52 protein-coding genes, 1 tRNA gene and 1 pseudogene (2 of these 54 cut by a window edge) are annotated in these 57671 nt (G+C 51.9%); 31 read left to right on the top strand and 23 right to left on the bottom strand.

Translation table 11 applies throughout. The annotated features are described in order from the left end of the window. From E1N14_RS16230 to E1N14_RS16130, 21 genes and pseudogenes are all read left to right on the top strand, one after another. Positions 1 to 278, top strand: the 3' portion of a protein-coding gene (locus E1N14_RS16230) for a BolA family protein (RefSeq protein ID WP_062793928.1). The gene continues 22 nt to the left of window position 1, outside the view; the window shows 278 of its 300 coding nt (coding positions 23–300); the start codon falls outside the window, past its left edge; its stop codon occupies positions 276 to 278. A gap of 124 nt (positions 279 to 402) precedes the next feature. After that, positions 403 to 912 (top strand): S-ribosylhomocysteine lyase, encoded by a 510-nt coding sequence (luxS, locus tag E1N14_RS16225; protein ID WP_025011876.1) that lies wholly within the window; start codon positions 403 to 405, stop codon positions 910 to 912. Positions 913 to 1044: 132 nt separating this feature from the next. Beyond that, complete coding sequence (locus tag E1N14_RS16220) at positions 1045 to 3090, top strand: TonB-dependent receptor domain-containing protein (RefSeq protein WP_037437519.1); 2046 nt, start codon at positions 1045 to 1047, stop codon at positions 3088 to 3090. A 371-nt stretch (positions 3091 to 3461) separates the two neighbouring features. Further along, a complete protein-coding gene (locus tag E1N14_RS16215) occupies positions 3462 to 4793 on the top strand; it encodes a Na(+)-translocating NADH-quinone reductase subunit A (protein ID WP_025011874.1) in 1332 nt (443 codons plus the stop codon). Next, positions 4790 to 5989 carry an NADH:ubiquinone reductase (Na(+)-transporting) subunit B gene (locus E1N14_RS16210; protein ID WP_028779747.1) on the top strand — a complete coding sequence of 400 codons (1200 nt, stop codon included), beginning with the start codon at positions 4790 to 4792 and terminating at the stop codon, positions 5987 to 5989. The genes E1N14_RS16215 and E1N14_RS16210 overlap by 4 nt, the downstream gene beginning before the upstream one ends. Next, entirely contained in the window at positions 5982 to 6770 is a 789-nt protein-coding gene (locus E1N14_RS16205) for a Na(+)-translocating NADH-quinone reductase subunit C (protein ID WP_025011873.1), read from the top strand. Before E1N14_RS16210 ends, E1N14_RS16205 begins: the two co-directional genes overlap by 8 nt. Then, positions 6770 to 7402, top strand: coding sequence for an NADH:ubiquinone reductase (Na(+)-transporting) subunit D (locus E1N14_RS16200; RefSeq protein ID WP_025011872.1), 633 nt, complete (start codon positions 6770 to 6772; stop codon positions 7400 to 7402). The genes E1N14_RS16205 and E1N14_RS16200 overlap by 1 nt, the downstream gene beginning before the upstream one ends. Positions 7403 to 7407: 5 nt before the next feature. Continuing rightward, the gene (gene nqrE / locus E1N14_RS16195; RefSeq protein WP_025011871.1) at positions 7408 to 8016 is read left to right on the top strand and encodes an NADH:ubiquinone reductase (Na(+)-transporting) subunit E; all 609 of its coding nucleotides are present in this window, start codon (positions 7408 to 7410) and stop codon (positions 8014 to 8016) included. Between the two features lie 45 nt (positions 8017 to 8061). Beyond that, entirely contained in the window at positions 8062 to 9318 is a 1257-nt protein-coding gene (nqrF, locus tag E1N14_RS16190; RefSeq protein WP_025011870.1) for an NADH:ubiquinone reductase (Na(+)-transporting) subunit F, read from the top strand. Between the two features lie 62 nt (positions 9319 to 9380). After that, positions 9381 to 10412: an FAD:protein FMN transferase gene (locus tag E1N14_RS16185; RefSeq protein WP_025011869.1), complete on the top strand. Its 1032-nt coding sequence runs from the start codon at positions 9381 to 9383 to the stop codon at positions 10410 to 10412. 16 nt (positions 10413 to 10428) lie between these two features. Continuing rightward, complete coding sequence (gene nqrM / locus E1N14_RS16180; RefSeq protein WP_025011868.1) at positions 10429 to 10653, top strand: (Na+)-NQR maturation NqrM; 225 nt, start codon at positions 10429 to 10431, stop codon at positions 10651 to 10653. A gap of 104 nt (positions 10654 to 10757) precedes the next feature. Beyond that, the gene (locus E1N14_RS16175; RefSeq protein ID WP_025011867.1) at positions 10758 to 11738 is read left to right on the top strand and encodes a GGDEF domain-containing protein; all 981 of its coding nucleotides are present in this window, start codon (positions 10758 to 10760) and stop codon (positions 11736 to 11738) included. A gap of 161 nt (positions 11739 to 11899) precedes the next feature. Next, positions 11900 to 12373 (top strand): bacterioferritin, encoded by a 474-nt coding sequence (gene bfr / locus E1N14_RS16170; RefSeq protein WP_025011866.1) that lies wholly within the window; start codon positions 11900 to 11902, stop codon positions 12371 to 12373. 10 nt (positions 12374 to 12383) lie between these two features. Continuing rightward, positions 12384 to 12851 (top strand): bacterioferritin, encoded by a 468-nt coding sequence (gene bfr, locus E1N14_RS16165; RefSeq protein ID WP_025011865.1) that lies wholly within the window; start codon positions 12384 to 12386, stop codon positions 12849 to 12851. Positions 12852 to 13099: 248 nt separating this feature from the next. Next, positions 13100 to 15106: a methyl-accepting chemotaxis protein gene (locus E1N14_RS16160; protein ID WP_025011864.1), complete on the top strand. Its 2007-nt coding sequence runs from the start codon at positions 13100 to 13102 to the stop codon at positions 15104 to 15106. Between the two features lie 154 nt (positions 15107 to 15260). After that, a complete protein-coding gene (gene dinB / locus E1N14_RS16155) occupies positions 15261 to 16337 on the top strand; it encodes a DNA polymerase IV (RefSeq protein ID WP_062793929.1) in 1077 nt (358 codons plus the stop codon). 582 nt (positions 16338 to 16919) lie between these two features. Continuing rightward, positions 16920 to 24368 carry an FG-GAP-like repeat-containing protein gene (locus E1N14_RS16150; protein ID WP_062793927.1) on the top strand — a complete coding sequence of 2483 codons (7449 nt, stop codon included), beginning with the start codon at positions 16920 to 16922 and terminating at the stop codon, positions 24366 to 24368. A gap of 8 nt (positions 24369 to 24376) precedes the next feature. Further along, a complete protein-coding gene (locus tag E1N14_RS16145) occupies positions 24377 to 25072 on the top strand; it encodes a hypothetical protein (RefSeq protein WP_025011862.1) in 696 nt (231 codons plus the stop codon). Positions 25073 to 25120: 48 nt separating this feature from the next. Continuing rightward, positions 25121 to 25579 (top strand): DUF2846 domain-containing protein, encoded by a 459-nt coding sequence (locus tag E1N14_RS16140; RefSeq protein ID WP_025011861.1) that lies wholly within the window; start codon positions 25121 to 25123, stop codon positions 25577 to 25579. A 197-nt stretch (positions 25580 to 25776) separates the two neighbouring features. Then, positions 25777 to 26017 (top strand): annotated as a pseudogene (locus E1N14_RS22235) (transposase); the annotation flags it as partial. Between the two features lie 154 nt (positions 26018 to 26171). Then, complete coding sequence (locus E1N14_RS16130; protein ID WP_025010511.1) at positions 26172 to 26636, top strand: hypothetical protein; 465 nt, start codon at positions 26172 to 26174, stop codon at positions 26634 to 26636. A gap of 303 nt (positions 26637 to 26939) precedes the next feature. On the opposite strand, the gene E1N14_RS16125 is transcribed toward E1N14_RS16130, so the two are convergent. From E1N14_RS16125 to rpsU, 6 genes are all read right to left on the bottom strand, one after another. Then, positions 26940 to 27608: a hypothetical protein gene (locus E1N14_RS16125; RefSeq protein ID WP_025010512.1), complete on the bottom strand. Its 669-nt coding sequence runs from the start codon at positions 27606 to 27608 to the stop codon at positions 26940 to 26942. Between the two features lie 140 nt (positions 27609 to 27748). After that, positions 27749 to 27825 (bottom strand) — tRNA-Ile (locus tag E1N14_RS16120). Between the two features lie 180 nt (positions 27826 to 28005). Continuing rightward, positions 28006 to 29853 (bottom strand): RNA polymerase sigma factor RpoD, encoded by a 1848-nt coding sequence (rpoD, locus tag E1N14_RS16115; RefSeq protein WP_101059504.1) that lies wholly within the window; start codon positions 29851 to 29853, stop codon positions 28006 to 28008. Positions 29854 to 29986: 133 nt separating this feature from the next. Continuing rightward, on the bottom strand, positions 29987 to 31714 hold the full coding sequence (gene dnaG, locus E1N14_RS16110) for a DNA primase (RefSeq protein ID WP_045283521.1): 1728 nt from the start codon (positions 31712 to 31714) through the stop codon (positions 29987 to 29989). A gap of 80 nt (positions 31715 to 31794) precedes the next feature. Then, positions 31795 to 32238, bottom strand: a complete 444-nt coding sequence (locus E1N14_RS16105) for a GatB/YqeY domain-containing protein (RefSeq protein WP_025010513.1) — start codon at positions 32236 to 32238, stop codon at positions 31795 to 31797. Positions 32239 to 32244: 6 nt separating this feature from the next. After that, positions 32245 to 32460 (bottom strand): 30S ribosomal protein S21, encoded by a 216-nt coding sequence (gene rpsU, locus E1N14_RS16100; RefSeq protein ID WP_006080725.1) that lies wholly within the window; start codon positions 32458 to 32460, stop codon positions 32245 to 32247. A gap of 196 nt (positions 32461 to 32656) precedes the next feature. Here rpsU and tsaD point away from each other — a divergent pair, with 196 nt between their 5' ends. After that, a complete protein-coding gene (gene tsaD, locus E1N14_RS16095; protein WP_062793983.1) occupies positions 32657 to 33673 on the top strand; it encodes a tRNA (adenosine(37)-N6)-threonylcarbamoyltransferase complex transferase subunit TsaD in 1017 nt (338 codons plus the stop codon). Between the two features lie 100 nt (positions 33674 to 33773). On the opposite strand, the gene plsY is transcribed toward tsaD, so the two are convergent. Beyond that, on the bottom strand, positions 33774 to 34370 hold the full coding sequence (gene plsY, locus E1N14_RS16090; protein ID WP_371873721.1) for a glycerol-3-phosphate 1-O-acyltransferase PlsY: 597 nt from the start codon (positions 34368 to 34370) through the stop codon (positions 33774 to 33776). A gap of 274 nt (positions 34371 to 34644) precedes the next feature. Between plsY and folB the strand changes: the two genes are divergently transcribed. Genes folB through E1N14_RS16070 form a run of 4 tightly spaced genes read left to right on the top strand, consistent with a single transcriptional unit; the run spans position 34645 to position 37134 of the window. Then, positions 34645 to 34995, top strand: coding sequence for a dihydroneopterin aldolase (gene folB, locus E1N14_RS16085; RefSeq protein WP_025010515.1), 351 nt, complete (start codon positions 34645 to 34647; stop codon positions 34993 to 34995). A 7-nt stretch (positions 34996 to 35002) separates the two neighbouring features. Beyond that, positions 35003 to 35500, top strand: coding sequence for a 2-amino-4-hydroxy-6-hydroxymethyldihydropteridine diphosphokinase (gene folK, locus E1N14_RS16080; RefSeq protein ID WP_025010516.1), 498 nt, complete (start codon positions 35003 to 35005; stop codon positions 35498 to 35500). A gap of 16 nt (positions 35501 to 35516) precedes the next feature. Then, on the top strand, positions 35517 to 36323 hold the full coding sequence (locus E1N14_RS16075; protein ID WP_025010517.1) for an undecaprenyl-diphosphate phosphatase: 807 nt from the start codon (positions 35517 to 35519) through the stop codon (positions 36321 to 36323). A 1-nt stretch (position 36324) separates the two neighbouring features. Next, a complete protein-coding gene (locus E1N14_RS16070; RefSeq protein WP_025010518.1) occupies positions 36325 to 37134 on the top strand; it encodes a putative RNA methyltransferase in 810 nt (269 codons plus the stop codon). 132 nt (positions 37135 to 37266) lie between these two features. Here E1N14_RS16070 and E1N14_RS16065 read toward each other — a convergent pair whose 3' ends face one another. Both E1N14_RS16065 and E1N14_RS16060 read right to left on the bottom strand, forming a co-directional pair. Continuing rightward, a complete protein-coding gene (locus tag E1N14_RS16065; protein ID WP_025010519.1) occupies positions 37267 to 37533 on the bottom strand; it encodes an Lpp/OprI family alanine-zipper lipoprotein in 267 nt (88 codons plus the stop codon). A gap of 227 nt (positions 37534 to 37760) precedes the next feature. Next, a complete protein-coding gene (locus E1N14_RS16060; RefSeq protein WP_062793984.1) occupies positions 37761 to 39002 on the bottom strand; it encodes a multifunctional CCA addition/repair protein in 1242 nt (413 codons plus the stop codon). Positions 39003 to 39169: 167 nt separating this feature from the next. On the opposite strand from E1N14_RS16060, the gene E1N14_RS16055 reads away from it, so the two are divergent. Together E1N14_RS16055 and E1N14_RS16050 are read left to right on the top strand one after the other, a co-directional pair. Next, a complete protein-coding gene (locus E1N14_RS16055; protein WP_025010520.1) occupies positions 39170 to 40825 on the top strand; it encodes an ExeA family protein in 1656 nt (551 codons plus the stop codon). Beyond that, entirely contained in the window at positions 40825 to 41985 is a 1161-nt protein-coding gene (locus E1N14_RS16050) for a general secretion pathway protein GspB (RefSeq protein WP_025010521.1), read from the top strand. Before E1N14_RS16055 ends, E1N14_RS16050 begins: the two co-directional genes overlap by 1 nt. A 349-nt stretch (positions 41986 to 42334) precedes the next feature. On the opposite strand, the gene nhaD is transcribed toward E1N14_RS16050, so the two are convergent. The 4 genes from nhaD to E1N14_RS16030 all read right to left on the bottom strand — a co-directional run bounded on the left by nhaD (position 42335) and on the right by E1N14_RS16030 (position 48171). Further along, on the bottom strand, positions 42335 to 43585 hold the full coding sequence (gene nhaD, locus E1N14_RS16045; RefSeq protein ID WP_044734962.1) for a sodium:proton antiporter NhaD: 1251 nt from the start codon (positions 43583 to 43585) through the stop codon (positions 42335 to 42337). Between the two features lie 476 nt (positions 43586 to 44061). Beyond that, the gene (gene hemL, locus E1N14_RS16040; RefSeq protein ID WP_028779763.1) at positions 44062 to 45345 is read right to left on the bottom strand and encodes a glutamate-1-semialdehyde 2,1-aminomutase; all 1284 of its coding nucleotides are present in this window, start codon (positions 45343 to 45345) and stop codon (positions 44062 to 44064) included. A gap of 29 nt (positions 45346 to 45374) precedes the next feature. Further along, on the bottom strand, positions 45375 to 46394 hold the full coding sequence (locus E1N14_RS16035; protein ID WP_025010522.1) for an aspartate carbamoyltransferase: 1020 nt from the start codon (positions 46392 to 46394) through the stop codon (positions 45375 to 45377). A 124-nt stretch (positions 46395 to 46518) separates the two neighbouring features. Further along, positions 46519 to 48171 carry a chloride channel protein gene (locus E1N14_RS16030; RefSeq protein WP_081782932.1) on the bottom strand — a complete coding sequence of 551 codons (1653 nt, stop codon included), beginning with the start codon at positions 48169 to 48171 and terminating at the stop codon, positions 46519 to 46521. 130 nt (positions 48172 to 48301) lie between these two features. On the opposite strand from E1N14_RS16030, the gene E1N14_RS16025 reads away from it, so the two are divergent. Together E1N14_RS16025 and erpA are read left to right on the top strand one after the other, a co-directional pair. Beyond that, positions 48302 to 49105 (top strand): DUF6776 family protein, encoded by an 804-nt coding sequence (locus E1N14_RS16025; RefSeq protein WP_025010524.1) that lies wholly within the window; start codon positions 48302 to 48304, stop codon positions 49103 to 49105. Further along, positions 49098 to 49448 (top strand): iron-sulfur cluster insertion protein ErpA, encoded by a 351-nt coding sequence (gene erpA, locus E1N14_RS16020; protein WP_025010525.1) that lies wholly within the window; start codon positions 49098 to 49100, stop codon positions 49446 to 49448. The genes E1N14_RS16025 and erpA overlap by 8 nt, the downstream gene beginning before the upstream one ends. 63 nt (positions 49449 to 49511) lie before the next feature. Here the strand turns inward: erpA and E1N14_RS16015 are convergent, their stop codons facing one another. The 5 genes from E1N14_RS16015 to E1N14_RS15995 form a co-directional block, all read right to left on the bottom strand. Then, positions 49512 to 49931, bottom strand: a complete 420-nt coding sequence (locus tag E1N14_RS16015) for a hypothetical protein (RefSeq protein WP_025010526.1) — start codon at positions 49929 to 49931, stop codon at positions 49512 to 49514. A gap of 59 nt (positions 49932 to 49990) precedes the next feature. Beyond that, positions 49991 to 50368 carry a DUF2750 domain-containing protein gene (locus E1N14_RS16010; RefSeq protein WP_025010527.1) on the bottom strand — a complete coding sequence of 126 codons (378 nt, stop codon included), beginning with the start codon at positions 50366 to 50368 and terminating at the stop codon, positions 49991 to 49993. A gap of 126 nt (positions 50369 to 50494) precedes the next feature. Next, the gene (gene aqpZ / locus E1N14_RS16005; RefSeq protein WP_025010528.1) at positions 50495 to 51193 is read right to left on the bottom strand and encodes an aquaporin Z; all 699 of its coding nucleotides are present in this window, start codon (positions 51191 to 51193) and stop codon (positions 50495 to 50497) included. 269 nt (positions 51194 to 51462) lie between these two features. Further along, entirely contained in the window at positions 51463 to 52572 is a 1110-nt protein-coding gene (locus E1N14_RS16000) for an anhydro-N-acetylmuramic acid kinase (protein ID WP_025010529.1), read from the bottom strand. Between the two features lie 14 nt (positions 52573 to 52586). Next, positions 52587 to 53987 (bottom strand): peptidoglycan DD-metalloendopeptidase family protein, encoded by a 1401-nt coding sequence (locus E1N14_RS15995; protein ID WP_025010530.1) that lies wholly within the window; start codon positions 53985 to 53987, stop codon positions 52587 to 52589. 124 nt (positions 53988 to 54111) lie between these two features. Between E1N14_RS15995 and tyrS the strand changes: the two genes are divergently transcribed. After that, the gene (tyrS, locus tag E1N14_RS15990) at positions 54112 to 55308 is read left to right on the top strand and encodes a tyrosine--tRNA ligase (protein ID WP_025010531.1); all 1197 of its coding nucleotides are present in this window, start codon (positions 54112 to 54114) and stop codon (positions 55306 to 55308) included. Positions 55309 to 55408: 100 nt separating this feature from the next. Here tyrS and E1N14_RS15985 read toward each other — a convergent pair whose 3' ends face one another. The 5 genes from E1N14_RS15985 to E1N14_RS15965 form a co-directional block, all read right to left on the bottom strand. Next, positions 55409 to 55840 (bottom strand): hypothetical protein, encoded by a 432-nt coding sequence (locus tag E1N14_RS15985; protein WP_025010532.1) that lies wholly within the window; start codon positions 55838 to 55840, stop codon positions 55409 to 55411. A 90-nt stretch (positions 55841 to 55930) separates the two neighbouring features. Next, on the bottom strand, positions 55931 to 56404 hold the full coding sequence (locus E1N14_RS15980) for a nuclear transport factor 2 family protein (protein WP_025010533.1): 474 nt from the start codon (positions 56402 to 56404) through the stop codon (positions 55931 to 55933). Between the two features lie 2 nt (positions 56405 to 56406). Beyond that, positions 56407 to 57030, bottom strand: a complete 624-nt coding sequence (locus E1N14_RS15975; RefSeq protein WP_025010534.1) for a trimeric intracellular cation channel family protein — start codon at positions 57028 to 57030, stop codon at positions 56407 to 56409. After that, positions 57030 to 57404 (bottom strand): DUF2721 domain-containing protein, encoded by a 375-nt coding sequence (locus E1N14_RS15970; RefSeq protein WP_025010535.1) that lies wholly within the window; start codon positions 57402 to 57404, stop codon positions 57030 to 57032. Before E1N14_RS15970 ends, E1N14_RS15975 begins: the two co-directional genes overlap by 1 nt. A gap of 70 nt (positions 57405 to 57474) precedes the next feature. Next, positions 57475 to 57671: the 3' end of a cobalamin biosynthesis protein CobD/CbiB gene (locus E1N14_RS15965; protein ID WP_025010536.1), read on the bottom strand. The gene runs 793 nt beyond the window's last position; only the last 197 of its 990 coding nucleotides appear in the window; its start codon lies beyond the right edge, outside the window; it ends in the stop codon at positions 57475 to 57477.

Here is a 57671-nt window from a genome sequence, read left to right as displayed (position 1 = left end):
AGCAGAAGTTGCGCCTTGCCCTGACGCCGAGTCATATAGAAGTCATCAACGAGAGCCACAATCACCATGTGCCGCCTAATTCAGAGACGCACTTCAAGGTGATCATTGTCAGTGAAGCCTTTAATGGCAAGCGTCTGCTGGCTCGCCATAGAGAAGTGAACCAGGCATTGGCGGAAGAACTGGCCAATGGCGTGCACGCTCTGTCCATGCATACTTATACTCAGGCCGAATGGGATGCTCAAAGCGCCGTGCCTGAGTCGCCCAAGTGCCGTGGTTAAAAGTCCTGGCTTGATAAACCGCCTCCAGGGGCTGCATTTGTGTTTTGGCGCTGTAATAATAGCGCTTTGAGACGCGAAACCATTTAACAGTGCAAGCCAGCTTGCCATCCAAGGGAGAATACCCATGCCATTGTTAGACAGCTTTACCGTGGACCATACCAAGATGGAGGCACCGGCAGTGCGGGTGGCCAAGACCATGAGCACACCAAAGGGCGATACCATTACGGTATTTGACCTGCGTTTTTGCGCGCCCAACAAGGATATTCTCAGCGAGCGTGGCATTCATACTCTGGAACACCTGTTTGCCGGCTTTATGCGCGATCACCTCAATGGTGACGGAGTGGAGATCATAGATATTTCACCCATGGGTTGCCGCACCGGCTTTTATATGAGCCTTATCGGGACACCGGCAGAAGGCCGGGTTGCCGATGCCTGGTTGGCAGCCATGGAAGATGTGCTCAAGGTACAAGATCAAAAGGCTATTCCTGAGCTGAACGAATACCAGTGCGGTACCTATCAGATGCATTCTCTGGAGCAGGCGCAGGATATTGCCCGCAATATTATTGCCGCCGGTGTCAGCGTTAACCGCAACGACGATCTCAAGTTGAGTGAGGAACTGCTGAAGCAGCTCTAATCCCACCCGGCTTACCTCGCTCAATCAAGCGGCTTGATATTTACTCAAGTCGCTTTTTTTTTGTCCGCAAATCAGTTAGTTTACAAAAATATAACATCAAATATGCGGTAACTGCTGATAGGGGATTGGGATATGAGTCAGAGGCGAGGCTTGCTTAAGGTGAGTGCAGTGGCCGGTTTGGTGAGCTGGAGTTTGGCCGGGCCGTGGGCGCATGCTTCTGAGCCTTTGGCTGCTGACCATCCGGCTTTTGAGCCCGCAGCAATCAATGCCATGTACTATGACTCGGCCGAGCGGCAATTGACCGCCGGTGGCGAGCTTATCCCAACCCTGCCTGGCAGTTTCAGTATCCGCGGCGCCGGTGGCAGCGGCCATTCCGGAATGGCAATTATCGAAGACAGGGTCAATCTGGCGCCGGCACCTTATTCTGCGCCTTATCTGTGGCAACTGCCGGATCCCGATACCCTGGTTGCCAGTTCGGCCAATGCCGCCGGTAGCTTGCTCTATGGTGGTAGCGGCAGTTTTGGTGTTTTGGAAACGCAAAGCTTGGCGCTGCATGATACTCCGGGCAAGAGTGTGCGGCTTCAGGGCAATGAAGATAAAGGTTGGGGCGCAGATGGCCGCGGTTTGATTGATGCCGATGACTATAAGGTGTTGCTGCAGGCGAGCCACAGGCGCCAGCACCCCTGGCAGGAGCCGAGAAGCGCCGAGCAGGGGCAAGACGACAGCCAGACCAAGGTCCTTTTCAAGATAGCGGCCAACAGCTTGCCGGGTGCCCGCAGTCGGCAACATACTGAATTCAAGTATCAGTATTCACAGCAGCGGCAGTTTTTGCCGGGAATGGGGCTGACGGTTGCCGATTGGCAACTGAACCCTGAGTTGGTGTATGGCGCTGCCACGCAGGATAGACTCAAGAGCCGCAGTCACAGATATCAGTTGTCACACCGCGTTGAGCCTACTGTCGGCTCCCGGGTGTTTACCGAGCTTTACTACCATAGCCATCACAGCTCGCAGTTGCAGATGAGTTTTGCCGATGGCGCCTTTATTCAAGGTGACGTGCTTGAGCAATTGGCGGCCTTGGATGCCGCTGCTATCGGCGCGGTTTCATTGGTCGACTTTCGCCGTGATGATGACTTCGAGGCTATGGGGATCCAGAGTCAGGCCATTACTCACTATGGTCGCCACAAGGTGAGTTACAGTGCCCGCTGGCACAGAGACAAAGCTGAGCTGACACCCGGCCTGGGGAGTTGGCTGTGGCTGGATGGACGACTGAGTGATACCGCGCAGAGTCTGAGTGTCAGGATTGATGACAAGGCCAGTGTCTGGAGCTCGGCGGTGACGGCTGAGCTCAACTGGTCGGCCGTGACTCTGGAGCTCGGCGTCGGCTATGAAGATGTTAGCTTGGAGCGCAGTAGCGAAACAGTGCCGCTTTCAGCCGCGGATTTCTCCGAAAGTGAATGGTTACCCACGGCTAAGCTCAGTTGGCACGGGGAGGCACTGAGCCTGTTCATCAGTGCCGGCAGGGCCTGGGCGGCGGCGAGCCCCGGCAACCGGGGGCAACGCTCCCAACAAGCCTGGCAATATGAACTCGGTGGCCGCTTTGAGTCAGGTAGGCTGAAAATTGCACTGAGCCTGTACCAGCGAGACTTCGATAATCTGCATTTTGATTGCACGGCAAATAGCTTCTGCGACCCAGCGCTGCGCCTCAATCAATACAATCTTGGGGAAGTGGATGTCAAAGGTGCCGAACTGGCGCTCGACTACAGCCTGGACTCAGGTAGTGTCAATTGGCCCATGGGACTTAAGTACCATTACACCCAAGCCAAGGCGCAGCACTCGGGTTGCCTTATGCTGAGCGGACCTTGCCTGATGGCCGATAAACAGTTGCCCTGGTTGCCCGAGCATGCCTTGAGTCTTCATGTTGGGTTGGAGTGGGACGGCTTTAAGGCCAGGGCTCTGGGCATATATCGTTCAGAAGTGGCAAGCCTTATCCCTCAGGTGACGGCAAAGGACAGCATGCAACTGGATCTACTGCTGAGTTATGACTTCAACTCAAAACATCAGCTCTATTTTCGCGCCGAAGATCTGCTCGATGATGCGGGCCCGTTACGCGAAGATGACACCGGCTTGTTGGCAAGTGTTGGCAGACGTTTACAGCTGGGCTACCGGATGAAATTTTGAAGCAGAGCCTCCCCGGTAAGGCCGGGGAGGTGAAATAAGTATTTTCGACTATTTGGTTGATTAATTCTTTAAAAATGAAAAGTATAACTTTATGAGTCAGGACAAAATCCTGCCTTTCGCCCGCTTGCCGCTATCTCCGCTTGTTCAACTCCGCTCGATTCTCTCTTGGTCGCTTTGAAAGCAGGTTAAAACACTACAATTTTCGTGGCGATAGCGTTGCAATTGGGGTAAAATGCGCGCGACCAGCGTGATTGCGATCGCATTTCTGTGATAAATCTGCGCTAGCTCAACGCTCGATTTTTTGTGTGAGAGTCGGGGGTTAGCAGGAACGCGGCGCATTGTCTTTCCTTCAAAACGTAGTGCATGTGGATATGATTACAATTAAGAAAGGATTGGATTTGCCTCTAGCAGGCGGACCAAAGCAAGTTATCCATGATGGCCCAGCCATTAAACACGTAGCTACTTTGGGTGAAGAGTATATTGGCTTACGTCCAACGATGAAGATCAAAGTGGGCGATAAAGTGCAAAAAGGTCAGGTGATTTTTGAAGATAAAAAGAATCCTGGCGTCAAATATACGGCTTTGGCCAGTGGCACAATATTAGAAATCAACCGCGGCGCCAAACGTGTTCTGCAGTCAGTCGTCATAGAGATCGAAGGGGACGAAGCCGTCTCTTTTGCCAAGTATGATGCCCAGGCTCTGGATACTCTGGAACCGCAGCAGGTTCGCGACAATCTGATTGAATCAGGTATGTGGACCGCATTGCGCACCCGTCCTTTCAGTAAGGTGCCGGCAGTGGATGCGACAGCAGCGGCTATCTTCGTGACAGCCATGGACACCCAGCCACTGGCTGGTGACCCTCAAGTTGTTATCGCTGAGCATAAAGACGATTTCGTCAACGGCCTGAAAGTACTGGCCCGACTGACAGACAAAGTCTTCGTCTGTAAAGCACCAGGAGCAGACATTCCAGCGGGCAATGCCCAAGTGGAAGAGTTTGCCGGTCCCCATCCAGCGGGTCTGCCTGGAACTCATATCCACTTCTTGATGCCTGCCTCTGCCCGTCGCAGCGTATGGTACCTGGGTTACCAGGACGTCATCGCGATAGGTCAGCTGTTTACCACAGGTGAACTGAACAACCAGCGCGTTGTGGCCATCACTGGCCCTAAAGCCAAGAGCCCTCGCTTGGTGCGCACTCTGTTGGGTGCCAGCACTCAGGCCCTGACCCAAGACGAAGCCGATGGCCAAGTTCGGGTTATCTCAGGTTCTGTGCTCAACGGCCGTACTGCAATAGGTCCCCATGCTTATATGGGACGCTACTTCCAGCAGTTGACCCTGATTGAAGAAGGTACAGAGAAAGAATTCTTCGGTTGGGTAATGCCTGGAGCCGATAAGTTCTCCATTACCCGTGCTTTCCTGGGTCACTTGAGTCCTTCCCGTCTGTTCAATATGACCAGCAGTACCGGTGGTTCCGAGCGGGCCATGGTGCCTATCGGCAACTATGAGCGGGTGATGCCTCTGGATATTCTGCCCACTATGTTGCTGCGTGATCTGATCTCCGGTGATACCGATGGCGCCGTGGCATTGGGTGCGTTGGAGCTGGATGAAGAAGACCTGGCACTGTGTACTTTCGTATGTCCCGGTAAGTATGACTATGGTTCATACCTGCGTGACTGCTTGGAGACCGTCGAGAGGGAAGGCTTATGAGCTTGAAAGATTTTCTTGAGCGTATTGAACCGCAATTTGAAAAGGGCGGTAAATACGAGAAGTGGTATGCGCTCTATGAAGCCGCAGCGACCATTTTTTACACCCCGGGTAAAGTGAACAAGGGCAAGACCCATGTGCGCGATAACCTGGATCTGAAACGTATGATGATTACCGTCTGGGCCTGTACTTTCCCCGCCATGTTTGTCGGGATGTACAACGTGGGTCTGCAGGCGCAAATCGCCCTGGCCGCCGGCTTCGGTACTCCCGATGTTTGGCAAGTGGGTCTGTTTGAACTCTTCGGTACTCAGCTGACAGCCGATTCCGGCTGGGCCACCTTGATGTGGTATGGCGCCTGTTTCTTCCTGCCTATATATGCCGTGACCTTCGCGGTCGGTGGTATCTGGGAAGTGCTGTTCGCCTCGGTTCGTGGCCATGAAGTCAACGAAGGTTTCTTCGTGACCTCAGTGCTGTTTGCCCTGACGCTGCCTGCAACTATCCCATTGTGGATGGTGGCACTGGGTATCAGCTTCGGTGTGGTTGTCGCCAAGGAGGTGTTCGGTGGTACCGGACGTAACTTCCTCAACCCAGCACTGGCCGGTCGTGCCTTCCTGTTCTTTGCCTATCCGTTGAACATGTCCGGTGACAACTCCTGGGTGGTTGCCGACGGTTTCTCCGGCGCCACTGCGCTGAGCCAAGCGGCTTCAGGTACTCTGGACTACGCCTTCAACCAGAACTGGTGGGATGCCTTCTTCGGCTTTATTCCTGGTTCTGTCGGTGAAGTTTCTACCCTGGCTATCCTGCTCGGTGGTCTGGTTATCATCTATACCCGTATCGCTTCCTGGCGCATCGTCGGCGGCGTGATGGTTGGTATGATTGCCGTGTCACTGCTGCTGAACCAGGTCGGTTCTGAAACCAACCCCATGTTCGCTATGCCTTGGTACTGGCACCTGGTTCTGGGTGGATTTGCCTTCGGTATGATGTTTATGGCCACTGACCCTGTGTCGGCTTCCTTCACCAACCAGGCCAAATGGGCTTACGGTATCCTGATAGGTGCCATGGCAGTGTTTATCCGTGTCATCAACCCTGCATTCCCAGAGGGCATGATGCTGGCGATTCTGTTTGCCAACCTGTTTGCGCCACTGTTTGACCATTTTGTAGTCCAGGCAAACATCAAGCGGAGGATTGCTCGTGGCTAGTAATAAGGATTCGTTCGGAAGAACGCTATTTGTCGTCGTTGGCCTGTGTCTTATCTGCTCGATTTTCGTATCGACCGCAGCAGTACTGCTCAAGCCAACCCAGCAGGAAAACAAACTGCTGGATAAGCAGAAGTTTATTCTGGAAGCCGCCAACCTGATCGACACCAAATCCGGCAAGGTCAGCAAAGATGTGGTTCTGGAAACTTACAAAAAGTATGTTGAAGCCAAGGTTATCGAGCTGAAAACCGGTGACGAAGTGACCGATATCAACGGCGATACCTATGATCAACAGAAAGCCTCTCGTGATCCAGCCACCTCTGTGGTGCCTGAGCATGACATTGCTTCGGTTAAGCGGATTGCCAAAAATGCCGTGGTTTATCTGGTGCGTGATGATGCCGGTAAAGTGACCAGCGTGATCCTGCCGGTTCATGGCTATGGCCTGTGGTCTACCATGTACGCCTTCCTGGCGCTGGAACCGGACATGAACACCATCCAGAACCTGGTTTATTACAACCAAGGTGAAACCCCTGGACTGGGCGGCGAAGTTGAAAACCCAAGCTGGAAAGCCAAATGGCAGGGCAAGAAGCTGTTTGACGAGCAGGGCAACATAGCTATCACAGTGACTAAAAACCCAGCCGTAGCCGAGACAGACCATGGTGTTGATGCCTTGTCCGGCGCGACCCTGACCAGTAATGGTGTTCAGCACTCGCTGACATTCTGGCTGGGCGATGAAGGTTTTGCTCGCTTTATTGAAAAAGCACGCAATGGAGGATTGAGCTAATGGCCGACAGTAAAGAACTCAAACAGGTTCTCACCGGACCTATAGTCAGCAATAACCCTATTGCGCTGCAGATCCTCGGGGTATGTAGTGCCCTGGCGGTAACCAGTAAGCTGGAAACCGCATTGGTGATGACCATAGCACTGACGGCGGTAACAGCGTTTTCCAACCTGTTTATCTCCATCATACGTAACCATATTCCTGCCAGCGTGCGGATTATTGTGCAGATGACCATTATTGCCTCGCTGGTAATCGTGGTGGATCAGGTGCTGCAGGCATACGCCTACGACATCTCCAAACAGCTGTCGGTATTCGTTGGTTTGATTATTACCAACTGTATCGTGATGGGCCGTGCCGAGGCCTATGCGATGAAGACGCCACCACTGATGAGCTTTATGGATGGTATAGGTAACGGCCTGGGTTATGGTCTGGTGCTGATGAGCGTAGGTTTCGTCCGTGAACTCTTTGGTAACGGTTCGCTGTTTGGTGTTGAGATACTCTCCAAAATCTCAGACGGTGGCTGGTATCAGCCCAACGGCCTGTTACTGCTGCCGCCAAGTGCCTTCTTCCTGATCGGTATTCTGATTTGGATAATCCGCACTTATAAGCCAGAGCAAGTAGAAGCAAAAGGGTAAGCGCGATGGAACATTATATCAGTTTGTTAATTCGCTCTGTTTTCATCGAAAACATGGCACTGGCCTTCTTCCTGGGGATGTGTACCTTCCTGGCCGTTTCCAAGAAAGTGAAGACGGCCATGGGTCTCGGGGTTGCGGTTATTGTGGTACTGACTATTTCAGTACCAGTTAACCAGATGATCTATCAGGGTATCCTGGCTCCTGGTGCATTGGCTTGGGCCGGTGTACCGGATGCCGATCTGAGCTTCCTTAAGTTCATTACCTTTATCGGTGTTATCGCAGCCTTGGTTCAGATCCTGGAAATGGCTCTGGATAAGTACTTCCCGCCACTGTACAACGCCCTGGGGATCTTCCTGCCGCTGATCACAGTAAACTGTGCGATTTTCGGTGCGGTATCCTTCATGGTTGAACGTGACTACAACCTGGGTGAGAGCCTGGTGTTCGGTTTCGGTTCCGGTTTGGGCTGGGCATTAGCTATCGTCCTGTTGGCCGGTATCCGTGAGAAGCTGAAGTATGCTGATGTGCCTAATGGTCTGCGTGGTCTGGGTATTACCTTTATCACTGCGGGTCTGATGGCCTTAGGTTTCATGTCGTTCTCTGGTGTGTCCCTTTAAGGGACACCAAGCGGCTTCCGAAATTGAACCTCTAAGGATAAGTTAATGGATATTCTTGGTATTTTTAAGTCTACTCCACTCGAGGTTTACCTCGGTGTGAGTATGTTTACCGCGATAGTTCTGATCCTGGTATTGGTGATCCTGTTCGCCAAATCCAAATTGGTCTCCAGCGGTGATATTACTATTGGCATCAACGGTGACCCAGAGAAGGCGATTACCACTGCTGCCGGTGGCAAGTTGCTGGGCGTTTTGGCCAACAACGGTATTTTCGTGTCATCTGCCTGTGGTGGCGGTGGCTCTTGTGGTCAGTGTCGTGTCAACGTTAAGTCCGGTGGCGGTGATATTCTGCCAACCGAACTGGATCACATCAGCAAGGGTGATGCCCGTAAGGGTTGCCGTCTGTCTTGTCAGGTTAACGTCAAGTCAGATATGGAAATTGAGCTGGACGAAGAGATCTTCGGCATCAAGAAGTGGGAATGTACTGTTATCTCCAACGATAACAAGGCGACCTTCATTAAAGAGCTTAAGCTGCAGATCCCTGATGGCGAGTCTGTACCTTTCCGTGCCGGTGGTTATATTCAGATTGAAGCCCCTGCTCACCATGTGAAGTACAAAGACTTCGATATTCCAGCAGAGTATCGTGGTGACTGGGAACACTTTGGCTTCTTCAACCTGGAATCCAAGGTCGATGAAGAAACCATTCGTGCATACTCTATGGCCAACTATCCGGAAGAGTTTGGCATTATCATGCTGAACGTGCGGATTGCCACACCTCCACCACGGAATCTGAGTCTGCCTTGTGGTAAGATGTCGTCTTACATCTGGAGTCTCAAGCCAGGTGATAAAGTCACTATCTCCGGTCCATTCGGTGAGTTCTTTGCCAAAGATACCGATGCTGAAATGGTCTTTATCGGTGGTGGTGCAGGTATGGCGCCTATGCGTTCTCATATCTTCGACCAGCTCAAGCGTCTTAAGTCCAAGCGTAAGATGAGCTTCTGGTACGGTGCCCGTTCCAAGCGCGAAATGTTCTATGTTGAAGATTTCGATGGCCTGGCGGCTGAGAATGATAACTTTGTCTGGCATGTGGCCCTGTCCGATCCTCAGCCTGAGGATAACTGGGATGGCTACACAGGCTTCATTCACAACGTGCTTTATGAGAACTACCTCAAGTCGCACGACGCCCCTGAAGATTGTGAGTTCTACATGTGTGGACCTCCAATGATGAACGCAGCGGTAATTGCTATGCTGAAAGATCTTGGCGTTGAAGATGAAAACATCCTCCTGGATGACTTCGGTGGCTAAGCATTAGTTCATTCCCTGGCACTGCCTTTTGGCAGTGCCAGTTTGTAAGGGAAATTCATAGTATGCAGTTCAAGACCGCTAAGTTTACAACGCTGGCAAATTGGCTGGTCCTTATGGGATTGGCCTTTTTTGTTTCTGGTTGCAGCAGTCAGGATGAAGTGATTGTGCTCTCCGGCAGCACCATGGGCACCACTTATCATATTAAGGTGGTTAACAGCAAAGGTTTGCCGGATGCCCAGTTGTTGCAGGCTGAAATCGATATGGCACTGGAGCAGGTGAACGACCAGATGTCGACCTACAGACCCGACTCCGAGCTTTCGCGTTTCAATCAGCTCAAGCAAGGCCAGAGCCTGACAGTTTCAGCCGATACCATTACCAATATCCATGAAGGAATCAGGTTATATCAGCTCACTGACGGCGCGCTCGATATCACCCTGGGGCCCTTGGTCAACCTGTGGGGCTTTGGCCCGGACAAACGGCCTCTGGAAGTGCCTTCTGCCGAGCAGATAGCCGAGGCCAAGGCGCGGATGGGGATAGATGCCATTCAGATAGAAGGGGACCTGCTCAGCAAGAGTCAGTCCAGCGTCTATGTGGACTTGTCATCCATAGCCAAAGGATTCGGGGTCGATAAAGTGGCTCGTTTGCTGGATAAGTATCAGCCCAAAGGTTATCTGGTGGAGATTGGCGGTGAGATCAGCGTCAAGGGAAGCAAAGGCGATGGCAAACCCTGGCGGGTGGCGATAGAGCAGCCGGCGGATAATGGCCGGGCGGTGCAACAGGTGATAGAGCCGGGCACCATGGCCATGGCTACCTCGGGCGACTATCGTAACTACTATGAGGAGGACGGACAGCGTTTCACTCATATTATCGACCCTCGCAGTGGCTTTCCGGTAGAGCACAGACTGGCCTCTGTCACTGTGTTGCACCCTGAGTGTATGACGGCCGATGGTTTCGCCACTGCCATGATGGTGATGGGCACAGAAGCCTCGTTGGCCCTGGCCGAAAAGGAAAAGCTGGCCATCATGCTGATTGAAAAACAGGATGAAGGGTTTAAGGTATACTATAGCTCTGCGTTTAAAGCCTTCGTCCACTAGAGTAATTGGAGCCTTTATGAGTACTTTTATTGCGGCCTTTGTGATTCTGCTGGCGTTTTTCCTGCTGATGTCTGTGGGTTATTTAATCAAGCGCAAGGCGGTACAGGGTAGCTGTGGTGGCCTCGGGGTCTTGGGTATAGAAAAGGCCTGCGACTGTGATGAGCCGTGCGATAAACGCAAGGCCCGTGAAGCGGCTGAAGAAGCCCGGCGCGAGCGTTTAACCAAAGATAGAATTATTTGAAAAAGGGCCTCTTCGGAGGCCTTTTTTTCGCCCGCTCCGCCCGTTAATTCCTGCTGTACTACACTCTGTGGCATGGACAAGCGCTCTGTAGAGGAGATATGCCGATGAGCAGAGAGCCGGAAGCTATTCTCGATTCAGTGGTACAGTTGACCGAGCAGCGGCAGTTGGATTCTCTTGCCGAGAGCCTGGTGTCCACAGTATCGCAAATGCTCAGCATAGATGAGGTGTGTATTCTGGATGTGGATAAGCTCACCAAGCGTAAAGGGGGCCTGGATGGCCAGCGCAATGTCAACGGCGCCATCTTGGCTGTATCGGTCAAACTCTGTATCGAACAGCAAAGGGAGATCTGTTTCTCTAACGGTCTGCACCAAGAGTTGGCCGTTCCCATCATCATCAACGATAAACTCACCAAGGTGCTCTTGGTCAGCGCGCCTTTATTGACTGAGCAAGATATGGTTTTGCTCAGAGGTTTTGCCAAAGTCTATGAGAACTATTTCCATATTGTGGTAGAGAGTGAAACCGACAGCCTTACCAATCTATTGAACCGCAAAGCCTTTTTGCCACAGTTATACAGTTCGGTGGAAATTGCCTGTGAACTCAAGCAGGAACAGGCGAGTATGGACGCCGAAGAGGAGCTCAAGCTGTGGATTTGCATCTTCGATATAGACTACTTCAAGAAAATCAACGATACCTTCGGCCACCTCTATGGCGATGAAGTCCTGTTGCAGGTTTCGGCGCTGATGAAGCAGGTGTTTAACCCTCAGGATCTCATGTTCCGTTTTGGCGGTGATGAGTTTGTTATCCTGCCGGCGCCGCGTACCCGCAGTGCCTTGCTTAAGTTGTGTCAGGAGTTTACCCACAGGTTGGCCAAATTGCAGCAGGAGCGGTTGGGCGGGATCCGCATCTCTATGGGCATTGTGGGGATAGATCCCCGGGTTGAGCCCGGAACCTTGCTCAATCAGGCCGACAACGCACTGTATTTTGTCAAAGGCAATGGTCGCAACCAAGTGGCGTTTTATGGGCAACTGTTGGAAGAAGGCAAGCTTCAGGGGCCACAGATAGAAGATGATATCGAGCTTTTTTAATCACTTGTGCTTAAAAGCAGCTTGCTAACCTTAGTTAAAATGATAATGGTTATCTTTTGTAAGCTTGTGAAATTAAAGGTTAATTTGTAATGCGTCCCGCTTTGGGCTAGGCTGGAAACATTGACTTGGATCAAGTTTAATCAAAGCTAAAGGACGAGATAATGAAAGGTCATCCCAAAGTGGTGTCCCAGCTCAACAAGGTGTTGACCTGTGAGCTGACAGCCATCAATCAGTACTTCCTTCATGCCCGCATGTTCAAGAACTGGGGCCTGGAAGGACTCAACCACAAAGCCTACAAGAAATCGATTCAGGATATGAAGCACGCCGACAAGCTTATCGAGCGGGTGTTGTTTCTCGAAGGCCTGCCCAACTTGCAACAGTTGGACAAGTTACGCATAGGTGAACACAGCGAAGAGATGCTGGCCTGTGACAAACAGATGCTGGAAGAGCAACTGACAGTGCTGCGAGATGCCATTGCCCTGTGTGAGACTGAGCGTGATTATGTCAGTCGCGATATCCTCGAGGATCTGCTGGAAGATGAAGAGGAACACCTGGATTGGCTGGAAGCTCAGTTTGAGCTGATAAGCCTGACCGGACTGGCTAACTATCTGCAGTCACAGATTGAGAAAGAATAAGGAGACAGGTATGAAAGGCCATCAGCAAGTCATAGATGTGCTCAACAAGCTGCTGACCGGGGAACTGTCGGCAATGGATCAGTACTTCGTGCATGCCCATATGTATGAAGACTGGGGGCTGAATGAGCTCTATGAGCGGATCAAGCATGAGTCGGACGATGAAAGAGAGCATGCCGCCAAGTTGATTGCACGGATACTGTTTCTGGAAGGCACTCCGGATGTTGCCAGTCGCGACGCCCTCACCATAGGCAAGAATGTGCAGGAGATGCTGCACAACGACTTGCAATATGAATATAAGGTTGCCGCTAACTTGAGAGAAGCCATCACCTTGTGTGAGCAACTCAAGGACTATCAGAGCCGGGAGTTGTTGGAGCTATTGCTGGAAGAAACCGAAGACGACCACATGTATTGGCTGGAGAAACAGCTGGGCCTTATCGACAAGGTTGGGCTACAGAATTACATCCAGTCCAAGATGTAACGGTATCAAAGCTGTCCCGACAGGAGCCGCTATTGCGGCTCTTTTGCTATCTGGTGCTGCATTGAGCCTGAATTAAATTTGAATGTACTTAAATTGGGCAATAAGGCACTGAATTGCTTCGGTTTGGTGCAGGGGATTGTTTACATAGAAAATTATATTGTTTCTTGTCATTTAGTATTCAAAATTGTTAACAGATTCTGATACATTGCTGGTTTCCTTAAATAAAAATATAACAAATAGGACTCGCAATGGAGCAGATAAGACGTTCTCTCAGTTTGCAACTTGTATTGGCTATCGTCGGTGCCCTGGCGTTGTTGTTGTCTATAGTGGCCGCCGTGATGGTAAAGAGTAGCAGCGACGATACCCGTGCCCGCATAGATCAGGACATATCGGCGCTGATCACCCTCAAGGCCAATGAAATAGGCAATTACTTCTACGCCAAGGGGCAGATTATTCACTCTGTCTTTGCTAACCCTGCCATCAATAACTGGTTTGCCAAATACCATAGCCGTGGCTCAGATCTCAGTCTCGATCCCGGCTATCAACAGCTGGTGGATTACTTCCACTTTTTCTCCGAGCAGGACAAGGAGATCAAGTCGGTGTTCTTCGGCTCGGCCAATACCTTCGAGTACTTTGATCTCAATGGCCGTTACGATGGCGATCCCGACTACTACACCAACAAACGTCCCTGGTGGCAGGAAGCGATAGACAAAAATGGTTTGTTTGTCGGCGACCCGGCAGTGGATGCCAACGACGGCTCAATCTCGGCCACGGTCAAGACTGTAGTCAAGGATGCCAATGGTCGCCTGATAGGCATAGGCGGTATGGATATTCTCATCGATACCATAGGTAAAAACCTGCTGGCGCCAATCAAATACCGGGGCGAAGGCCAGGCGTTTTTGATGACGGAGCAGGGAAAGCTGGTTTACTTCCCGGGTTTTAACCAGGGGTTTCCCGCCGGCTCTGATGCGGCCGTTATTGACAATCTCAGCGGCGACAATCAGGGTTTTAGTGAACTGAAACGTGAAATGCAAACCCGGGATGCCGGTATTGCCGAAGTCACTTATCAGGGAGAGTTGCAGCGGGTGAGCTACATTGCCATTCGCGGTGACTATCCCAAAGTGCGCTGGTATTTGGGGTTCATGTTGCCCAATGAAGTGTTTCAGGCACCGGTGAAGCAAAGCCTTTGGCAAACCAGCCTGGTCTCAGTGGGGATTATTTTACTGGTGGCGTTAACCGTTTTCCTGATGATGTTGCCGTTTCGGCGTAATCTCAATAGCCTGCTGCACACCATGGAAGATATCGCCGAGGGTGAGGGCGACTTGTCACGCCGGATTGAAATCAACCGCGCCGATGAACTTGGGCGTCTCGGCGCCGCATTCAACCGTTTCGCCGCCAAGGTGCAGAGTCTGTTGCTGGAAACCCGTGAGCTCAGTGGTCGGGTGGATAATGGGGTTGCCGCCGCGGCTGAGGTGTGTGACAACGCACTGGCCTCTGTCAGCGCCCAGAAACAGGAAATTGCCTCAGTGGCCACAGCCGCTACCGAAATGGCCCACACAAGCCAGGAGATGGCGACCAGCGCCCAACGAGCCGCCGAGTTTGCCGAGACGGCGCTGTTGCAGTCAAGAAACGGCGCAGATGTGGTGCAGCAGGCCAGTCAGGGAATGCACTCACTTTCTACTCAGGTCAACCAGGCTGCGGGGGTTATTCGGGCGCTCAGAAGCAGCTCAGAGGAGATAGGCGAGGTGCTCAGTGTGATCCGCGCCATTGCCGAGCAAACCAATCTGCTGGCACTCAACGCCGCCATTGAAGCGGCCCGCGCCGGCGAGCAGGGAAGGGGCTTTGCGGTTGTGGCCGATGAGGTGCGCACCCTGGCATCCCGCACTCAGGACTCCACGACCAATATTCAGGGCATTATCCAGACTCTGCAGCAACAGGCACAACAAGCCGAACAGGTGATGGAAGCCGGAGTCAGGGAGGCCAACCAGGGCCAAAGCCTGACTCTGGAAGTGGAGCGGGCACTGACAGAAATAACCGCGGCAGTGGATGCCATCCAGCTGCAAACCATGGAGATCACTGCGGCGATAGGCCAGCAGGCTGTGGTGGCCGAAGAAGTGGCCTGCAACATTGAAAATGTTCGTGGCCGCTCCGATGAATCCCTGAGCGCCAGCGAAGAGCTGTCACATCAGATGCAGGCATTCCAACAGTTGGCCACGGCTCTGGGGCGCAACATAGGTCAGTTCCGCATCGATTAAGACGAGCTTTAAATCTATTAAGGAGAGCCTTGGCTCTCCTTTTTTGCTCTCGATTGATCTACTTTTTCGTTATCTTGGCTTGTTAACTGTGTTTTTATACAGTACTCTGTTTGTGTCCGGCTCGACCGAGCCCTTTGAGATCCGGAAAGCAAGCTTGAGAAAGATCATACATATCGACATGGACTGCTATTTTGCCGCAGTGGAGATGCGTGATTTTCCAGAATATCGTGGCCGACCTCTGGCCGTCGGCGGCAGCAGTGACAGACGCGGGGTGATAAGCACCTGCAATTATGAGGCGCGTAAATTCGGCGTTCGCTCTGCCATGGCCTCGGCCTATGCGTTAAAGCTTTGCCCGGATCTGCTGCTGATCCCCGGGCGCATGTCTGTCTATAAGGAAGTCTCGGCAGAGATCCGGGCCATCTTCGCCCGCTATACCTCACTGATTGAACCTCTGTCGCTGGATGAAGCCTACCTGGATGTATCCGATAGCTCGTTATACCAAGGCTCGGCCACCCTAATTGCCGAAGCTATTCGCGCCGATATCCTGGCGGAAACCGGCCTGACGGCTTCGGCAGGTATCGCCCCGGTCAAGTTTCTCGCCAAGGTGGCATCGGATCTCAACAAGCCCAACGGCCAGTATGTGGTCACGCCACAGGCACTGCCTGAGTTTGTAAAAAACCTGCCGCTTATCAAGATCCCCGGCGTCGGTAAGGTCACCGCCCAGAAGCTGGCCGATATGGGGCTGCATACCTGCGCGGATGTGCAAAAGGTGCCGCTGGCCATGTTGCAACAGCGGTTTGGGAAGTTCGGAACCTTACTTTATGAAAGGGCTCAGGGGATAGACGAGCGTGAACTGACCATCAACCGAGAGCGCAAGTCTGTTGGGGTAGAAACCACGCTGGCAGAGGATATTCATACCCTGGCCCAGTGTCGCCAGGTCATGCCACAGTTGGTGCAGGAGTTGGCCCGCCGCCTGGAGCGCGGAGCCAAAGACAGGCAAATTCATAAGCTGGTGGTCAAACTCAAGTTCAGTGACTTTAAACAGACCACTATAGAAACCCGCTCGAGTGAGTTATCTGTGCGCCTGCTGGATGACTTGCTGACCCAGGCATTGCAAAGAGCCAACGGCCGAGGCATCCGTCTGCTGGGGGTGGCTGCCGGGCTGGTCAGCCAGGATGACAGCCACTCACCGGCAGAGGAAGCTCTGCTGCAGTTGGATCTGGCTTTCTAATCCCCAATTGATGGTTTGCACTCAGCGAGGGGATAAACAAGCTCCATTTCTGTTCCATATGGGCTCTTTATAGTAGGTTTTCAGCGTATTCCGACTCACAAGCATAGCTGGCGATACCTTGCCACTGTCGCAGTGTAAGTCTTACTGTATATACGTAATTATAAGCTCGATACAAGCTTTCTGTTGAATTTCTGCGAATTTCAAATTCTAAAAAAACCAAAATCTATTTTTAATAGATTTCTATATTAGAGTGAATGGGCTCTACTTAGTTACGTTTTGAGATCTTTGTAATAAGTTTTAAATCGATTTGATGTGGTGATGGTTTTATAAGAAGCATTTAACTTGCTTGATGGGAAATATTCTTTGAATTTTCGCTTTTTCTTGGTGAGTGTTTCTGTTTGTATCCTTCTTAACTCTTTGAGCTTTCTGAGTAACACCTGAAGATTGGTAATGTAAAAGTTAATTATTTTAATGTTTAGTTTTTTGTGGTAGGTTGTTTGGATAACAAAAAGTTTGCTTTAAGTTGGCTTAACCCGTTTTTTTTGGGACTATTGATAATAATTAAAACATGGAGTGTTTTATATGAAGTACGGGCTCCCCATTTCCCTTTTTTTGCTCTCTATTGCTACCCAAAACAATGTATTTGCTTCATCCAGCGTCCCTTTAAGTGGCTCTTTTCGGGTTAGTGAGCAAGGTGCGGCAACATATACCATCCCCATAGATACACCCGCAGCCAGAGGCAAGTTAAAGCCCGCCGTAGAGCTGAGTTATTCATCAGGTGGCGGAGAAACCATTATGGGATTGGGGTGGGGGCTTCAAGGGCTTTCCGCCATCAGCCGCTGCCCAAAAACCATTGAACAGGATGGCTATTTACAAGGTGTAGAGCTTACCAACAAGGACAGTTACTGCCTTGACGGTGCTCGTCTGGTTTTAACCGCCGGAACCCATAGTCTAAATGGCGCCGAGTACCGTAAGGAGCTGGATGATGCCTCTGTGGTGACTGTGATTGGCCAGGCGCCTGGCGGCGGTCCAGCGGCCTTCAAGGTTGAAACCAAATCGGGAGACACCTATTTCTATGGCGATGTGGATGAGGTTTCCGGGAAGCAGTTTCTGGATGTGAATGGCACCTCATCATCCGGAGATGGTTATCGGTCCGTATCTCAAAACAACAGTGATGTGATTTATCATTGGAGTCTGAAGGCCATTGAGGACTCCGTAGGTAACTACATTAGTTATCACTATGAAAACACCGCTGGTGAGCAATACCTGAAAAGCATCGATTATGCCGGGCACAGCAATGGTGAGGCTCCCTATAATCAGGTCAGATTTATCTATACCCCCCTCAGTTACCCTAAGTATGGTTATTCCTATGGCACCTCTGTTGCGATAAAGCAGCAACTGCAAAAGATTGAGGTGAGGCTGGATGACGAAGTCGACAAAACCTATTACCTGACGTATCACAAGGCGACTTCCAGTGATAAGCATGATTACCTTGAGCAGGTTAAAGCCTGTATTGGTCAAACCCAAACCGACTGCAGTACACCGATAACCTTTGAGTGGGACAGACAGGCGAGTGCGTCTGCTGGCCCTGCTTATCAGCCCTTTTCCGGCAGACGGGCGTTGAGTATTCCGTCCGGTAACAACGACACCGCCAAGTTTTTTGATATGGACGGTGACGGTTTATCAGATATCGTTTATGTACGGGACGGGCGTTGGTACAAGCGTGGTATTCAGTCGGGTATTGAACAGGCGATGGCCTCGACCGGTGCCGGTAAGGCGGCTTATGCCCAAACTATAGACTATGATGGTGATGGCCAGCGAGACTTGCTGGTGGCCAACAGTGAAACCGCCAATTGGCAAATTCTGTCCTTTAAACCCTCCAGCTATCAGCACACAGTGTGTGAGCCTAATGGCGGCGGTACTCAACTATGTGAGGATATTGAGCGTGTGGTGAATTACACGCTCAAGGATTTGGGGCTTAAGGCTATCGGGCTTGAAGGTAAGGCGCTGGTTGCCGATGTCAATGGTGATGCATTGGAGGACATCATCTTCATTGATGGTGGCGCCATCAAGTGGTATCGCAACTTGGGAAATGGAAGTTTTGCTGCGGCGCAAAGTCTTTATAGCTTCCCCAGTACTGAAGTTGGGCACAACACCAGCGTTCACCAGTGGCATTCCAGTCGAGGTTTTGGCAGCTCCTTTATGGATATCAACGGTGATGGACTCACCGACTTTATGTTGGAGGTTAGAGAGCGGGAAGCTGTGTGTATCTCCGGTAGCGGCAAAGTGATTTCTGGTGTGACCGAAAACGAATGCCGGATGGACATCAGAGGTACTTGGTCTGTCAGTGATTACGAGTATTGGAACCTTTATGTCTCTACTGGCTCCAGTTATCGCCGGCATCAAAAAATCTATCGTGGGCAGCACAATTACCTCAATATCGCCAATACCTTACGCAGTGCCGATTTCAATGGTGATGGCTTGTCGGATATTGCCTATGTCCATAATAATAAATGGTTTATTCAACTGTCAGATGGCAATGGTTTCTTGCCTCGAATCGATACGGGCATTACCACTTCCGATGCTCAGAAGTACAAAACCTATTTTATCGATATCGTGGGTGATGGTAGAGCCGAAATAGTGGTTCAGCATACCTCGTCTCAGGCGTTGGTGTATCACTCCAACCCCGAGTTAACTTCATGGACCACTTATGGCGCAATCAATGACCTGTCCGATCAACCATTGAATTTCGCGGATATTGATGGTCGTGGAAAGCTGGATATTGTCTATTTTCGAGACGGTCAATGGCAAAGGTTAACCCATAAGAGCCATGCATATCACAATACCATCAAGGGGATTACCGACGGATTTGGAGTCAAGACCAGGGTGACTTACGCGCCGCTGACGGAAAAGTCTGCTGGCGAATACAGTGTCTATAAGACTCAGGTATCCAGTTATCTGGACAACAGTCGTAACTTCTCCCTTATTCCGCCGCAAAAAGTCGTCAAGCAAGTTGCCACCGAAACCGGGGATGGCAGCCAGGTTTCCGTTAACTATGAGTATGGCGGCTTGCTGATAAACCGTTTGGGGCGTGGCCCGGCCGGGTTTGAGTTATTACGCACCATAGACAATCAGACTCAGGTGGTGACCGAGACTATCTATCATCAGTTGTTCCCGCAAATAGGTTTGCCCCTGGCAACCAAACAAACCTATCAGGGAAAAACATTGTACTCGGCAATCAATGAATACAGCTTTCAGCGAGGCAATGACGGCATTTATCGCCGGGTTGAAGAAAACGTAGTGGAGCGCACCTCGCAATATGGCAGCGATGGGGTGGTAAGGGAGTTAACGCAGACAAACACCCAGACTCAGTTCGACGACTGGGGAAATGCTATTGCCATTAAAGCGGATGTAACTGACCTTGAGGCCAATCAATTGGTTTCAAGGGTCGAGACGGTTAACCAGTATGACGGTCAAGGTGGCGGCGAAGCCAAGGGGCGGCTGAGTCATACCAGGGTGACTAAATCACGCTTTAATCAGCGAGAGCAGGTTCAGGCGATAGTGACCGAGAGCGCATTCAGCTATTACGATAACGGTTTGCTGATGAACTCAACGGTATCGCCAAATGACAATCGCTACAAATTGACTACCGGCAAAACCTATGACATTTACGGCAACACCCTGACCGAGCGGGTCACCGGAGGCGTAGATGCCGCCGGCAACACCCAGCAGTCGAGACAGATGAGCTATTTATTCGATGCCAGAGGGCGTCTGCTCAAGACAGTGACCAACGCGGCAGGCGACAGCAGCACCTATACCTACAATGGTCAGTCGGCAGACCAGGTAACGGGTAAAATCACTCAAATTACCGTGACTGATGCCAATGGTCGCAAACTGACCAAAGACCATGACAAGTGGGGAAGGCTGGTGCGGGAAGTCACTCCGGATGGTGTTCCAACAAGCTATCAGTATGCCACCTGTGATGCCGGGTGTTCACCTCTCAGTCATGGCCATTTGGTTACCACCAAGACCAAGGCCGGTGCGCCTCAATCCAAAGTCATCACAGATAAATATGGCCGTGAAGTCGGTAAGCAGAAGCAGGGTTTTGATGGGCAATGGATTGTTACTGCAACTAGCTACGATGCGCAGGGAAGGCCTGTCAGACAATATGAACCCGCTTTTGCCGGTATCAGTGCCTATTACACCGAAATAGAGTACGACCACTTTGGTCGGGTCATCAACCAAACCAATCCCAACGGCGGCGTTTCCAGTATTCAATATCTGGGATTTGAGACGCTGACGATAGACCCCAATGGCAAGCAAAAGCGTGCTATCTCCAATGCCATGGGTGAGCAATTTAAAGTTGTTGATGATATCGGCAACGAACTGGAGTTTGTCTATGATGCCAGTGGCAAGCTGGTGAAAAGTTTTATCACCTCAGCCTCGGGACAAGAGCTGCTGCGCACCGAGGCAAGCTATGATGCCTACGGCCGCAAAATCAGCACCAAGGACATTGATAAGGGACAGTGGCGCTACACTTATAACGCCTTTGGCGAAATGCTGTCACAGACCAATGGTAAATCCCAATCCAGCTTTATCTACTATGACATTCTAGGGCGTAAAGTCAGGCAAACTGAGCCAGATGGCACCTCTTGCTGGACCTATGGTAACAAAGGCAGCAAAACTGCCGGTTTACTTATTACGGAAACCCGTTTCGACACCGTTGTGTCCAATTGCTCTCAAACCGGCTGGGTACACAGCAAGCAGAGCGGGTATGACAGTGCCGGCCGGTTGGCCAGCAGCAAGACAAGCATAGCAGGTAGTAGCTATGAGCATCGCTTTAGCTATGACAGCCATGGCAGAGCGGCGACTCAGACATACCCCAATAACTTGCTGACGGTTGTCAACCACTACAACGCTCAGGGATACCTTTTCAAGCGTACCGACCAACAAACAGGTAAGGCATATCAAACTATCACCGAAATGAATGCCCGAGGTCAGGTGGAGCAGGTGCGTTATGGTAATGGTGCCCAGGAATCAACCGTTTTTGATGCAACCACTGGCTGGGTTAGCGGTATCAATTTGACCACTGCTGGAGTAACAGCCCATCAGCTTGACTATCGTTTTGATACCGTGGGTAACCTGGAGTACCGGCAGCACAGCCTGTCTTCGGCTCCGGCCACATTCAGCGAAAACTATCACTATGATGATTTGTATCGCTTGTATGAACGTACCGTCAGCATCCACTCCGGTGGTACGAGTCTGCCATCAGACTTTAAAGCCACCCATGAGATGCAATATGACGATTTGGGCAATATCACCTTTAAAACCGGTGTTGGTGATTACCGCTACGATAGCGCCAACCCCTATCGTCTGGCCTCCATTGCCAACACAAGTACAATTGCGGCCAGCAAATCCTGCCCGGCAGGTTATGCTTTCAACAGCAGCAAAACCAGTTGCCTCAAAACGGAGACAAGAGCGGCCACTGCGGTATGCCCTGTCGGCTATAGCTGGAATGGCAGCAACTGCCAGAAAGCCATCTCATCGCCTGCGACTCCTGTTTGTCAGGCAGGTTATTCCTGGAGTGGTAGTCAATGCCTTAAAACAGTATCCAGTCCGGCAACCGCCGTTTGTGCTGCGGGTTACAACTGGAATGGCAGTACCTGCCAGAAGACTGTGACATCACAGGCAACCGCAACCTGCTCAGCCGGATACACCTACAACAGCAGTGCTAAACGCTGTGAGAAGAAGGTGGTTTCCAGTGCTGCCAAGACTTGTCCGGCTGGTTATAGCTATTCCAGTGCACAAGATAAGTGTACTCAAACCAGTACTACCTGGGCTAAATGGGTATGTACGGGAAGTGGTGGAGGAGGTAGAGACCCCAAGAGTACTATCCCTGAGTTCAGTACCCGTGCCCAAGTCTGTGATTGGAAATGCCCTTCGGGTTATAACAATGTGTGGCCTGGTGGAGAGCAGTGTAAGAAAACAGAGCTGGCGAATTATACCTATACCTGTCCAACAGGAAGTACGCTTTCAGGCTCCAGCTGCACCAAATTGCAAACCCAGAGTAATGGCTGGTCATGTCCCGCAGGCAGTACCCTGTCCGGCAGTAGCTGCAACAAAGTAGTGACCCAAAACAACACTTGGTCATGCCCGGCCGGCAGTACCTTATCGGGTAGTGTCTGTAACAAGAATTATACTGCAGCGCCTAGCTGGTCCTGTCCTGCTGGAACTGCGCTGTCAGGAACCAACTGCACAGGTACCCAGACAGCCAGCCCCAGTAGTTGGAGTTGCCCAAGTGGTTGGTCGGTTTCCGGTAGCAGTTGTCGCCGTCAGCTCAGTGCCGCAGTGATCTATTCCTGTCCGGCCAATGGTGTGCTCAATGGTTCAAGTTGCCTGATATCCGATGGGCCATCACATACCATGACCTATGACAATAATGGCAATATCACCCAGGATGGCAGTCGCCGTTTCACTTACAGTTCTTACGATTTGGTCACCAACATTACTCAAGGTGGGGAATCAACCCGCTTTAAGTATGATGCCAACCGGCAACGCTTCGAGCGTTACGACGTTAAAGTTGAAGCGGGAGTGACAAGCTATCTCACCACCTTATATGTCGGGGGGTATGAGAAAGTCACCCGTAGCGGCGGCAACAAACCGGCACTCACCGAGCAAAAATTGTATGTCGGCAATTTGGTGATAACCAAGCGTAGTAATAACACTGTTGACGAGTTTTACCTGCACAAAGATCATCAAGGCTCAACCACGACGATTACCAATAAGTCCGGTAATGTGGTGCAGCAGTTTACCTATGACCCTTGGGGTAAACAAACCGCCGCCTATAGCCATTCACTGTTGAATGATTATATCGCGCCAGCTGCATCCAAAGGTTATACCGGGCATGAAGGTATAGATAACCTGAATCTTATCCATATGAATGGGCGTATCTATGACCCCACCATAGGACGTTTCTTGCAGGCCGATCCGCATATCCAAGCGCCAACCAATACACAAAGCTATAACCGTTATAGTTATGTTTTGAATAACCCGATGAGTTATTCCGATCCGAGTGGGTTCTTCTTTAAGAAGATAGGAGAATTCTTCAAAAAATTCTGGAAACCGATTGTTGCCGTTATTGTGACTGTTGTTACATATGGCGCAGCATCGGGTTGGGTTGCTGGTTGGGGGGCTACTTGGGGGACAGCAGCAACTACAACCAGTGCCGCATCTTTGACAACAGCCGGAGCCGTCGCAACCGGTGCGATAGCGGGAGCAGCCGGAGGGTTTGCTGGAGGAGCGCTTGCAACCGGTAGTTTGAGAGGGGCACTAAAGGGGGCTTTTTCCGGAGCGATAGCCGGAGCAGCAGGAGGATACGCCAACTTTGGGAGTGTTGGTGGCTTTGGCGATGCATTCAACCGTATCGGTGTTGTTGCTTTGGGAGGATGTGCTGCAGGAGCCGCATCAGGTGGGAATTGTAGTCAAGGTGCTAAATTGGCGGTTATAGCTCAAGGCTTGAAAATTGCTATGGATAAGTACTCAGGATATGAATCATCATGGAATACCTCAAAGGAGAACGCTGTTATTAAGCTCGAGGGTACAGGTGTTGAAAATGCCAATGTTAGCAACACTGGAACGTCGGTAGAAGTCAAGGTAGGATCTGATGCTGTGAGGCGTGGGCTTGTGGGACGGGATGTGTCAACACTCAATGCAAAAGACCTTGAGGTATTGAAAAGCTCACTGGCTAAACCTCGAATGGACTTTTTTGACTGGTCACCAGCGGAAAACAGGGTGATATTTGACACTTCTAATGTGAATTACTGGATGTCGGAATATTCACCTGTACTACAATGGTCTTCAGAAAACGTCGGTGGTTTTAGAGCCTTTTCCGTATTCCACGATAAATGGATGGCTAAATGGAATATACAAAATAATCTTATCTTGGCGACAACAATTCCTCCCGCTATAGCCGCTCAGTATTATGCTTTGGGGCTAGAGAATCACCGTTATTATTTGACTAATCAGGAATGAGGGCCGTAATGCGAAATATATTTCTGACTATGTGTTTTCTTATGGGCTATTGGTTACAAGGATGTGCCTATTATGTCTATGATACTCATACCGCTTATGGCCTGAACAGGGTTGATACGGAGGAGTACTTAGGGCCAATAGATACCGGCTACGACTCTCCGATCACCAGCCCGGTACTTAGTTTTGATAATGGTGTGCAAGTTAAGTTCATGATCCCTGGTATATATAATCATCCACGAAAGAAAACGGGTATTGACTATCTGGATGATATTAACATAGAGATTTTTATAACATCACGAAAAGCAGGGATTTCTCTGGATGTACAAAATATGGTGTTGGACCAGTATCGAACCGGCAGAAAGACTCCCCTTCGATTCCTAGAGAAGAAACGTTACCCAAGTTTGGAGAAAGGGAAGGAAGGGGTATTGGTTTGTAGATATTCTGATTCCGAAGAGGCTTTCTCTGATTTTTATCAAGGGGAGCGTATCGAGTTGCCCTATCGAGAGACTGGCTTAAGTCTGGTCAAAGTCGGAGTGCTAATAGTAGACCCTGATATACTCTGTGGTGAATTAGTTGCTATGAATATCAATTTTGTCGGAGATGATGGATACTTCACTATTAATCTGCCATTTATAGATGATTCAGGGAGAAAGGAGTATACGGTGTATTTTTATCCGGTGGGAATACGATACACTATGAAGTAAACCATTATGATTTAGTTTTAGGTAATTAGTTGTCTTTTGAGGTGTAGAATGAAATTTAAGCTGTTATTGATTTTTTGTGTGTCTATGCTGTTTGCTGGATGTGCTTCTGTACCTACTGAAAGTACTGAAGTTACAAATAAAGCTAAACAGTTTACTACTCCTTCTGATGGGCATGCCGGTCTGTATATATATCGGCATGGCAATCTAGGTGGAGCGCTGAAGAAAGATGTTTTTGTTGACGGTGACTGTATTGGCGAAACAGCCCCTAACATTTTCTTCTATCATGAAGTTAAGGGAGGGCAGAAGCACACAATATCTACGGAGTCTGAATTTTCTCCTAACGACTTAGTACTAGAGACAGAGACTGGCAGAAACTATTTCATAAAACAGTATATAAAACTCGGGGTTTTTGTTGGTGGTGCTGGTCTAGAGCATGTTGAAGATAAAAAAGGGAAGGAAGTTGTAACTAAGCTTGACATGGCAAAGAAAGGTCGATGTAGTAAATGATCGCTGAATAGCATGTATGTTAGTTAGGGCAGGAGGCTTATTTTAGCTGAATTTGATATGCTTATTCTAATGGCAGAGTGCTGGGAACATTTTTGTGCATTTTAATAAGTGAAAACAGGACAGCCAGATCTTTTTGATGTTTCGCACAGCCTTGACTAGGCTTTGAAATACCCATCAAAGCTCAGTCAAGGTTGGTTATGACCACAGCCCGTCGCCAGTTGATAGATGCTGAAAGTACGCCCTTTTACCACGTGATTAACCGTTGCGTCCGAAGGGCGTTTTTGTGTGGTGAAGATGCACTGTCGGGGCGCAGTTACGAACATAGGCGTGGCTGGATAGTGGATAAAATCAGGCAGTTGTCGTCAATATTCTGCATCGACGTTTGCGCTTATGCGGTCATGAGTAATCACTACCATTTGGTGCTCAAAATCGACCTTGCTACGCAACAATCGTTGTCGCCATTTGAAGTCATTGAGCGTTGGACAGGGCTCTTTAGTGGCAATCCTGTGGCGGCAAAGTTCCTCAAGGGCGATAGTCTCTCAGAAGGTGAGCGAATACTGTTGGATACACTACCCAATAAGGTGTTATAGTCATGCGCTTCTTGTTACTAATTGTTGTTCTTTTGAATCAATTTGCTTGTGTGGCAATTGAAAGCAAGTCAACTTCAGATTTTTTTACGCCATTGATTTTTTCTTGCTTAAATGCATATGCAGCAAGTGGTGATGGGAAGGATATAGAAGAAGTTGATCGTGTATATGTAGTTTATGTTGATAGTGATGAATTTGTAGATGTATTTTTCTCGCATGGAGATACAGGTTCATTTGAAGATAGAAAAGATGATTATAAAGGTATTTTGTCTTGTAGCGGTGTTTTAGATGATGGGTTCAATATTTATCGGCTTCGCAATCCTCATATGTCGGAATATTTTATTGATACACCGGGTGTAGGTAATGGTGTCATCAATGTTGACACTTGTGGAGTCGCTAAGGAGCGCATGTATTTTTTTGAGTCTGGAAAAGTATTCTACCAAGGTGAGAAAGTTTTTGACTGCCATTGAAAAATGAAGATACTTAACCTTAATGGCGAATAAAATGGAAAGGAATAAAAATGAGGATGCCTAACTTTAATATCGCGTTAGTTAGCCTCCGACTATTGATACAGCGTCTTTACACTTAATGTAGACACCAATTTCGTCTGGATTATGTGGCGTTAGCTCACCACAACTAAACAGTAATCCAATGATGATTAAGGGGTATTTTAGAGGTTCCTGGTATTTTATGGTGATAATCTTGAGTTTTGGACATCACTAGCGGCGTTTTTTGGCACCTTTAACGCGGGTTATCATACTCTATAAAAAGGATTATTTTCGTTTGTCTAGCTTTACCGTTAGTTTGGTGATGCATTTGTCCGAATCATTCGTCCAGCCTTGTTTTAAAGCCTTCTCTGTAAGTTCAAGAGCACTTTCAAGCTCCCCTTCCTTTTCAAGAATTATCGCCAGTTGTTTATAGCCAAGATGAGAAGGCATCATTTGCGGAGTGTCATAGCCAACAGGTGTATGGCCTAACAGTTCCTCAAATTTCTTCATGTTCATGCCATGTGGTTTAGGCGGCTTTTTGAAAGCACTCGCAGCTTGGCGTGAAATGGATATTTGTAGCAAACAAAGCTCTTTTGCTTTGTTGTAGTGCGCTGGATTCTGTCGAAGGCGGTAGTGATGTTTAATTAAGCCAGTTAGTGCTAAATGAATGTCTTTGTAATTTTTCCTTGGCTGGCTAAGAGCCTCTTTAACTGCTTGCTCGGTTTTGTCCCTAATGATGTCTTTAGCATCATCTTTAGCTACACATGCCAACACATCCAGAAAACAGCACTTATCTGTTTCACAATACGATTTGCCAACCAGCTTTGCATAGAGATAACGTGCGCCAGACGGGTAACCCATTGGCTGATAGTCGCGTGAGATTTGGTCACGTTGAGCAGGCGTTAGTGCTGTGTTCCACCACTCTTTTAGTTCGTACTTATCGAGAATATCCATATTCGGTTTTACAGTTGGTGACGAGTAGTCAACTATAAGGCATTTATCGATGGGAAGAGAGAGGAAAGGATAGTGATAAAGGCTATATCCCAGAAACAACAAAGGCTTAGCTAAATTGAGTTAGCTAAGCCTTCGAAAAATGGTGGCCCCTCCCAGACTCGAACTGGGGACCTAACGATTATGAGTCGTGTGCTCTAACCAACTGAGCTAAGGGGCCAGCTTAAGGCAATCGTCATCACCAGAAGCGGGACAGAGTATACGAAGTTTAATCGTGCTTGTCACCCGTGTTTTGCGCATTATTGATGTCATTGCTTTCAAGTGGTTATCTGTTAATCAGACTCGAGGCATAACGGCAATAAAAAACCCCGCGTAGCGGGGTTTTTGTACAAAAGCTTGCTTACTCGTCCAGGAAGGACTTGAGGATTTCCGAGCGGCTCGGGTGACGCAGCTTACGCAGTGCCTTGGCCTCAATCTGACGAATACGTTCACGGGTAACGTCGAACTGCTTGCCCACTTCTTCCAGGGTGTGGTCAGTGTTCATGTCGATACCAAAACGCATTCTGAGGACCTTGGCTTCGCGGGCTGTCAGGCCTGCCAGCACTTCATGAGTGGCACTCTTGAGGCTTTCGCTGGTGGCGCTGTCCAGTGGCAACTCGAGGGTAGTATCCTCGATGAAATCCCCCAGATGCGAATCTTCGTCGTCCCCGATAGGGGTCTCCATGGAGATAGGCTCTTTGGCGATTTTCAGCACTTTGCGGATCTTGTCTTCCGGCATCATCATCCGCTCGGCCAGCTCTTCCGGAGAAGGCTCGCGTCCCATTTCCTGCAGCATCTGCCGCGAGATACGGTTGAGCTTGTTGATGGTTTCTATCATGTGTACCGGGATACGTATGGTACGGGCCTGGTCCGCGATGGAGCGGGTAATGGCCTGACGGATCCACCAGGTAGCATAGGTAGAGAACTTATAGCCACGACGGTATTCAAACTTATCTACAGCCTTCATCAGACCTATGTTGCCTTCCTGGATAAGATCCAGGAATTGCAGGCCACGGTTGGTATATTTCTTGGCGATAGAAATAACCAGACGTAAGTTGGCTTCAACCATTTCCTTCTTGGCACGGCGAGCCTTGGCTTCACCTATACTCATGCGGCGGTTGATGTCTTTGATTGAGGCGATAGACAGGCCGGTTTCGGCTTCGATGGCTTCCAGTTTGGCGCGGCAACGCAGCACGTCTTCCTCGACCATTTTCAGGCCTTCGGCGTATGGCTTGCCGGAGTTCATCTCGGCGTTGAACCAGCTGATATCTGTTTCGTTGCCGGTGAAGAGCTTAACAAAGTTCTTCTTCGGCATTTTGGCCTGTTCAACACAAAGCTTGAGGATCAGGCGTTCCTGAACCCGCACTTTGTCCATCATGCTGCGCATGCTCTTGACCAGACGGTCAAACTGCTTGGGCACCAGGCGGAACTCTTTGAAAATTTCGCCGATGTGGAACAGAGCCGCGACTGACTCGGGGTGATCGCGCCCCTTGAGTTCGATGAGCTTCAGTGAGTTTTCATAGACGGCACGCAGTTGGCCGAAACGCTCACGGGCTTCTTCCGGATCCGGGCCTTTGGAGCCTTCATCTTCGGAATCGCTGTCGTCATCTTCGTCATCGTCGTCCATATCATCTTCATCATCCAGATCATCATCGGACAGTTCAGAACCAATATGGGTGGCGCTTGGGCCTACATCGTCTTCGTCGGGATTGACAAATCCAGAGATAATGTCGGACAGGCGGATCTCTTCGGCCTCGAACTGATCAAACTGTTCGAGGATCATGGCGATCGCCTGTGGGTACTCGGCGACTGAGCTCTGTACCGTGTTGATGCCTTCTTCGATACGCTTGGCGATCTGAATTTCGCCTTCGCGGGTCAGCAGTTCCACTGTGCCCATTTCGCGCATATACATACGCACTGGGTCTGTGGTGCGGCCCAGCTCGCTCTCGACTGAGGCCAGGGCGGCGGCGGCTTCCTCGGCGGCATCTTCATCCGTGCTGTCTTCCGACATCATAATGTCATCGACATCCGGTGCTTCTTCAAACACTCGGATACCCATGTCATTTATCATCTGGATAATATCTTCGATCTGGTCGGAATCGACCATATCTGCAGGCAAGTGGTCATTCACTTCTGCATAGGTTAGGTAACCTTGCTCTTTGCCTTTGGCGAGCAACAGTTTAAGTTGCGACTGCGGAGTTTGATCCATAGATATCATCCAAGTTGGGTAACTGTTACAACGATGGGCAGCGGCCTTGGGCTCTTGCCGCACAAATCGTCAATTATAGCCATGTGCGCATCCCTGTGCTAGTCCGGCGACCGGACCCATAAATTGAGAGAGCTCATTGGCGGCTTTTCATGGCCGCGATTAGCTTCTTAAGCTGTATTTTCTCTTCTTTAGTATGGGTCTGTTTCAGACTTAATTCCTGATAGCGCTGCTCAATGTATTGATTATTCAGCCATACCAGGGATTTTTTGAACTCTTGCTCCAGGTTTTCATCCGCCACTTGATGCTCCCATTGGGCCAGTTTTCTCAGGGCGGAAAATTCGTCCGTATCCCTGAATTGCTCAAGTAGTTGTGCGCTGTTCATCTTCTGGGCGCGAGTCAAATCCAGTAATTCGACCAGCAAGTCTATGCCAGCCATCTGTAAATGCTTGAGAGCCGGTTGGGGGATCAAATTCAGCCCCAACTGTGGGTGTTGTACCAGCAAGGCGACGGCGAGTCGCAGCGGTGTACCCCGGCCCTTAAGCGCTTTATGCCGGGCGGGGGCAACCCCTTGGGGGCCCTTGAATCCCAGCTTTTTCTTCAGATCATCTGCGCTGTTCATGCCGAGCCTGTGTGACAGGTCTTCGAGCAACAGATTTTGCAGCACAGTGTCTTGAATCTTTTCAATTAGGGCTATGGCCTGTTTCGCCAGGTTGCCCTTGTCTGTCCCGTATTTAGTGGTCAGGGTATCGAACAGAAACCCTGTCAGTGTTTGCGCTTCATCTATCAAAGCTTCGAAGGCTTCTTTGCCTGTCTTGCGCACCATAGAGTCGGGATCTTCCCCCTGGGGCAAAAACATAAAGCGCACTGTATCGCCGGGCTTCAGCAGTGGCAGGGCGGTTTCCAGTGCGCGCCAGGCGGCTTCTTTACCGGCGTTATCGCCGTCGTAGCAGCAAACCACCTCTTTGGCGCTGCGCAGCAACAGCTGAAACTGCTCGGCTGTGGTCGAGGTGCCCAGAGAGGCTACCGCATAATCGACCCCAAATTGAGCCAGCGCCACTACGTCCATATAACCTTCGACAATCAGCACTTGCCGGGGTTCTCTGTGGGCCTGCTTCAGCTCATACAGACCGTAAAGCTCATTACCCTTATGAAATATGGGCGTTTCCGGAGAATTCAAGTATTTGGGGGTACCATCTCCCAACACCCTGCCACCAAAGGCAATCACCCGGCCGCGCCTATCGCGGATCGGGAACATCAATCTGTCACGGAAGCGGTCATAACGCTTGCCGTTGTCGTTGCTGATGATCATCCCCGCAGTCAGCAGCTTGTCCTGCGACTCTTGCTGCGAGCGGTAACGGCTCAGTAAACCGTCCCAGCCGTCGGGGGCGAACCCTATGCCGAAGCGCTCGACAACCTGGTCCGATAACCCACGAAAGGCCAGATAGTCCAACACCTTCTGTTTGTCCTGGTGTTGCCTGAGCTGGCTTTGATAAAACCTGTTGGCCTCTTCCATCAACTGGTAGAGATCGCGGCTGAGCCCTTCGTCGCGACGACGGTTGGGATTGTTCTCCCGCGGCACTTCCAGCCCCAGTTGGCTTGCCAGCTCCTCAATGGCATCGAGGAACTCGAGACGGTCATACTCCATGATGAAGTCAATGGCATTGCCATGGGCACCACAGCCGAAGCAGTGGTAAAACTGTTTGTCTCTGCTGACGGTGAAAGAGGGTGATTTTTCACTGTGGAAAGGGCAACAGGCAGAATAATTCTTACCCGCTTTTTTAAGGGGTACCTTGTGATCGATAAGATCAACTATGTCTGTGCGAGCAATCAGCTCATTGATAAAATCACGAGGTATAGCCATCAGACTGAGTCATGCACCCTTGACCGATGTAAACAAACAAGCCGCGCAGAAGCACGGCTTGTTCATACGTGGAAACCCGCTTATTGCAGTTTGGCACGGATCTGGGCACTGATGGCACCCATGTCTGCACGACCCTGAACTTTGGATTTCAACGCTCCCATTACTTTGCCCATATCCGCCATGGTGCTGGCACCGCTATCTTGGATAGCGGCATCAATCAGCGCAGCGATTTCGCTTTCGCTCAGAGGCTGGGGCAGGAAAGTTTCAATAACTTGAATCTCTGCTGCTTCCGCTTCTGCCAACTCCGGACGACCCGCTGCCTCATATTGGGCAATGGCATCACGGCGTTGTTTCACCATTTTGGTCAAGACAGCTATTATCTGCTCATCATTCAGAGTTTCGCGGGTGTCCACTTCAATCTGTTTGATGGCAGCTAATGCCATACGAATCGTACCAAGGCGGACCTTCTCTTTGGCCACCAAGGCTTGTTTCATTTGGTCTTTTAGCTTATCTATCAGGCTCATAAGGAATTAGTATAAACGTACGCGACGTGCGTTTTCGCGAGAAAGCTTCTTGGCCAGACGCTTAACTGCAGCAGCTTTTGCACGCTTACGAGCAGTAGTTGGCTTCTCGTAGAACTCACGAGCACGCACGTCGGCCAGGATACCGGCTTTTTCACAAGAGCGCTTGAAACGACGCAGAGCTACGTCGAATGGTTCGTTTTCACGTACTTTAATAATTGGCATACGCCATCACCCCTTAGGTGTAAGTTTGTATTGAGTCAATCACTTGACCCAAGTGTATTTAAAATGGTGCGGAATTTTAAACCGACTGGCACTGGATGTAAAGTCCCTAAAGTAAATTCACTTTAGCCTACAACTGGAGAAATCTCTTGGTTAGGGGTAGAATTGGCGCCCCTTTTCAGGCGGAAAGATTTCATAGATGCGGGTTTTAGGTATTGAAACATCCTGTGATGAGACAGGAATAGCGGTTTACGACGAAGAGCAGGGGTTGTTGTCCCATGCTCTCTACAGTCAGGTTAAGTTACATGCCGACTATGGTGGCGTGGTGCCTGAGCTGGCATCAAGGGATCATGTGCGCAAAATAGTGCCGCTGATCCGTGAGGCGCTGGCCAAGGCCGATACCCGTATCGAAGATCTCGACGGCATCGCCTACACCAAGGGCCCTGGCCTGATTGGTGCGCTTTTGGTGGGCGCCTGCGTCGGCCGTTCTCTGGCATTTGCCTGGAATAAGCCCGCAGTAGGTGTTCATCATATGGAAGGGCATCTGTTGGCGCCCATGCTGGAAGAGGATGCGCCTGAATTTCCCTTTGTGGCACTTTTGGTTTCAGGTGGTCACTCCATGCTGGTGAAGGTGGAAGGCATAGGCCGCTATGAAGTCTTGGGTGAATCCATAGACGATGCGGCCGGTGAAGCCTTCGACAAGACAGCCAAACTGATGGGGCTGGATTATCCAGGTGGCCCAAGATTGGCCAAGCTCGCCGCCAAAGGGGAAATGGCCGGCTATAAGTTTCCCCGGCCGATGACCGACAGACCGGGATTGGATTTTAGTTTCTCAGGGCTGAAAACCTACGCCGCCAATACCATAGCCGCCGAACCGGATGATGAGCAGACCCGCGCCAATATCGCCCGGGCTTTTGAAGAAGCCGTGGTCGATACCATGGTCATCAAGTGCCGCCGAGCACTGGAGCAAACCGGCTTTAAGCGCTTGGTCATTGCCGGTGGCGTCAGCGCCAACACCCGTTTGAGAAGCTCACTGGCCGAGTTGATGCAAAGTCGTGGTGGCAAGGTTTTCTACCCAAGAGGCGAGTTCTGCACGGATAACGGTGCCATGATAGCCTACGCTGGCTTGCAGCGCCTCAAGGCCGGCGAGCGTGAGACGCTGGCAGTGAAAGGGCAGCCACGTTGGCCGCTGGATACCCTGGAAGCGATTTCCTGAAGCCCGGCTAACCCACCATCTGTGATACCTGAAAAGTAAAAGGCGCCACTGGCGCCTTTTGGTTTTTGATAGCTGCTTTAAAAGCTGGCAGCCTTTGGCCCTATTTAGTGCGCTTTGAGCGCGACATCTTGGACTCTTCGCCCTTGAGCAGGCGGCGAATATTATCCTTGTGGCGGATAATGATCAGCGTCGATAGCATGGCCACCGGCAGGGTAAATCTGTCATCCAGCCACCAGGTATATACAGGCGCCAATAGCGCCGTAACCAAAGCTGCCAGTGATGAATAGCGGGTCAGTAATACCACCAATAACCAGGTGCCCATCAAACACAGCGCCAAGCCTTCACCTATGGGCGCCATGGCACCGAGTGCTGTGGCAACGCCTTTGCCACCCTTGAAGCCGAAGAAAATCGGGTATATGTGCCCCAGGCAGGCGGCAATGGCTATCACCCCGAGCCAGATGGCATCTATTCCCATCAGATAAGCGGTATAAGTGGGCAGGGCACCCTTGAGCATATCGAAGAAAAACACCATGGCTGCGGCCCAAGTGCCGCCGATGCGCAGCACGTTGGTGGCGCCCGGGTTGCCCGAACCCTTGCCTCTGGGATCCGGCAGGCCCTTGAGGCGGCACACCAGCACGGCACTGGAGATAGAGCCGAGCAGGTAAGCGGCCACAATCATAATTGGGGTCAGTACCATGGTACTCAAATTGGTTTCCTTACTCGTCTTAAGGTATTATCGCGCACACTGAAATATGCAGCCCTTGCCCGGATAACCCAAGGTGAAAATCTTTACCGTCAGCTGGCGGTTAAAAATCTCGGGTTCATCTTGTCCTTCAATGCCTTATCCTACTTAAGATCGGGCCAGGTAGAAAGGGGCTACAGTGAATATCTCCGGAACGGGGCGGATTATAGCGGTTTTATTGCCGATAGCTTATCTGACCTCAGGCCCGGCAGCTGCTAAGGGGGATTTTATGGACAGAGTGCTGATACGGGAATTACAGATAGAAACAGTTATCGGGATCTATGAGTGGGAGAAACAGGTACACCAGACACTGCTTATCGATCTGGATATGGCCTGGGATAACAGAGCCGCCGCCGACAGTGATGATTACAGCCAGGCGCTCTGTTATGAAACCGTCAGCAAGCGCCTCACTGCCCTGATCACCGAAAAGCCCATTGAGTTGATTGAAACCGTGGCCGAGATGATAGCCCATTGCCTGATGAGTGAATTTTCAGTGCCCTGGGTCAAGGTGCGGGTGATGAAGCCCGGTGCCGTTCCTTCGGCCAAAGCGGTCGGTGTTGAAATCGAGCGTGGTATCTAACGGCAATATGGCACATATCTACATCAGTCTGGGCAGTAATATCGACCCGGAACATTATCTGCGTGCAGCTATCAAAGAGCTGCACGCTGCGTTTGGCGAGCTGCAACTGTCATCGGTTTACGAGAGTGAATCTGTGGGATTCAAGGGCAGCAACTTTCTCAACATGGTGGTGGGCGCTCACACCTCGCTCGACATTGCCGAAGTGGTGGCCTGCTTCAAGGATATAGAGCTGCGTCATGGGCGTATTCCCGGGGCGAAAAAGTTTGCTCCGCGCACCCTGGACTTGGATCTGCTGCTCTATGATGACAAGGTCTGCCAGCAGCCGGTAGTTTTGCCCCGAGCCGAGATCCTGACCAATGCCTTTGTGCTTTGGCCGCTGGCTGAACTGGCACCGCAAACCAAGCATCCTCTGGCACAACTCAGCTACCAAGCGTTGTGGCAGGAATATGACAAGGCCAGCCAGAAGCTCTGGCCTATCGCTTTCGATTGGGGCCTGTCGGCCTGATTTTTAAAGGATAATTATGGACACAATACAGGTCATCATCCTTGCCCTGATCCAGGGCCTGACTGAATTTTTACCTATCTCCAGCTCGGCGCACCTTATTTTGCCTTCCCAATTACTGGGCTGGGAAGATCAGGGACTGGCCTTCGATGTGGCGGTGCACATAGGCTCATTACTGGCAGTGGTGCTCTACTTCCGTACTGAAATCATCGCTATGCTGAACGCCTGGTTTGGCAGCATATTCAAGGGTAACCACAGTGCCGAGAGCAAACTGGCCTGGTGGATTATTCTGGCCACCATACCCGCAGTCGTTTTTGGTTTTATGGCCAAAGATCTGGTTGAAACCTATCTGCGGGGGCCCGGTGTTATTGCCATCACTACTGTGGTATTCGGTTTGCTGCTCTGGTGGTCGGATAAGATGGCACGGCTTGAGCTCACTGAGTATCAAACCGGCTGGCGCAAGGCATTGATGATAGGTTTCGCCCAAGCTTTGGCACTTATTCCCGGCACCAGTCGCTCGGGGATCACCATGACGGCGGCCCTGATGTTGGGGCTGAATCGCGAAGCGGCGGCGCGTTTCTCTTTTTTGATGTCGATTCCTGTGATCCTGGGGGCGGCGCTGCTGATGGGCAAAGATCTGCTCGACGGCGGGCATGTGATTGACTGGCAGGCCTTGATACTGGGCGTAGTGCTCTCTTTTGTGGCGGCTTATACCTGTATCCACCTGTTTTTGAAGATTATCAGCAAGATGGGCATGCTGCCTTTCGTGCTCTACCGTCTGGCGCTCGGCGCGCTTCTGTGCGGCTTTATCTTTCTGTGGAGCTAAGATGAATTCAGTGCAATTTCAGTGCCCGGTTTGCCAGAGTGAACTCAAGCAGCATCAGGCATCCAGAGGTTTTTACTGCGCCAACAAACATCACTTCGATCGCCAGGAAGACGGCTATTGGCTGCTGGCCAAGCCCAAGAGCGCGGCGGTACATGCCTTGTCGCGCCAGGCGTTGCGGGCCAGGCGTTTTCTGCTGCAGTCTGAATTGATGGCGCCTTTGCATCAGGCGCTTAATCTTAAGCTGGCCAGGCTCGCCGAAAACTGTGACGCTGTACTTGATCCCAACGCCGGAGACGGCGCCTTGCAGCAGATGCTGCAACTGCCGGATCAGCTGCAACGTCTGCTTATCTGTGATGCGCAAAATGCCGCCTTCGCCGCTGCCAAAGCCTTGCCGACGGCGCAGGTATTTCTCAGTGTTGCCAAACGCTTGCCCTTTGAAGATGCGCAGTTTTCACTGGTGACTCTGCTCGATGGTCAGCTCAAGGGCAAGGAGATCCCTAGGGTGATGAAGCCTGGGGCACATCTTGTGATGTTGGCACCCGGGCCCAGACACTTATGGCAGTTGCGTGAGCAATTAAACGCGGATCTCAAGCAGCGGGAGTTCAGTATCAGCCTGCCGGCCGAGTTGACTGTGCTGGAAACCGAGAGCTTGAGTTTTTCTCTGGATGTGAGCGGTGAGCAGGCGTTGACGCTTTTGGAAACCACTCCTTATGCCTGGCGCGCCAGCGAAAAACAGAAGCGTGCGCTTGCTACTCGAGCAGTTAAGGGGCTGGAGCTGGATTACCGTGTGTTGGTGATTAAACGGAACTGAGTTTGAGCCTCGGGTTTAGGCTGAAAAGTGAAGGTTTTGGCTGGAATCTTGGTCAGGACTGACTGGAAGTCACTATAGGTTTTAGCGAAAAGCAAATCGGCAACACCTTGGTGTTGCCGATCCGGGACTGAATTACTTCTTGTAACGAGAAGCAACGTTGTCCAAGCGGTCGTTAGCACGCTTAGCTTCAGACTGAGCGTCCATAGCAGCAGCTTTGGCATCTTTAACGTCAGCAGACAGTTTGCCTTGCTCTGCTTTCAGAGAGCTAACTTCGGCTGATAATTGATCAACTTTGTTGCCCAGGTTAGCAACGCTTTCTTCCAGAGCAGTGGTGTTGGCACAGCCACCCAGCAGAGCAGTCATTGCTACGCCAGCAATCATCAGTACTTTTTTGTTCATGAAGAAATCCCTTTAGATAGGTTGGATTTTTAATGGCTCGACTGTAAAACAGCCGACACCGCCTAATTATGTCATAGTCAATTTATTTTGCTACGAATATTCACGTACAGGCCGCTTTACCTTATCGAATACTCATTGAATTGCCAAGTCTTTGGGAAGATAGCCAGTTTCTTTCGCCATTTTCTTAACATAACTGAAAATATTGCCGTCAATATCTTGCCTTTCTATCAGGAAACGGCGGAATTCAGTAACAGTTGCTTTTCTTGACGTACGGCGGCAATCCGCTGCCGAGCGAGCTCGTCTCTGATGGCTGGCCCCTTGTGTCCCGCTGCCACTATGGGTTTGACATCTATGGCTGAGGCGACAGCAAATAACTGCCTCAATGCTTGCGCCTGCGGGTAGCGGGCTTGTTCAAGCCCGCTGCGGCCTCTGGCATCGGCCTCGCAGGCCAGCGCCAGTTGCTCCAGGCGCTCTGGCTTGCGCCAGAAATCGGCTTTGTCGAAGATTTTCACTATGGTTTCCGGCTTGAGCTCCGCCAGATTATGAATATTTTGATGCTGATCGCTGACCAGCAACGCCAGATCCCGATACTCGGAAGGCACTCGCAGCCGCTCGCACAGGTTTCGAATAGGTTCAAGTCCCTTCTGGCCGTGGCCATGGTGCTTGGGCAGCATGTCGGCCGGGGTCAGTGCCTTACCGAGATCGTGCACCAGCGCGGCAAAGCGCACGGCTTTGTCGCGGGTCAATCGTGCGGCTTGCTCCAGTACCATCAAGGTGTGAAGGCCGGTATCAATTTCCGGATGCCACTTGGCTGGTTGCGGCACACCAAACAGGGCATCGATTTCCGGCATCAGTGCTTGTAAGGCGTTAACCTGGCGCAGTACTTCAAAAAACACCTGGGGCTGCTCGCAGCCGAGCACCTTATCCAGCTCCTGCCATACCCGCTCAGGCGTCAGTGCGCCAAGCTCGGGGCCGGCGGCAATTTCCTGCATCAGAGCCAGGGTTTCCGGCGCTATACTGAAGCCCTGAGGGGCAAAGCGGGCGGCAAAACGGGCCACCCTGAGTACCCGCAGCGGGTCTTCAACGAAAGCGGGGGAGACATGCCTCAGCACCCGGGCCTCGATATCCTTTTGGCCGTTGTAGGGGTCGTGCAGTTCGCCATCCTCACCTTGGGCTATGGCGTTAATGGTCAAGTCCCGCCGCAGCAGATCCTCTTCCAGGGTGACATCGGGCGCTGCATAGCAGGAGAAACCGCCGTAACCCAGGCCTGTCTTGCGCTCGGTTCTGGCCAGGGCGTACTCCTCCTGGGTTTTGGGGTGCAGAAACACGGGAAAATCCTTGCCCACCTGCCGGTATCCCAGTGAGGCCATCTGCTCCGGAGTCGCGCCTACCACCAGATGATCCCTGTCCTTGACGGGTAAGCCCAATAGTTTGTCACGCACTGCGCCACCAACCAGATAAATCTGCACGCTTGTGGATTCCTTATAATCGACTGCTTTGGTAATGGCCTCAGGATAACATGAGACCCGGCCGTGGGGGACTTTCCCGTGCATCACATAAATGGCGGCCGGGGTTTTACAATTTATGGCCTTGCCTTAAACTGGGCTGTCTCTAGCAAAGAAGGATGGCAGTGCCTATGTACAAGGCCTTTTATGGACTGAACGATAACCCGTTTTCTATCGCGCCCAATCCCAGTTATCTGTTTCTCAGTGACAGGCACAGGGAGGCGTTGGCGCATTTGACCTATGGCCTTGGGGAGACGGGGGGCTTTGTGCTGCTGACAGGTGAAGTCGGTACCGGGAAAACCACGGTTTCCCGCTGCCTGCTGCGGCAACTGCCGGAAAATACCGATACTGCCTTTATCCTCAATCCATCTCTGACCGAGCTTGAACTGCTGGCTACCCTCTGTGATGAGTTGAAAATTCCCTATGGCGAGGCGCCCACCCTCAAACAGCTGACCGATCATATCAGTGGTTTTCTGTTGGCTAACCACCAGGCCGGGCGCAACACTGTGCTGATCATCGATGAGGCCCAGCATCTGCGGGCCGAAGTGCTTGAGCAACTGCGCCTGCTTACCAACCTGGAGACAGATACCCGTAAATTGCTGCAGGTGATCCTCATAGGTCAGCCCGAGCTGCAGCAACTGCTCAAGCGCCAGGAACTGCGGCAGTTGGCGCAGCGAATCACTGCCCGTTACCATCTGTTGCCGCTCACCGAAGAGGAGGTGGGCTTCTATGTGCAGCACAGGTTGCAGGTGGCCGGGCGCAGCGAGCCCTTGTTCAACCGCGGCGCGATTCGGGCGCTGCATAAATTCAGTGGTGGTATTCCAAGGCTTATCAACCTCTTGTGTGAGCGGGCCTTGATGGCGGGTTATGGTCAGTCTCGAACCCCTATCGATGCCAAAATGGTGGCCACTGCCGCCGAAGAGGTGCTGGGAGAGAAAATCAAACAGCGTAATTATTTGTTACCGGCTTCTGCCGCCGCCATGCTGCTTTTGGCATTTGCCGGTGGTTACTATTTCCTAGCACAGCCGGAACAGGCTGTGGCCCAAGATCAGTCCGAACATCAACTTCATTCAGTGACAGATGCCAAGCAGACTCGGGTTGCAGGCAATCAAGCTGCTGTTAACCATCTTTCTGTCAATCAAGCTGCTGCGGACAAGCCCGCAGTCAATCGGGCGCAGCGGATCTTGACGCAGGCCATAGATCAGAGCCGCAATATAGATACCGCCTTTGCGGCCCTGTTTGCCCTTTGGGACAAGGTGCCATATTCAGGCATCAGTGCCTGTCAGGCCGCCGAACAGCAGGGGCTTGCCTGCTATCAGCAGCAGGGCAATCTCAACTCCTTACTGCGGCTCAACTATCCGGCTGTGGTCTATCTGGAGGATGAACAACAGCAGCCTTTCTATGGCACTCTGGTGACCAAAGATGGTGAGCAGTTGTTGCTGCAACTCAATGAACAACAACTCTGGGTCAGCGTCGATTGGTTCAACCGTCATTTCAGCGGTACTTTTGAAATCATCTGGGATGCCCCCAAGGATCCGCTCAAGGCGATAGGCCCAAGTGCCGGTTTGGCCCAGGTGCAGTGGCTGGAAAATACCCTGGCGCAGGTGGATGAACGCCCGGCCAGGCTGATGAGTTATTTCGACAGCGAGCTGGAGCAGTCACTGCAACAGTTTCAGCGGCGCCACGGCTTGAAACCGGACGGCATTGCCGGCAGCCAAACTCTGGTTCAGCTCAATCTGTACTTGAGTCATCAAGGCCCCAGATTGCACGCAGGAGGAGCGAGCTGATGTCTATCCTTCTCGATGCCGTGACCCGGGCCAAGCAACAGGAAATGGGTGAACAACTGGATCCTGTGTTGACTCCCAGGGCGCAATATCGCCGACAATCTTCGGCAAGTCGCTATCTCAAGCCGCTGGCGGTATTGGTGGCGGCCGTGCTGGCAGGTGGCGCCTTGGCTTGGGGCTGGCACTCGCTTGATACCAATAAAAAGCCGCTGGCTCCCGAGACATCTTCAGTTGGGGCGAAAGCCTCGCAGCAGCAAGCCAGGCAACAAGATGAGTCTCAAGGATATAAGCAACCGACTCAAGCCGCTGAGGTGGCTGAACAAGGTGCAACGGAAGTACGTTTGGCCGGTAAGGTTGCCTTGCCTATGGCCCAGCCGATACCTCAGACTCAGGCTGTTCAATCTCGGACAATCCAGTCGCAAAATACGCTGCCTCAAAATGCTCAGGCTGAGAATAGGGCGACCATAAACCAAAGTTCAGTAAACCAGGGCTCAATAAGCCAGAGCTCAATAAACCAAAGCGGCGAAGCTGAAATTGCAGCCCGCCAGAGTCCGGCTTCGGTTAATGCACAGTCGACTGGCAGTGATTTATTGGCCGCCAGTGTGGCCGAAGCGGCTAAAGAGCTGCAGTTTGCGCAACTCCAGGCTGATGGCTCAGCAACTGTAAATCAGCCGCAGGAGATGCCGGCGGCTGACGATGAGCCGATTATCCTGGGAGCCAACCCCAATCGCCGTGGGCTTGAGGTGCTAGAGTCTCTCAAGCGCCAGGTTAATGAAGCGGCTGAGGATGTGGGGCTATCCAGTGCCGAGAGTCGCCGCCAGGATGAGTTGGTGGCTCAGTTTCAGGCGGCGCTTGCCGATGTGGAGCACCGGCACTCGGCGGAAAAACCCGTATCGCCTCCCGAATTGGATCCCATTCCCAAGGCTGAGGAAGAGGTGCCTCCTTACGGCGGGCTGCCGGCCGGGCTGCAATTGCAGGTTCCTGAGTTTGAGATCAGTGCTCACGTATACGCCTCAGAGCCTTCCAAGCGTTGGCTGAATGTGGAGGGTGCCGAACTGCAGGAGGGTGACAGCATCAAGGGTCAACTGAAGATCGTTGAGATACGTCCAAGGGATGTGGTGCTGGAAATTCAAGGGCAGAAGTTCCGGGTGCCGGCCATCTAAGTCGACCCAAAACGGCTGGAACCAAGCATAAAAAAGCGCCATTAAGGCGCTTTTTTATCTTAGGGAAGGTGCGAATAAGTCCTCGCGGCGTTCTTTTTTTGTAGAGAGTGGCTTACACAGCAATTGGCGTTCAAGGCATCTGACTGAAGGCATGCCGGGGCCTGTCAAAGTCGGATAACGCAGAGAGCCGGTTGCTGTGCAAGCCCCGAAGGGCGTGGCTTACAGTCCTGCCTGCTGTGTTGTGCTTCTTACAAAGGACTAAGGCCATTTGCTGCGAACCACGCCTTGCATACAGGCCTGTAAGCCGACGCAGAGTACGCATGGGACCTGTTCGCACCTTCCTTAGAGCTCAAGCTCCGTAGAAGTAGTTCCCCAGCAGCAGTGTCAGGGCGTAGCCTACAGAGTAGGACAGCAACAGCGCCGGAACATACTTGAGGTAAGAGACAAAGGTCAGCTCTTTGACCTTGCTCATGGCGATGATCCCGGCCGCCGAACCTATCACCAGCAGAGAGCCACCAACACCTACTGCATAGGTCAGGCCCAGCCACTCAGGCGTGGTCAGTTCAGGTGCGGCTTTCAAAAGCGCCGCGGTCAGTGGCACGTTATCCAATATGGCCGATCCCATACCTGTGACAAAGTTGGAAATGTTGGGGTCGTGACGGGCGTAGACCTGGGCCAGAAGATCCAGCGTGCCTATCTCTTTGAGCATACCCACCAACAAGAGGATCCCGAGGAAGAACAGCAGGGTGTCGTATTCCACTTGGCGGATATACTCGAGGATTTGCAGTTCTTCTTTGTCGTTGCGGGCGGTGTGGCCCACCAGGAACATGATTGATAACCCGGTGAGGAAGGTTAGCACGGGGGGAATGGCAAACAGAATGTTCAGTGCCATGGTCATCAATATGGTGGTGAAGAAGATGATGGCGATCAGTACATCCACTGTCTCGTAACTTTGACGAATAGGTGTGGTGGACACCTCGCCCTTGGCATTGAGGGAGAAGAGTATTGCCAGCAACATCACGCTGAATGCCGCCGGCAGCACCAACATCAGCAGCTCTGACATATGCACATGGCCGCCGAGGAAGATCATCAGGGTAGTTACGTCACCCGTTATCAGAGAAACTCCCCCTGAGTTGACGGCAAAGATAATCAATACCGCCATCCGGCGACGCATCTGTTTGTCGAGCTTGAAGGTGGTCAGCAGCCCAAGAGAGACCAAGGTGGCGGTGACGTTGTCACAGATGGCCGACAATACCAGAGAAAACAGCGCAACCTGCAGCATCAGCATCCGGGTGCTCACCCGCTGCGGAAACAGCTTCTGCACTATTATCTGGATCATGCCCTTGGCGTTGAGATAGGCCACAAAGGTCATGGTCGACATCAAAAACAGCCAGAGCGTCGCGATTTCCAGCAGGTTTTCATTGAGTTGATGCTCTACCAGCTTTTCATGGCCGGGGTCGCCGGCAGACATGAACAGAGCTATCCAGGAGATACAACCGAAAAACAGAGTCGTTTTGGCTTTGTTGAGGTGAGTCACCTCTTCAAAAATGATACTCAGCAGTGCCAACACCGCCAGTATGATAAGAAAGGTATAGAGCATAAATGCAATTCCAACTGCTGATTTTATGTTCGTCTGCCCTGGGGGAAGTGGGCAGTTTTTGTGTCGGCCATCAAGGTTCAATTAATCGAGCTGTGATAGCGCGTGCGGATCAGACCACACTGACATGGATAACGCAACTGTTAACTGGAACACATTTTCTTAGACTTTGTGATAAGCGTCCGTAGACTTTCGGGCTAAGCCAGTGATTTGGTCTGTTTGTTTTTGTATCTTGGTGTTTTGTACTGATTGGGCCTGTTTGGCAGCGAAAGGCGACAGTCGACTAGCGAGCCGGTGGCAAGTTGGCGTGACAGCCATGGTGCAGCCTGAATTGGCTTGTGAGTATGGCGCTGGATGGAAAATTTGTGGAAGGGGAATTGAGCAACCAGAATTCGAGCTGGACGCCAGAGAAATCTACCCGGCGGGAGTGGGCATAAAAAACGGGGCCGTATAGGCCCCGTTTTCAATCCATCTGCGGATTACTTCATGCGTGCCAGAACACGATCGGCTGCATCCAGAGTCGCCTGCAGCTCTTGCTCGCCGTGAGCCATGGACAGGAAGCCTGCTTCAAAGGCGCTCGGTGCCAGGTAGATACCTTCGTCCAGCATGCCGTGATAGAAGGCGCGGAACTGCTCCATGTTGCACTTGGTAACCTGCTCAAAGCCGGTGATCTTCTCTTCATCGGTAAAGAAGAAACCAAACATGCCGCCAACATAGTTGATGGCCATGGGGATACCATGCTTGTCGGCCGCGGCCTTGAAGCCTTCGGCAATACGCTTGGTCTTGGCAGCCAGCTCTTCATAGAGGCCAGGTTCGGACAGGGCTTCCAGTTGAGCCAGACCTGCAGTCATGGCGATAGGGTTACCCGAAAGTGTGCCGGCCTGGTACACAGGGCCAGTCGGGGCAATATACTGCATGACTTCTTTCTTGCCACCGAAGGCACCAACCGGCATACCGCCGCCGATCACCTTACCCAGAGTGGTCAGATCCGGTGTCACCCCATAGTGGCCTTGGGCACCGCTCTTGGAGACGCGGAAGCCTGTCATCACTTCGTCGATGATCAGCAGGGCGCCGAACTGATCGCAAAGTTCACGCAGTCCTTCAAGGAAACCTGCAACCGGCGGGATACAGTTCATGTTGCCGGCAACCGGCTCGAGTATGATACAGGCGATATCCTGCGGATGCTGGCTGAACAGCTCTTTGACTGAGTCCAGATCGTTATAGACAGCGGTCAGGGTGTGCTTGGCGAAGTCAGCAGGGATCCCTGGGGAGCTGGGCTGACCCAGAGTCAGGGCGCCGGAACCGGCCTTAACCAGCAGACAGTCGGCATGGCCGTGGTAGCAGCCTTCGAACTTGAGGATCTTGTCTCTGTTGGTGTAACCCCGAGCCAGGCGTATGGCGCTCATGGTGGCTTCTGTACCAGAGCTCACCATGCGTACCTGTTCTATGGAAGGCACCATCTCAATGACTTTTTCTGCCATCTGCACTTCCAGCTCGGTAGGTGCACCGAAAGACAGACCGTTCTCCACCGCCTTGAGTACAGCTTCGCGGATCTTGGGATGGTTGTGACCCAGGATCATAGGCCCCCAGGAACCGACATAGTCGATATAGGCTTTGCCGTCGGCATCATAGATATAGGCACCGTCGGCCTTTTCGATGAAGCGGGGAGAGCCGCCTACACCATTGAAGGCACGTACTGGCGAGTTCACACCGCCGGGGATGGTTTTCTTGGCCTGTTCAAACAGGTCTTCAGAACGGGTCATGTTTAATCCTTAAAGTCAGTGGCCGCTCTTTAGCGATCGGCCTTGCGTGAATACCAGTTAACCGGACACTCGTATTTTTCCAACTGATTGTCCACCCCGAGTGTCAGGGCAAACAGTGCCATGCGGATCAACAAGCCATTGTCGGCCTGACGGAAGATAGCCAGGTTGGGATGGTTGTTAAGATCATTGTCCAGCTCATTGGCCTGCAGCCTGGAGTCCCGAGGCAATGGATGCATGATCACTGTATTGGACTTACAATTTTTGGTGTATATGGCGCTGTTCAAACGGAACTTGCCACGATACTTATCGGCTTCCTCCTGCGAGGGGAAGCGCTCTTCCTGAATGCGCGTCAGATAGAGTATATCAGCCTGATCTAAATTGCCTTCCAGTTGGTCTGTTATTGTGATCTTATGCCCGGCATTTTCAATGTCGGCGATCACATAGTCAGGCATTGCCAGCTCGGCAGGGGAGATCAGGGTGAAGCTGATGTTCTTGTACATGCACAGAAGACGCGACAGCGAGTGCACCGTGCGGCCGTATTTGAGATCGCCCACCATGGCGATATGCATGCCGTCTATGCCTAAGCCTTTGCTGTGCAGTTCTTTCTGTATGGTGAACAGATCCAGCAGCGCCTGGGTTGGATGTTCGTTGGCACCGTCGCCGCCGTTAATCACAGGCACCCGGCTGCCTTCGGCAAATTCGCGTACCGAGTAGGACTCGGGGTGGCGCATGGCAATCACGTCCGAGTAGCTGGACAACACCCTGGCAGTATCGTAGAGGGACTCCCCCTTGGACAGCGACGAGGAAGCCATGCCGACCGTTTCAGCGACCCGGCCGCCAAGCAGGTTGAAGGCGCAGCCGAAGCTGACCCGGGTGCGGGTACTGGGTTCAAAAAACAGATTGCCGAGAATAGCACCATCCAGCACCTTGGTACGCTTTTCGCGCAGTGCGTATGGGGTCATCTTTTGGGCTACGGTGAAAATGGTTTGAATGGCGTCCAGATCTAACTGGTTTACGGAGAGGATATGTGATCCCTGGAACTGGTTCATCAGCCTTGGTTTCCAATGCAATTGGGTACTGACACTGAGGTCTGGACCCATGGGTTATGTAGGGTTTGGCTGAGGCGCAACTATAACAGAAGGTGACGGCTATGAAAATGACCCATGATTGAAATTACACTTCTCCGGCACGGATTTCCTGCTGCAGGTTAGACCAACTGATCACCCCGACGATATTCTCCGGTGTATCCTGATAGATATAGACTTCACCGGCACGTTTCGGCGCCAGAATTTCGTACACCTCGTTGAGGGTGGCCGAGTCGGGTAGCCCCTGGATCCTGTGCTGGGTCAGGCTGGTGTCAGTGTCAAACGAAGGCATCTGCAGATCCAGCATGGCAATCTGCCCTTCGGCATCTCTGACAAGCACGGGCCTGCCCTGGGCGCGTTTCATCACCTCCAGCAACAGCTCGTCATTGTTGTTGACTATCACTATGCGCCTGTCCATCAGAGCGCGTACCCCGAGTTTCTGCAATCCCAGGTTAACCGGGGCCACCTTGTAACCCAGGCCCATGATGTCCAACTGACGAAAGAATATGGATTTGGCATTCAGCCCCTGATAGGCGATGAGGTAGGCGGGCACGGCCACTATCATTCCGGGCAGTATGATGGAGGCATCGTTGGTCATCTCCAGTAGCGCCACCAGGGCGGCGAGTGGTGCGCTGAGACAAACCCCCATCATGGCGGTCATGCCGATAACAGTATAGAGCCCTGCATAGGGGGCCACCGAGGGAAACAGCAGTGCGGTCGCCTGAGCTAGAATGGCGCCGCCCAAGGCGCCTATGCCGTAGAGTGGACCTATGATCCCACCAGGGATCCCAAGGCCGATGGCAGCAATGGTAGCAATAATCTTGGCCAGCAAAACCGCCAGCAAAAACCAGATGGCCGGGTTGTCGCTGACCGCCAGTCCTATGGCCATTTCACCGCTGCCCAGAGCCTGAGGCAGTACCAGTCCTATCAGAGTGGTGATAACACCTGCCAGCAACAGGCGGACAATCAAGGGCCAGTGTTGGCCGCGCTCGGTCACCTGAATAAGGCTGTGATTGAATAGGGCCGCGGCGACCCCCAGCACTATACCGCCGAGTGCCAGCAGCGGGTATTGATCCAGTGGAATATGGCTGACTTTGATGGCATCAAACTCGTGGATATTACCGAACACCACCTGGCTGGATACGGCGCCGCAGATGGCCGACAGCATGATGGGGAAGAAGTACTGTACCTTGTATTCCCTGAGCACCACTTCGAGGACAAACACCACGGCGGCCAGGGGCGCGTTGAAGGTGGCGGCTATCCCGGCGGCTATGCCACTGGCACACATGATGCGCACACTGTTGTCCGGCAGCTTGAATTTTTCCGCCAATACCGAGGCGGTGACCGCCCCCAAATGAATGGCCGGGCCTTCACGACCAACCGAGAAGTTACTCGCCAGCGCAAACAGCGCCTGAAAAAACTGCCCCGGTGCCGACTGCAGCGGGATCTTGCCATAATGCAGTTTCACCCTGTGCAGCACATAGGCTATACCCATCCGCTTGTAGCGTTTGGAGCCAAACCTGGCCACCAGCCAGATCAAAAAAGCCCCAAAAAGTGGTAACAGGACTCGCCAGTCACCGATTGAGCCCGTAAAATCCCATTCCTGTGTTTGGGTAAAATGATTGGCCCATTGCAGCAGCAGGCGAAACAGTATGATGACAGCCGAGGCCATCAGCGCAAACAACAGGGCCAGCAGACACAGTTGAATACTGATCCTCGTTTGGGACAGCTTGTCTCTCATCTGGTGGCGCAGATACTTTCGCGCCTCAAGTTTGAACTTTCTGAATCTTGCCTGCACTGCTGCTTTCCGAAGCCTGATGTGAAATCTTAGTACCTAAGATGGAAATTTTTATATAAGGGGCTGTTAGTTAATGGCAAATTATCATCGCTGGCTCGATCGCCTGCAAGTGATGGAGCGAAATATTCGTCCATCCAGTCTGTATTTGTTGCTCTTGGTCATGGTGGCCTTTCTGACCGGACTGCTCAGCTATCACTTTTTTATCCCGCCAGGTGAAGTCCAGCTGCAACAAAATGACGGTAAAAAGAAACGCTTGCAGGGACAACTGCAGGAACAAGCACAGCTGCTGGCGAGCCGTAATCTGGAGCTGAGCCTGGCCAAGGAGGCCAATGAGGAGATGCAGCAGCTGTTCAACAAGCAGCATAAGAAACAGAAGGAGCTGGAACGTGAGCTGGCCTTCTACCGCAGCATCATGGCGCCGGAGCATAACGCCGAAGGCGTGGCTATCCATGGTTTGGAACTGATGCCGTTGGCGGGCCCAGGGCAATACCGCCTCAAGCTGATACTGACCCAGTTGCAAAAGCGCAAACAGGCGCTCAAGGGAAGAAGTGAGATACTTCTCATTGGCATGCAAGAGGGCAAGCAAGTCGAACTGAATTTAGCTAAACTGGTGGACACCAAGTTGGCATTTAACTTCAAGTACTTTCAGGTACTGGAAGCGGAATTTACCCTGCCTGAAGGGTTCGAGTTACAGCAGATGAAGGCCAAGGTCGTCGTGCCTGCCAGCCGCTGGAGCAAAGGCGCCGAAACCGAACAAAGTTTCAGCCTGCCGGAGTTGCTGGAGGGCGAAAAAGATCCCGGCATAATACTTGAACAAAACAGTCAGGTAACAGATAATCTGCCACAGCAAACAGATGTAAGAGGTAGTAATGACTGAACAAGCTGAATCAGCTATGCCCATCCAGTTTACCGATGCGGCGGCAACCAAGGTCAAGGCCTTGCTGGAAGAAGAACAGAACAGTGCGCTGAAGCTGCGGGTCTATGTCACGGGCGGCGGCTGCTCAGGTTTTCAGTATGGCTTCACCTTTGATGAAAAAGTGAATGAAGGCGATTTCACCGTGGAAAAACAAGGGGTACAGCTGGTCGTTGATCCCATGAGCCTGCAATATCTTGTCGGCGGTGAAGTAGATTACACCTCAGGGCTTGAAGGCTCGCGTTTCTTCGTCAAAAACCCCAACGCCACCACGACCTGTGGTTGTGGCGCCAGCTTCTCGGTATAACCGAGAGCGAAAGCAGCAAAAAGCCGTCCTATTGGACGGCTTTTTTTGTGGGCGCAAGGCCGGTTACTGCATCAGGTTGAAGTTCATCTTACGCTTGAAGAAGGCTTTGACCTTAGGAGTAAAGGCTATCCATACCTGCAGCATGCAAAAGCCTATCAGAAAGCCGAAAATGGCCCAGTCCGGAGCCTTGAGTTCCATTCCGGCGATATTGAGGGTATTGGGCCCTGTGGCCACACTGTCGCCCTGATCCAGAATATAGGGCAGGAAACTCACCAGCGTGAGCTGCGCCAAGGTATAGAAGCGCAGTGCCCATAAGCCTGCCTGATGGCGCGCTAATACCGCCAACACCATGATCAGCGTCAGCAGACAAAAGACGACACCCTGACCGGCAATCAGGCCACTGACCGAGGCGGCAATATAAAGCAGCATCAGCAGTAGCAGGCGTTTGGGAATGGCGTAGCTTTCAGTGGCGGCTTGGCTCATCTTACGGCGCTCCTTGTGCTCTATTAACTCATGTTCTATTGAAACATGGCGCTATTGACTCAGTGACGCGTCTTGGGCGCCAGTCGCTGCTCCAGCTCATGTGGTGGAATAACCACGCCGAGATCTTCCAGCATAGGGAATACGGCAACATAGAGTTCGTCATCTTCCATACCTGGCACCCAACGCTCCAGCCACTCGGCCAGGCCTATGGACAGCGGCCGACAATCCTGCCAATCATCCACGGCCCACAGGGACGCCGTTTCTTCACTGGGCCATACCGGAATACAGTCTTCATCATCCGTGGTCAGCATCACGCAGCCGTCATTGTCCTGTAGTACCCATAGCTCTTTATGCTCTTTGACCTGCTCTACCAGAAAGTCGTAGCGGCCTTCCGGAGTCATACCGGCGAACTGGGCCTGGGTTTGTTTCTTGCTCATGGTGACATCTCATCTCGGTGGCCGCGGCACTGCGCCCGGCCAAAAATTGACGGCATGTTAACACCGCTTGCGGGCAAGAAAAAGCGCCCCGCAGGGCGCAATCGATTTTTTGACTATCCAGACTATTTACTCGGATGGATTCTCAAAGGCGCGGTAGATGAGTCCCGCAATGATTGCACCGGCAATAGGCGCAACCCAAAACAGCCATAGCTGACTCAGGGCCCAATCACCGACAAACAGTGCCGGTCCTGTGCTGCGGGCCGGATTCACCGAGGTGTTGGACACAGGGATACTGATAAGGTGGATAAGTGTCAGCCCAAGGCCTATGGCGATGGGAGCAAAACCAGCTGGAGCTCGCTTGTCGGTGGCACCGAGAATGATCAGCAGAAAGAACAGTGTCATGACCAGTTCACAAACCAGCACGGCCGTCAGGCTGTAATCCCCGGGAGAGTGCTCGCCAAAGCCGTTGGAGGCAAAGCCGGCGCTCAGAGAGAATCCGTCCTGACCCGAGGCTATCACATAGAGAATGGCGGCGCCGACAATGGCCCCTGCCACCTGGGAGACGATATAAGGCAGTAGCTCGGCAGCAGGAAAGCGGCCGCCGGCCCAGAGTCCGAAAGAGACTGCCGGGTTGAGGTGGCAACCTGAAATGTGGCCAATGGCAAATGCCATGGTCAGCACGGTTAAACCAAAGGCGAGGGCAACCCCGACAAAGCCGATCCCCAGCTCAGGAAAGGCGGCTGCCAATACGGCGCTGCCGCAACCGCCAAGAACCAACCAGAGGGTGCCGAGAAATTCGGCGAGCATTTTTTGTGTCATCTTCATTGTTGCATCCTGTGCAGTGATGTGTTTCCCACAAATTCGCGGGTATTCAGGATAGCTCCCGAATATTACCGGCGCAGTATAGCCAGATGAACACTAGTTCAATGTGAGCTGAAGCGCCAATTTGTGTCAGAAAAATCAGCTGCTTGGAGGACGCGAAGGTTAAGGTTAACAGGCTGAAAAATTCGCTGTTGCCCAGGTTGGTTTGGGGTAAACAAGGCTGATGTTTAACGTCAAGGTGCTGTTGTTACAGCACCTTGTATCGAAAGGAGTCAGGCTGCGGGGAAGCGGGCACCGAGTACGGCTTCGCGGCTGGCACCTGTTACCGCCGGCAGATTGGCCGGCAACCCTTGATGGTGGCGCAGCGCCAACCAGGCAAACGCTATGCCTTCCACCCATTTGGGATCGATACCCAGCACAGAGGTGGTGGCTATGCTGTGGTTGGGCAACTGGGCACCGAGGCGTTTCATCAACGCGCCATTGAGTGCACCGCCGCCACAGACGTAGATTTCGCCATCCGGGCTCAACTTGGCTATGTCCCTGGCAATGCTGTGGCAGGTGAGGTCCAATAGTGTCGATTGAATATCCTCTTCCGGCAGATGGCTGAACAGCGCCAGTTGTTGATCCAACCAGGCGTTGTTGAACAGCTCTCTGCCCGTGCTCTTGGGGTAATCCAGCGAGAAATAGGGGTGTGATAACAGCTGTGCCAGAAATTCCGCCGAGCTGTTGCCGCTTTCGGCCCACTGACCGTCTTCATCGAACGGCAGTTGTCTTATCTGCTGGCTCCAGGCGTCTATCAGGGTGTTTCCCGGGCCGGTATCAAAGCCAAGGATCTCCCGGTTATCGGCGGGCAGGAAAGTGATGTTGGCTATGCCGCCAATATTGAGGATGATGCGGTTGGTGCCAGGGCTTGAAAATATCTGCTGGTGGAATGCCGGTACCAGCGGCGCGCCTTGGCCGCCGAGGGCGATATCCTTGCGGCGAAAGTCGGCGATAACATCTATGCCGGTTTCGGCGGCGATAGTGTTGGGATCGCCAATCTGCAAGGTAAAACCCACTTCCAGATTAGGCATATGCCGCACTGTCTGACCATGACTGCCGATGGCACAGACCTGTTCCTTACTCACCCCTGTGTTGGCGAGCAGTTGCTTGACCGCGCTGGCAAACACCTTACCTACTGTGCGATCCAGCCGTCCCAAACGATTGATTTCATCAGTATCCGGTTGGCAGAGACGTTGCAAGCCCTTGAACAAATGGGTGGGTAACGGCTCTGTATGTTGGCCAAGCAGTTTGGGTTGGCCACTGCTGAAGTCCACCAACACGGCGTCAACGCCGTCCATGCTGGTGCCGGACATCAGCCCAATAAAGTATCCAGAATTCATCTATGCTGTCCCTGTTATTGCATCGCAACCTGAACTTGTTTGTTGCGCAGCAGAGTGGCCATCAATTGGCTACTGAGTTGTTGGAAGGCGACACGTTCGCTCTTGGCAATAGCTTCAGCCTTGGGGAGATCCACAGTGCGTGGATTTCTGTGTACACCGTTGACGATAAACTCATAGTGCAGATGTGCGCCTGTTACCCGACCTGTACGGCCTAGGGTACCTATGATCTGTCCCTGTTTGACGCTTTCACCCTGGTTAACCTTACGCTTGTTGAGGTGCAGGTATTTGGTGGTATAGGTTTCGTTGTGTTTGATAAACACATAGTTACCGTTGTATTGATTGTAGCCGGCCTTGACCACCCGGCCGCTGCCGGCGGCTTTGATGGGAGTGCCTATGGCGGCAACATAATCCACTCCGCGATGGGCCTTCACCTGACCGGTAACAGGATGCAGACGGCGGGGGTTGAAGTTGGAACTCACATACTTGAAGTCAACCGGCGAGCGCAGGAACGCCTTGCGCATGCTACGGCCTTCCTCTGAGTAGTAGTTACCGTCTTTGTATCTTACCGCAGTGTACCGCTCGCCCTGGTTGATAAATTCGGCGGCCAATATATTGCCGTTACGCAGAAACTCGCCGTCGGCATATTCCTCTTCATACATGAGGGCAAAGCTGTCACCTTCGCGGATATCCAGGGCAAAGTCGACATCCCAGCCGAATATGGTGGCCAGTTGCATAATCTGCGCCGGTGTCAGTCCGGCTTCGACACCGGCATTCCAGAAGTTGCTCTTGATATTGGCGCGGGCGAATTTATCCCGGGTCTCAACGGTTTTTACCGCCAGTTCTTCTTCATAACTCTTGCCCTGTTTGCGGACTATCAGGGTGGATACGGCATCGAGGCGGTATCTTAGCTCCTGCAGCTCGCCATCGGCGTTTTTGCCTATGGCGACTTCGTCACCTGGCATTATCTTCAGCAGGTTTTTCTTTGCCAGCGGCAGTTGGGTAATGTCGTGAACTTCTCTGGCGGTAAGTGAGGCGCGGCTGAAGAGTGCCGCCAGGGTGTCGCCGCTTTTAATCTCGAAGTGTTCCAGCTCGGCAATGGCCGGACTGGTTTGTTCGGGAACCTCAAGCGCGGCTTCTGCCTGTTGATTGAGTTTCTCTGTCAGCGCCTCGGCGGCGGCTTCTGAATCCGGATGTTGCCCGCTTTCAACCACTTGCTGGGCTGTAGGTGAGGTGGGGGTACGAAAGGCCAGTGGCACTTGGTAACGTACCTGGGTTTGCGGGCCGGCGCTGTTTTTCGATGCCTCGGCTTCGTCAGAAGGAAGCAACAGGGTTATCAAGGTAATGGTGGTTAAAATACTGAGCAGGATTTGATGCTTTCTGGGCAGCAGTCTGAAGAGAGTAATAAGCTTTGCCATCGACCCCGATACCAATTTCTTAATTCTTGGGCATATTGCCTTAGTGTACACACTTTCATTTAGGCTGGCTAACAAGTAACATAAGTCTCTTTGAATTTGAAGAGCCTTGGGAGTTGTTGGCGAGATGGCTGATTTAGCACAAATAATGGCGGAAATTAAACGTGGTACCGACGAGATTTTGCTCGAAGCGGATCTGCTGGAAAAGCTGAAAGAAGGTCGACCACTGAAAATCAAGTTGGGTGCTGACCCGACTGCGCCGGACATTCACCTTGGCCATACCGTTATTCTCAACAAACTCAGACTGTTCCAGGACCTGGGACACGAGGTTATCTTCCTCATCGGTGACTTTACCGGTATGGTCGGTGACCCGAGTGGCAAGAACAGCACTCGCCCGCCACTGACCCGTGAGCAGGTGCTGGCCAACGCCGAGACCTATAAGGAACAAGTGTTCAAGATTCTGGATCCTGCCAAGACCCGGATTGAGTTCAACTCCAGTTGGTTGGAAGATCTCGGCGCTGCCGGCATGATCCGTCTGGCCTCCCGTCAGACAGTGGCCCGCATGATGGAGCGCGACGACTTCAAGAAGCGTTATGCCTCGGGTCAATCAATAGCGATCCACGAATTTATGTACCCATTGCTGCAGGGGTATGACTCAGTGGCGCTGAATGCCGATGTCGAACTGGGCGGTACAGATCAGAAGTTCAACCTGCTGATGGGCCGTGAGTTGCAGAAAGCCGAGGGCATGAAGCCACAGGCGGTGATCATGATGCCACTGCTGGAAGGGCTGGATGGCGTGAAGAAGATGTCCAAGTCTGCCGGCAACTATATAGGTGTCAGCGAAGCTCCGGATGAGATGTTCGGTAAGATAATGTCTATCTCAGATGAGTTGATGTGGCGTTACCTGGAGCTGCTGTCTTTCCGTCCACTGACTGAAATCGAGCAGTTCAAGGCCGATGTCGAAGCCGGTGCCAACCCAAGGGATATCAAGATAGCCCTGGCGAAAGAGATTATCGGTCGCTTCCACAGTGAAGAAGCTGCCGAGGCTGCCCATCAAGCCTTTATCAATCGTTTCCAAAAGGGCGCCATGCCGGACGATATTCCCGAGCTGACTCTGGAAGCCGGTGAAGGACTGGCGATTGCCAATCTGTTGAAAGAGGCGGGTCTGGTTGGTTCAACCTCCGATGCCATGCGAATGATCAAACAAGGTGCGGTGAAGATGGATGGTGACAAGCTTGAAGACAGCAAGCTGGTACTGAACGCCGGCACATGCGCGGTATTCCAGGTCGGCAAGCGTAAGTTTGCCAAGGTAACACTGGCCTGAGCCCAAAGTACTTCAATTTAGTACTTCAATCTAAGCGCTTGTTTTAGCCCTTAAAATATCAAACCCGGCACTGCCGGGTTTTTTCTTGCCTGTATCAGGCTCAGTGTTTGTGAGGCGGGCTGCAGTTGTCGGTACCAAAGTAGACCTTGTTCTGGCAGCGCCAACTGAGCACGGCTTTTTCCACTGACCAGTCGCCGGCATTGTTATCGAGCGCCAGAATAAGCAGCATCTGAGGATGCCCTTCCTGGGTGCTGACATTGTAGGTCAGGGTCTTGCCGTGAGAGTGACTGATGCGAACGAACTTAAAGGCCGAGCCTGAGTATTGGCGGCTGATCCCTTCAGGATCTTGGCTCCAGGGAGCCTGTTGATGTTGCGCCTGCAACAGCTTTTGATTGAAACGATTTACAGGTTGTGCAGCGTAGGAAACCACCAGAGGTGGTTCAAACTTTTCTTCGGCATTGAATGCTGCCTGGGCCTGAGTCATCAAAGGGAAACACAGGGGCAGGGCAGCCAGTACGGATAAGCGACTCATCTTTACCTCTCGGATCAGAGTGAACCCTGATCTCGCTGTTGGCACTCAGAGGGTTGGACAGTAAAAAACAGGCCGGGTTCCCGGTAAGGATTATTGAGCCGAGAGTTGGTCCGCCATGGTTTGATAGTCCATCAGATCCATATGCTCTTTAACCCTGTGATTAAGGGTATCCAGCTTTAGCGTGGTCACTCCGGGAATGGCGATGTCTATGATTTTGCCCGGTTTGCCGAATTGCTCTCCTGGACCCTTGTAGTGATAGTTGCCTATCATCACCACCAGAGAGCCAGAGTTGAACATGTGCTCTATGTTGAATTGATACTCGAGCACGCCGCGGTGGGCCCGCTCCAGAAACTCTATGATGTGCCTGCCGCCCGTGTATTTGCGATCTGCGGTTTTGTCGTTGAAGACACTGTCGCGATTGTAAAAGGTCGCCAGCTCATCATAGTCGTGGGTGGTCAGGGCATGGATATAGCGCACGGCCATCTGCTGCTCCGGCGGCATATCGCCGCTGTTGGCCAGCAATGGTGAGCTTAACAATGCCAGGATCAACCCCAAATAACGCACAATCATTCTCTCTTGGTCTTCAAGTCAAACGCAGGTAACGACAGGTGCCAACGTATGGCGGCCAGACGAATTATCAAGGCTGTGATAAAAGCCAGCATCAGCGCCGCCTCGGCGTCGAGTTTCAGCTGTAGGCTGCAGGTGTACACCAGACCGCCCAGAATAGATGCCGTGGCGTAGATTTCGGTACGCAGCACCATGGGGATCCGGCGGCAAAGCAGATCCCGAATAATGCCTCCTCCCACTCCGGTGATCAAGCCCATGACTACGGCTATCATGCCGCCGTATTCCATTGTCAGAGCCTTCTGGGCGCCGATAACGGTAAAGAGTGCCAGGCCGACGGCATCGGCTATGGCCAGGCTAGATGGGGGCAAACGCCAGGGCCGGCGTACCAGAATCAAGGTCAACACCACGGTCAGCAGTATCACGTAGAGATAGTTGTGGTCATGAAGCCAGAATACCGGAGCGCCCAGAATTGTGTCTCTGAGGGTGCCGCCGCCGATGGCGGTGACCGCTGCCAGCACCAAAACGCCGAATGGATCCATCCTGTGTCGGCCGGCAGCCAAAGCGCCGGAAAGGGCGAATACGGCGGTACCAAACAGATCCAGGCTATAGACCCACAGCGTCATTAGCTCATCTCTTTGAGATGGATGTTGAGGGCATCAACCGAGATACGGATTTCAATCACCGACAGGATCAAGGAATACAGCAGCAACAGCAAACTGGCGCCGAAAATCACCGAGCCTGTGGTATTGAAGCCAAGATAGATAAAAATCATACACAGCACGCACAGGGCGAAGCTGGTGACGCCGGCCTCCTGCATGCGACGGATGATAACGATGCGGCGGCGCAAGTTTTTCAGCTGTTCGGCAGCAACGGGTTTATCACCGCCACTCAGGGTGCGGATCAAGGCGGCCAGCGAGAAAAATCTGTTGGTATAGGCCAGCAGTAGCAGGGAAATAGCCGGAAACAGCAGTGCCGGGGTCGTCAAAGAGATATGCATATTGTCCAGCACGGCGGTTTTCTCAGTGGTAAGCGGGGAATGAAGGCATTATAAGGAGAAAATGAATAATTTAAAGCGTTTGTGAATAACGTAACAAAACCCAAATCAGAGGTAACAATACGACGAAAGCAAACCAGATGGCGAAGGTGCGAAATGTCAGTGAAATCGCCTTGGGAATGGTCTTGTGATCCGGCACTGGGCCCGGGCCCACTTTCTCCACCTGAACCTTGATGCCGGAATACTTTTGTGGTCCGCCAAGCTCTGTCA

Source organism: Shewanella algae, from assembly GCF_009183365.2.
In the GTDB taxonomy this organism is placed as follows: Bacteria; Pseudomonadota; Gammaproteobacteria; order Enterobacterales; family Shewanellaceae; genus Shewanella; species Shewanella algae.
This window is presented reverse-complemented; position numbering and strand designations above follow the sequence as displayed.

What these genes read in the sequence shown, in the direction of transcription:
- E1N14_RS16150 (WP_062793927.1), top strand. Translation starts at nt 16,920, where the DNA reads ATGAAGTACGGGCTCCCCATTTCCCTTTTTTTGCTCTCTATTGCTACC.
- E1N14_RS16175 (WP_025011867.1), top strand. Translation starts at nt 10,758, where the DNA reads ATGAGCAGAGAGCCGGAAGCTATTCTCGATTCAGTGGTACAGTTGACC.
- E1N14_RS16210 (WP_028779747.1), top strand. Translation starts at nt 4,790, where the DNA reads ATGAGCTTGAAAGATTTTCTTGAGCGTATTGAACCGCAATTTGAAAAG.
- E1N14_RS16015 (WP_025010526.1), bottom strand. Translation starts at nt 49,931, where the DNA reads ATGAGCCAAGCCGCCACTGAAAGCTACGCCATTCCCAAACGCCTGCTA.
- E1N14_RS16030 (WP_081782932.1), bottom strand. Translation starts at nt 48,171, where the DNA reads ATGAGAGACAAGCTGTCCCAAACGAGGATCAGTATTCAACTGTGTCTG.
- E1N14_RS16050 (WP_025010521.1), top strand. Translation starts at nt 40,825, where the DNA reads ATGTCTATCCTTCTCGATGCCGTGACCCGGGCCAAGCAACAGGAAATG.
- folK (WP_025010516.1), top strand. Translation starts at nt 35,003, where the DNA reads ATGGCACATATCTACATCAGTCTGGGCAGTAATATCGACCCGGAACAT.
- E1N14_RS16200 (WP_025011872.1), top strand. Translation starts at nt 6,770, where the DNA reads ATGGCCGACAGTAAAGAACTCAAACAGGTTCTCACCGGACCTATAGTC.
- hemL (WP_028779763.1), bottom strand. Translation starts at nt 45,345, where the DNA reads ATGACCCGTTCTGAAGACCTGTTTGAACAGGCCAAGAAAACCATCCCC.
- E1N14_RS15995 (WP_025010530.1), bottom strand. Translation starts at nt 53,987, where the DNA reads ATGGCAAAGCTTATTACTCTCTTCAGACTGCTGCCCAGAAAGCATCAA.
- E1N14_RS16220 (WP_037437519.1), top strand. Translation starts at nt 1,045, where the DNA reads ATGAGTCAGAGGCGAGGCTTGCTTAAGGTGAGTGCAGTGGCCGGTTTG.
- plsY (WP_371873721.1), bottom strand. Translation starts at nt 34,370, where the DNA reads ATGGTACTGACCCCAATTATGATTGTGGCCGCTTACCTGCTCGGCTCT.
- dnaG (WP_045283521.1), bottom strand. Translation starts at nt 31,714, where the DNA reads ATGGCTATACCTCGTGATTTTATCAATGAGCTGATTGCTCGCACAGAC.
- E1N14_RS16215 (WP_025011874.1), top strand. Translation starts at nt 3,462, where the DNA reads ATGATTACAATTAAGAAAGGATTGGATTTGCCTCTAGCAGGCGGACCA.
- E1N14_RS16035 (WP_025010522.1), bottom strand. Translation starts at nt 46,394, where the DNA reads ATGAACCAGTTCCAGGGATCACATATCCTCTCCGTAAACCAGTTAGAT.
- E1N14_RS16145 (WP_025011862.1), top strand. Translation starts at nt 24,377, where the DNA reads ATGCGAAATATATTTCTGACTATGTGTTTTCTTATGGGCTATTGGTTA.
- E1N14_RS16160 (WP_025011864.1), top strand. Translation starts at nt 13,100, where the DNA reads ATGGAGCAGATAAGACGTTCTCTCAGTTTGCAACTTGTATTGGCTATC.
- E1N14_RS16105 (WP_025010513.1), bottom strand. Translation starts at nt 32,238, where the DNA reads ATGAGCCTGATAGATAAGCTAAAAGACCAAATGAAACAAGCCTTGGTG.
- luxS (WP_025011876.1), top strand. Translation starts at nt 403, where the DNA reads ATGCCATTGTTAGACAGCTTTACCGTGGACCATACCAAGATGGAGGCA.
- E1N14_RS16065 (WP_025010519.1), bottom strand. Translation starts at nt 37,533, where the DNA reads ATGAACAAAAAAGTACTGATGATTGCTGGCGTAGCAATGACTGCTCTG.
- E1N14_RS16010 (WP_025010527.1), bottom strand. Translation starts at nt 50,368, where the DNA reads ATGAGCAAGAAACAAACCCAGGCCCAGTTCGCCGGTATGACTCCGGAA.
- aqpZ (WP_025010528.1), bottom strand. Translation starts at nt 51,193, where the DNA reads ATGAAGATGACACAAAAAATGCTCGCCGAATTTCTCGGCACCCTCTGG.
- bfr (WP_025011865.1), top strand. Translation starts at nt 12,384, where the DNA reads ATGAAAGGCCATCAGCAAGTCATAGATGTGCTCAACAAGCTGCTGACC.
- rpoD (WP_101059504.1), bottom strand. Translation starts at nt 29,853, where the DNA reads ATGGATCAAACTCCGCAGTCGCAACTTAAACTGTTGCTCGCCAAAGGC.
- E1N14_RS16000 (WP_025010529.1), bottom strand. Translation starts at nt 52,572, where the DNA reads ATGAATTCTGGATACTTTATTGGGCTGATGTCCGGCACCAGCATGGAC.
- nqrE (WP_025011871.1), top strand. Translation starts at nt 7,408, where the DNA reads ATGGAACATTATATCAGTTTGTTAATTCGCTCTGTTTTCATCGAAAAC.
- nhaD (WP_044734962.1), bottom strand. Translation starts at nt 43,585, where the DNA reads ATGCTCTATACCTTTCTTATCATACTGGCGGTGTTGGCACTGCTGAGT.
- nqrF (WP_025011870.1), top strand. Translation starts at nt 8,062, where the DNA reads ATGGATATTCTTGGTATTTTTAAGTCTACTCCACTCGAGGTTTACCTC.
- E1N14_RS15970 (WP_025010535.1), bottom strand. Translation starts at nt 57,404, where the DNA reads ATGCATATCTCTTTGACGACCCCGGCACTGCTGTTTCCGGCTATTTCC.
- tyrS (WP_025010531.1), top strand. Translation starts at nt 54,112, where the DNA reads ATGGCTGATTTAGCACAAATAATGGCGGAAATTAAACGTGGTACCGAC.
- E1N14_RS16055 (WP_025010520.1), top strand. Translation starts at nt 39,170, where the DNA reads ATGTACAAGGCCTTTTATGGACTGAACGATAACCCGTTTTCTATCGCG.
- E1N14_RS15985 (WP_025010532.1), bottom strand. Translation starts at nt 55,840, where the DNA reads ATGAGTCGCTTATCCGTACTGGCTGCCCTGCCCCTGTGTTTCCCTTTG.
- E1N14_RS15975 (WP_025010534.1), bottom strand. Translation starts at nt 57,030, where the DNA reads ATGACGCTGTGGGTCTATAGCCTGGATCTGTTTGGTACCGCCGTATTC.
- E1N14_RS16070 (WP_025010518.1), top strand. Translation starts at nt 36,325, where the DNA reads ATGAATTCAGTGCAATTTCAGTGCCCGGTTTGCCAGAGTGAACTCAAG.
- erpA (WP_025010525.1), top strand. Translation starts at nt 49,098, where the DNA reads ATGACTGAACAAGCTGAATCAGCTATGCCCATCCAGTTTACCGATGCG.
- E1N14_RS16075 (WP_025010517.1), top strand. Translation starts at nt 35,517, where the DNA reads ATGGACACAATACAGGTCATCATCCTTGCCCTGATCCAGGGCCTGACT.
- E1N14_RS16025 (WP_025010524.1), top strand. Translation starts at nt 48,302, where the DNA reads ATGGCAAATTATCATCGCTGGCTCGATCGCCTGCAAGTGATGGAGCGA.
- nqrM (WP_025011868.1), top strand. Translation starts at nt 10,429, where the DNA reads ATGAGTACTTTTATTGCGGCCTTTGTGATTCTGCTGGCGTTTTTCCTG.
- tsaD (WP_062793983.1), top strand. Translation starts at nt 32,657, where the DNA reads ATGCGGGTTTTAGGTATTGAAACATCCTGTGATGAGACAGGAATAGCG.
- E1N14_RS16140 (WP_025011861.1), top strand. Translation starts at nt 25,121, where the DNA reads ATGAAATTTAAGCTGTTATTGATTTTTTGTGTGTCTATGCTGTTTGCT.
- rpsU (WP_006080725.1), bottom strand. Translation starts at nt 32,460, where the DNA reads ATGCCAATTATTAAAGTACGTGAAAACGAACCATTCGACGTAGCTCTG.
- E1N14_RS16125 (WP_025010512.1), bottom strand. Translation starts at nt 27,608, where the DNA reads ATGGATATTCTCGATAAGTACGAACTAAAAGAGTGGTGGAACACAGCA.
- E1N14_RS16130 (WP_025010511.1), top strand. Translation starts at nt 26,172, where the DNA reads ATGCGCTTCTTGTTACTAATTGTTGTTCTTTTGAATCAATTTGCTTGT.
- E1N14_RS16185 (WP_025011869.1), top strand. Translation starts at nt 9,381, where the DNA reads ATGCAGTTCAAGACCGCTAAGTTTACAACGCTGGCAAATTGGCTGGTC.
- bfr (WP_025011866.1), top strand. Translation starts at nt 11,900, where the DNA reads ATGAAAGGTCATCCCAAAGTGGTGTCCCAGCTCAACAAGGTGTTGACC.
- folB (WP_025010515.1), top strand. Translation starts at nt 34,645, where the DNA reads ATGGACAGAGTGCTGATACGGGAATTACAGATAGAAACAGTTATCGGG.